At 64.5% G+C, this 57,671-nt stretch carries 49 protein-coding genes, 1 tRNA gene and 2 other RNA genes (1 of these 52 running past the window's edge); 35 read left to right on the forward strand and 17 right to left on the reverse strand.

Annotation, left to right across the window (positions count from 1 at the left end):
- Positions 1–242: 242 nt before the first annotated feature.
- The 9 genes from JKL45_RS18190 to tkt form a co-directional block, all read right to left on the reverse strand.
- The gene (locus tag JKL45_RS18190; protein ID WP_201863002.1) at positions 243–1,271 is read right to left on the reverse strand and encodes a peptidoglycan -binding protein; all 1,029 of its coding nucleotides are present in this window, start codon (positions 1,269–1,271) and stop codon (positions 243–245) included.
- Entirely contained in the window at positions 1,271–2,236 is a 966-nt protein-coding gene (locus JKL45_RS18195) for a flagellar motor protein MotA (RefSeq protein ID WP_201863003.1), read from the reverse strand. Before JKL45_RS18195 ends, JKL45_RS18190 begins: the two co-directional genes overlap by 1 nt.
- Positions 2,237–2,350: 114 nt before the next feature.
- Positions 2,351–3,145 carry an inositol monophosphatase family protein gene (locus JKL45_RS18200; RefSeq protein WP_201863004.1) on the reverse strand — a complete coding sequence of 265 codons (795 nt, stop codon included), beginning with the start codon at positions 3,143–3,145 and terminating at the stop codon, positions 2,351–2,353.
- Between the two features lie 248 nt (positions 3,146–3,393).
- Positions 3,394–4,293: a tetratricopeptide repeat protein gene (locus JKL45_RS18205; RefSeq protein WP_201863005.1), complete on the reverse strand. Its 900-nt coding sequence runs from the start codon at positions 4,291–4,293 to the stop codon at positions 3,394–3,396.
- Positions 4,293–4,946 carry a thiamine phosphate synthase gene (locus JKL45_RS18210; RefSeq protein WP_201863006.1) on the reverse strand — a complete coding sequence of 218 codons (654 nt, stop codon included), beginning with the start codon at positions 4,944–4,946 and terminating at the stop codon, positions 4,293–4,295. The genes JKL45_RS18205 and JKL45_RS18210 overlap by 1 nt, the downstream gene beginning before the upstream one ends.
- Before the next feature lie 106 nt (positions 4,947–5,052).
- Complete coding sequence (gene fba, locus JKL45_RS18215; protein WP_201863007.1) at positions 5,053–6,141, reverse strand: class II fructose-bisphosphate aldolase; 1,089 nt, start codon at positions 6,139–6,141, stop codon at positions 5,053–5,055.
- A 130-nt stretch (positions 6,142–6,271) separates the two neighbouring features.
- Positions 6,272–7,462, reverse strand: a complete 1,191-nt coding sequence (locus tag JKL45_RS18220; RefSeq protein WP_201863008.1) for a phosphoglycerate kinase — start codon at positions 7,460–7,462, stop codon at positions 6,272–6,274.
- A gap of 12 nt (positions 7,463–7,474) precedes the next feature.
- The gene (gene gap / locus JKL45_RS18225) at positions 7,475–8,482 is read right to left on the reverse strand and encodes a type I glyceraldehyde-3-phosphate dehydrogenase (RefSeq protein WP_201863009.1); all 1,008 of its coding nucleotides are present in this window, start codon (positions 8,480–8,482) and stop codon (positions 7,475–7,477) included.
- Between the two features lie 45 nt (positions 8,483–8,527).
- Positions 8,528–10,462 carry a transketolase gene (gene tkt, locus JKL45_RS18230; protein ID WP_246498669.1) on the reverse strand — a complete coding sequence of 645 codons (1,935 nt, stop codon included), beginning with the start codon at positions 10,460–10,462 and terminating at the stop codon, positions 8,528–8,530.
- Positions 10,463–10,747: 285 nt separating this feature from the next.
- On the opposite strand from tkt, the gene JKL45_RS18235 reads away from it, so the two are divergent.
- From JKL45_RS18235 to tolB, 16 genes are all read left to right on the forward strand, one after another.
- Positions 10,748–11,047, forward strand: coding sequence for a DUF4164 domain-containing protein (locus tag JKL45_RS18235; protein ID WP_201863011.1), 300 nt, complete (start codon positions 10,748–10,750; stop codon positions 11,045–11,047).
- Positions 11,048–11,051: 4 nt separating this feature from the next.
- Positions 11,052–11,435 carry a cell division protein ZapA gene (locus JKL45_RS18240; RefSeq protein ID WP_201863012.1) on the forward strand — a complete coding sequence of 128 codons (384 nt, stop codon included), beginning with the start codon at positions 11,052–11,054 and terminating at the stop codon, positions 11,433–11,435.
- 64 nt (positions 11,436–11,499) lie between these two features.
- Positions 11,500–12,249 carry a GNAT family N-acetyltransferase gene (locus JKL45_RS18245; protein WP_201863013.1) on the forward strand — a complete coding sequence of 250 codons (750 nt, stop codon included), beginning with the start codon at positions 11,500–11,502 and terminating at the stop codon, positions 12,247–12,249.
- Positions 12,250–12,324: 75 nt separating this feature from the next.
- Positions 12,325–12,480, forward strand: a non-coding RNA gene (gene ssrS / locus JKL45_RS18250) — 6S RNA.
- A gap of 4 nt (positions 12,481–12,484) precedes the next feature.
- Positions 12,485–13,069: a 5-formyltetrahydrofolate cyclo-ligase gene (locus tag JKL45_RS18255; protein ID WP_201863014.1), complete on the forward strand. Its 585-nt coding sequence runs from the start codon at positions 12,485–12,487 to the stop codon at positions 13,067–13,069.
- A 9-nt stretch (positions 13,070–13,078) separates the two neighbouring features.
- Complete coding sequence (locus tag JKL45_RS18260; RefSeq protein WP_201863015.1) at positions 13,079–13,900, forward strand: TIGR00282 family metallophosphoesterase; 822 nt, start codon at positions 13,079–13,081, stop codon at positions 13,898–13,900.
- A 95-nt stretch (positions 13,901–13,995) separates the two neighbouring features.
- Positions 13,996–14,691: an exopolysaccharide biosynthesis protein gene (locus JKL45_RS18265; RefSeq protein WP_201863016.1), complete on the forward strand. Its 696-nt coding sequence runs from the start codon at positions 13,996–13,998 to the stop codon at positions 14,689–14,691.
- A gap of 132 nt (positions 14,692–14,823) precedes the next feature.
- Positions 14,824–15,570, forward strand: a complete 747-nt coding sequence (locus tag JKL45_RS18270) for a YebC/PmpR family DNA-binding transcriptional regulator (RefSeq protein ID WP_201863017.1) — start codon at positions 14,824–14,826, stop codon at positions 15,568–15,570.
- Positions 15,571–15,678: 108 nt separating this feature from the next.
- Complete coding sequence (gene ruvC / locus JKL45_RS18275) at positions 15,679–16,182, forward strand: crossover junction endodeoxyribonuclease RuvC (RefSeq protein ID WP_201863018.1); 504 nt, start codon at positions 15,679–15,681, stop codon at positions 16,180–16,182.
- 140 nt (positions 16,183–16,322) lie between these two features.
- On the forward strand, positions 16,323–16,940 hold the full coding sequence (gene ruvA, locus JKL45_RS18280; RefSeq protein ID WP_201863019.1) for a Holliday junction branch migration protein RuvA: 618 nt from the start codon (positions 16,323–16,325) through the stop codon (positions 16,938–16,940).
- Between the two features lie 194 nt (positions 16,941–17,134).
- On the forward strand, positions 17,135–18,181 hold the full coding sequence (gene ruvB, locus JKL45_RS18285; RefSeq protein ID WP_201863020.1) for a Holliday junction branch migration DNA helicase RuvB: 1,047 nt from the start codon (positions 17,135–17,137) through the stop codon (positions 18,179–18,181).
- 163 nt (positions 18,182–18,344) lie between these two features.
- On the forward strand, positions 18,345–18,752 hold the full coding sequence (gene ybgC / locus JKL45_RS18290; protein ID WP_201863059.1) for a tol-pal system-associated acyl-CoA thioesterase: 408 nt from the start codon (positions 18,345–18,347) through the stop codon (positions 18,750–18,752).
- A gap of 302 nt (positions 18,753–19,054) precedes the next feature.
- Positions 19,055–19,795 (forward strand): protein TolQ, encoded by a 741-nt coding sequence (gene tolQ / locus JKL45_RS18295; protein ID WP_201863021.1) that lies wholly within the window; start codon positions 19,055–19,057, stop codon positions 19,793–19,795.
- Positions 19,796–19,807: 12 nt separating this feature from the next.
- On the forward strand, positions 19,808–20,251 hold the full coding sequence (locus JKL45_RS18300; protein ID WP_201863022.1) for an ExbD/TolR family protein: 444 nt from the start codon (positions 19,808–19,810) through the stop codon (positions 20,249–20,251).
- Positions 20,252–20,285: 34 nt separating this feature from the next.
- Positions 20,286–21,407, forward strand: a complete 1,122-nt coding sequence (tolA, locus tag JKL45_RS18305; RefSeq protein ID WP_201863060.1) for a cell envelope integrity protein TolA — start codon at positions 20,286–20,288, stop codon at positions 21,405–21,407.
- 27 nt (positions 21,408–21,434) lie between these two features.
- Positions 21,435–22,769, forward strand: coding sequence for a Tol-Pal system beta propeller repeat protein TolB (tolB, locus tag JKL45_RS18310; RefSeq protein ID WP_201863023.1), 1,335 nt, complete (start codon positions 21,435–21,437; stop codon positions 22,767–22,769).
- A 38-nt stretch (positions 22,770–22,807) separates the two neighbouring features.
- Here tolB and JKL45_RS18315 read toward each other — a convergent pair whose 3' ends face one another.
- A complete protein-coding gene (locus JKL45_RS18315; protein ID WP_201863024.1) occupies positions 22,808–23,422 on the reverse strand; it encodes an HdeD family acid-resistance protein in 615 nt (204 codons plus the stop codon).
- Positions 23,423–23,509: 87 nt separating this feature from the next.
- On the reverse strand, positions 23,510–25,021 hold the full coding sequence (locus JKL45_RS18320; protein ID WP_201863025.1) for a phospholipase D-like domain-containing protein: 1,512 nt from the start codon (positions 25,019–25,021) through the stop codon (positions 23,510–23,512).
- Positions 25,022–25,269: 248 nt separating this feature from the next.
- Between JKL45_RS18320 and pal the strand changes: the two genes are divergently transcribed.
- From pal to glmM, 5 genes are all read left to right on the forward strand, one after another.
- Positions 25,270–25,770 (forward strand): peptidoglycan-associated lipoprotein Pal, encoded by a 501-nt coding sequence (gene pal / locus JKL45_RS18325; protein ID WP_196265446.1) that lies wholly within the window; start codon positions 25,270–25,272, stop codon positions 25,768–25,770.
- 112 nt (positions 25,771–25,882) lie between these two features.
- On the forward strand, positions 25,883–26,854 hold the full coding sequence (ybgF, locus tag JKL45_RS18330) for a tol-pal system protein YbgF (protein ID WP_201863061.1): 972 nt from the start codon (positions 25,883–25,885) through the stop codon (positions 26,852–26,854).
- Positions 26,855–26,883: 29 nt separating this feature from the next.
- A complete protein-coding gene (gene tilS / locus JKL45_RS18335; protein WP_201863026.1) occupies positions 26,884–27,909 on the forward strand; it encodes a tRNA lysidine(34) synthetase TilS in 1,026 nt (341 codons plus the stop codon).
- A gap of 144 nt (positions 27,910–28,053) precedes the next feature.
- Complete coding sequence (gene ftsH, locus JKL45_RS18340) at positions 28,054–29,973, forward strand: ATP-dependent zinc metalloprotease FtsH (RefSeq protein WP_201863027.1); 1,920 nt, start codon at positions 28,054–28,056, stop codon at positions 29,971–29,973.
- Positions 29,974–30,197: 224 nt separating this feature from the next.
- Positions 30,198–31,553, forward strand: a complete 1,356-nt coding sequence (gene glmM, locus JKL45_RS18345) for a phosphoglucosamine mutase (protein WP_201863028.1) — start codon at positions 30,198–30,200, stop codon at positions 31,551–31,553.
- Positions 31,554–31,863: 310 nt separating this feature from the next.
- Here the strand turns inward: glmM and JKL45_RS18350 are convergent, their stop codons facing one another.
- Positions 31,864–35,076, reverse strand: a complete 3,213-nt coding sequence (locus JKL45_RS18350; protein ID WP_312896985.1) for an efflux RND transporter permease subunit — start codon at positions 35,074–35,076, stop codon at positions 31,864–31,866.
- 134 nt (positions 35,077–35,210) lie between these two features.
- The gene (locus JKL45_RS18355) at positions 35,211–36,497 is read right to left on the reverse strand and encodes an efflux RND transporter periplasmic adaptor subunit (protein ID WP_201863029.1); all 1,287 of its coding nucleotides are present in this window, start codon (positions 36,495–36,497) and stop codon (positions 35,211–35,213) included.
- Between the two features lie 246 nt (positions 36,498–36,743).
- On the opposite strand from JKL45_RS18355, the gene JKL45_RS18360 reads away from it, so the two are divergent.
- The 3 genes from JKL45_RS18360 to purU all read left to right on the forward strand — a co-directional run bounded on the left by JKL45_RS18360 (position 36,744) and on the right by purU (position 40,607).
- Positions 36,744–37,916 (forward strand): phosphoserine transaminase, encoded by a 1,173-nt coding sequence (locus JKL45_RS18360; protein WP_201863030.1) that lies wholly within the window; start codon positions 36,744–36,746, stop codon positions 37,914–37,916.
- A 200-nt stretch (positions 37,917–38,116) separates the two neighbouring features.
- Positions 38,117–39,709: a phosphoglycerate dehydrogenase gene (gene serA / locus JKL45_RS18365; protein WP_201863031.1), complete on the forward strand. Its 1,593-nt coding sequence runs from the start codon at positions 38,117–38,119 to the stop codon at positions 39,707–39,709.
- A gap of 25 nt (positions 39,710–39,734) precedes the next feature.
- Positions 39,735–40,607 carry a formyltetrahydrofolate deformylase gene (purU, locus tag JKL45_RS18370; RefSeq protein WP_201863032.1) on the forward strand — a complete coding sequence of 291 codons (873 nt, stop codon included), beginning with the start codon at positions 39,735–39,737 and terminating at the stop codon, positions 40,605–40,607.
- 159 nt (positions 40,608–40,766) lie between these two features.
- On the opposite strand, the gene JKL45_RS18375 is transcribed toward purU, so the two are convergent.
- Positions 40,767–41,672 (reverse strand): DMT family transporter, encoded by a 906-nt coding sequence (locus tag JKL45_RS18375; protein ID WP_201863033.1) that lies wholly within the window; start codon positions 41,670–41,672, stop codon positions 40,767–40,769.
- Between the two features lie 76 nt (positions 41,673–41,748).
- Between JKL45_RS18375 and JKL45_RS18380 the strand changes: the two genes are divergently transcribed.
- The gene (locus JKL45_RS18380) at positions 41,749–42,612 is read left to right on the forward strand and encodes a type 1 glutamine amidotransferase (protein WP_201863034.1); all 864 of its coding nucleotides are present in this window, start codon (positions 41,749–41,751) and stop codon (positions 42,610–42,612) included.
- A gap of 153 nt (positions 42,613–42,765) precedes the next feature.
- On the opposite strand, the gene rnk is transcribed toward JKL45_RS18380, so the two are convergent.
- Positions 42,766–43,359: a nucleoside diphosphate kinase regulator gene (gene rnk, locus JKL45_RS18385; protein WP_376771050.1), complete on the reverse strand. Its 594-nt coding sequence runs from the start codon at positions 43,357–43,359 to the stop codon at positions 42,766–42,768.
- A gap of 815 nt (positions 43,360–44,174) precedes the next feature.
- On the opposite strand from rnk, the gene JKL45_RS18390 reads away from it, so the two are divergent.
- Together JKL45_RS18390 and JKL45_RS18395 are read left to right on the forward strand one after the other, a co-directional pair.
- Complete coding sequence (locus JKL45_RS18390; RefSeq protein WP_201863035.1) at positions 44,175–45,467, forward strand: adenylosuccinate synthase; 1,293 nt, start codon at positions 44,175–44,177, stop codon at positions 45,465–45,467.
- 33 nt (positions 45,468–45,500) lie between these two features.
- Positions 45,501–46,691 (forward strand): histidine kinase, encoded by a 1,191-nt coding sequence (locus tag JKL45_RS18395; protein WP_201863036.1) that lies wholly within the window; start codon positions 45,501–45,503, stop codon positions 46,689–46,691.
- Positions 46,692–46,764: 73 nt separating this feature from the next.
- Here JKL45_RS18395 and rpoH read toward each other — a convergent pair whose 3' ends face one another.
- Both rpoH and JKL45_RS18405 read right to left on the reverse strand, forming a co-directional pair.
- The gene (rpoH, locus tag JKL45_RS18400; protein ID WP_201863037.1) at positions 46,765–47,655 is read right to left on the reverse strand and encodes an RNA polymerase sigma factor RpoH; all 891 of its coding nucleotides are present in this window, start codon (positions 47,653–47,655) and stop codon (positions 46,765–46,767) included.
- 187 nt (positions 47,656–47,842) lie between these two features.
- Positions 47,843–48,838, reverse strand: a complete 996-nt coding sequence (locus JKL45_RS18405; protein WP_201863038.1) for an RluA family pseudouridine synthase — start codon at positions 48,836–48,838, stop codon at positions 47,843–47,845.
- 94 nt (positions 48,839–48,932) lie between these two features.
- Here JKL45_RS18405 and JKL45_RS18410 point away from each other — a divergent pair.
- The 8 genes from JKL45_RS18410 to JKL45_RS18445 all read left to right on the forward strand — a co-directional run.
- Positions 48,933–49,008: transfer RNA gene (locus tag JKL45_RS18410), tRNA-Glu, on the forward strand.
- Between the two features lie 211 nt (positions 49,009–49,219).
- Positions 49,220–49,606, forward strand: a transfer-messenger RNA (tmRNA) gene (ssrA, locus tag JKL45_RS18415).
- Between the two features lie 74 nt (positions 49,607–49,680).
- A complete protein-coding gene (locus JKL45_RS18420) occupies positions 49,681–50,421 on the forward strand; it encodes a hypothetical protein (protein ID WP_201863039.1) in 741 nt (246 codons plus the stop codon).
- 208 nt (positions 50,422–50,629) lie between these two features.
- Positions 50,630–51,106, forward strand: coding sequence for a GAF domain-containing protein (locus tag JKL45_RS18425; RefSeq protein ID WP_201863040.1), 477 nt, complete (start codon positions 50,630–50,632; stop codon positions 51,104–51,106).
- Between the two features lie 521 nt (positions 51,107–51,627).
- On the forward strand, positions 51,628–52,998 hold the full coding sequence (locus JKL45_RS18430; RefSeq protein ID WP_201863041.1) for an ABC transporter substrate-binding protein: 1,371 nt from the start codon (positions 51,628–51,630) through the stop codon (positions 52,996–52,998).
- Positions 52,962–54,902 carry an ATP-binding protein gene (locus JKL45_RS18435; protein ID WP_246498665.1) on the forward strand — a complete coding sequence of 647 codons (1,941 nt, stop codon included), beginning with the start codon at positions 52,962–52,964 and terminating at the stop codon, positions 54,900–54,902. The genes JKL45_RS18430 and JKL45_RS18435 overlap by 37 nt, the downstream gene beginning before the upstream one ends.
- Complete coding sequence (locus JKL45_RS18440) at positions 54,899–56,248, forward strand: sigma-54-dependent transcriptional regulator (protein WP_201863042.1); 1,350 nt, start codon at positions 54,899–54,901, stop codon at positions 56,246–56,248. The genes JKL45_RS18435 and JKL45_RS18440 overlap by 4 nt, the downstream gene beginning before the upstream one ends.
- Positions 56,249–56,449: 201 nt before the next feature.
- Positions 56,450–57,671 carry the 5' portion of an ABC transporter substrate-binding protein gene (locus JKL45_RS18445; protein WP_201863043.1) on the forward strand. 101 nt of this gene lie beyond the right edge of the window, so 1,222 of the gene's 1,323 nt are visible here — the first part of the coding sequence; it begins with the start codon at positions 56,450–56,452; the stop codon falls past the right edge of the window.

Raw genomic sequence — 57,671 nt, forward strand, 5'->3', positions numbered from 1 at the left:
GGGGAGACCACCTCGGCGGCCTCTCAGGTGCTGGGGGCGGCCCAGGAGCTGTCGCGCCACTCCAACGATCTCTCCCGAGAGGTCACAGACTTCCTCCAAGGCGTGAAGGCCGCCTAAGGACTGGGAGCTTTCCAAGCCGCATGCGGGCCAGCCCCACGCAGCTTGTATCCTCTTAACGGGAAATCTTCTCAAGCAGGAGCCGCTGGAAACAGCGGCTCCTTTGCTTTTGCTGCCTGTGCAGATCAGCGCTCAGTCAGCTTCAGTTCGATACGCCGGTTGCGGGCATAGGCCTCTTCGGTCGTGCCGTTGTCGAGAGGCTGGAACTCGCCGAAACCGGTGGCGGCGAGGTGCTTGGGCTGGACGCCGCGGGCGACGAGGGCCTGCACCATTGCGATGGCGCGGGATGACGACAGGGCCCAGTTCGAGGGGAATTGCGGGGTGTTGATGGGGCGCTGGTCGGTGTGGCCGTCGACCCGGATCACCCACGGAATATCGGGCGGAACCTGCTTCTCGAGTTCGATCAGAGCGCTGGCGATACGGTCGATCTCGCCGGAGGCTTCGGGCCGAAGGAAGGCTTGGCCGGCCGGGAACAGCACCTCGGACTGGAATACGAAACGGTCACCGACGATGCGCACATCCGGGCGATTGCCGAGGATCTGGCGCAGGCGGCCGAAGAAGTCGGAGCGGTAGCGGGCGAGTTCCTGAACGCGCTGGGCCAGCGCCACATTGAGGCGGCTGCCGAGATCGGCAATGCGGGCCTGGCTTTCCTTGTCGCGGTTCTCAGAAGCGGAAAGCGCCTCTTCCAGGGCCGCGAGCTGGCGGCGCATGGCGGCGATCTGCTGGTTGAGGATTTCGACCTGGCTCAGCGCCCGGCCCGTCGTCTGGCGCTCGGTCTCGAGCTGCGTGTTCAGCTGATCGGCCTGGACTTGCGCAGCGCCGCCGCTGTCGAGGAGGCTCTGCAGGCGTGCCCGCTCGGCCTCGTTGGCCCGAAGGGTGGTCTGGAGCGAGGTGACCGTCTCCTCGATGGTGCGCCGACCCGAGCGTTCGAGGGAAAGAAGATCGGTGAGCTCTGCGATCTGGCGGTTCAAACGGTCGAGCACCGTGTCGCGGCCCGACAACTCGCGGGACAGGAAGAACTGGCCGACGGTAAAAACCGAGATCAGGAAGATGATGGCGAGCAGCAGCGTGGACAGGGCATCGACGAAGCCCGGCCAGTAATTGATCTGGCTGCTGCGCCCGCGCCGCCGTCCGCCTGCGCTCGAGACCGGCATCAGGGCAGCCTTTCACGGGAGAGGCGGTCGAGCACCTGCTTCAGCTCCTTCTCGCGGGCGGCTTGCGCCTCCACCCAGTCGCGGATCATCTGCTGCTCGGCCCGCATGTGCTGCACGAGGCCCTGCACGCCCTCGGCGAGGTTCGCCATGGCCTGTGTGGCAGCCCGTCCGCCTCCGCCGTCATTGACGGCGGCGGTGAGCCGGTTGAGGGCGAGCGTCAGGTCCGGCGCGGTGCTGCCGGCGCGCAGGGAGGGCTCCGCCGGCGTATCCATGGTGGAGGTGGCGAGCCAGTCCTCCAGCTCTGTGTAGAAGCGGTTCTGAGCCTGGCCGGCCTGGAGATCGAGGAAGCCGAGGACGAGCGAGCCTGCAAGGCCGAACAGGGAGGCCGAGAAGGACAGGCCCATGCCCTGGAGCGGGCCAGCAAGCGAGTTCTTGAGTTCGTCGAAGAGAACCGCCGAGTCCTGCCCTGTCCGCAGCGAGGAGATGATGCGGCCAACCGACCCCACCGTGTCGATAAGGCCCCAGAAGGTGCCGAGCAGGCCCAGAAAGACCAGGAGGCCGGCGAGATAGCGCAGGATCTCCCGGCTCTCATCCAGGCGAGCCCCGATGGAATCGAGCACGGAGCGGGTTGCCGCGACCGAGAAGCCGGATTGGCCGGGCCGGTTGCCCAGGAGGGCAGCCAGGGGGGCCAGCAGGGCCGGCTGCTCGGGAGCCACCAGCCCTTCCTCGGTTCGCTGGAGTGTATTGACCCAGCGCACCTCGGGCCTGAGGCGCCACACCTGACGAATGGCCAGCAGGATACCGATGCCCATGATGCCCAGAATCAGGGCGTTGAGGCCGGGATTGGCCTGGAAGGCCTCCCAGATCTGCCGATAGAGGATGAAAGCGACAAACCCTGCCAGGATAAGGAAGACCGCCATGCGGATCAGATAGATCCGCGGTGGGGTAAGGGGTTGATCCGCCATCGTTATCCTGTGCGTTCTGGCTTCGGGGCCGCACCAATGTGACCGCGCCCGTCTCAAGGATCAAGCGCGACCATCGGTTCCTTCGCCTGCACGAACAGAAATATCAGCCGGAAGCTAGCCTTTGGCCTTCTTCAGGAGCTTCAGGAGCTCGCGCTGCATGAACTCGTTACCGCAGGCAATGGACCCCTTGGCCATCGGGTCACTGCCGCCGTCGGCGTCGGACACGAAGCCACCCGCCTCGCGGACCATGAGGATGCCGGCGGCGATGTCCCAGGTGTTCAGGCCGCGCTCCCAATAGGCATCGAAGCGCCCGCAGGCCACATAGGCGAGGTCGAGGGCTGCCGCGCCCCAGCGGCGCATGCCGCCCACATTGCCCATGATGGCGGCTTCTTCACGAAGATAAAGGCCGTGATCACCCTTGCCGATGTGAGGCAGACCACAGGCGAAGACTGCATCGGCGAGGTCGCCGCGGCCCGCCACGCGGATGCGGCGGTTGTTGAGATAGGCGCCCTTGCCGCGTTCGGCGATGAAGAGCTCGTCCTTGGCCGGATCGTAGATCACGCCGGCAACGATCTGGCCGTCACGCTCCAGGCCGACCGAGATGGCGAACTGGGGCAGGCCGTGCAGGAAGTTCGTGGTGCCGTCGAGCGGGTCGATGTGCCAGCGGTGGCTGGTATCGGTGCCGACGATGACGCCTTCCTCCTCCATGACGAAGCCGTAGCCGGGGCGGGACTTCTCGAGCGACTCGCGCAGGATCTTTTCCGCCTTGCGGTCGGCCGCGGACACGAAGTCGCCCGGGCCCTTGCGCGAGACCTGCAGGTTCTCGACCTCGCCGAAATCGCGCTTGAGCGAGCGTGATGCCTTCATCACGGCATCGGTCATAACGGTCATGAGGGGCGAGCGGATCATCGTGCAGGTCCTGACAAAGAGCGGTTTTCAAAGAGGAACGTGGTCGATGGACCACGGCGGGAGGAACGTCAAGCGAAGGATCAACCGGGCAAGGGCTCGAAATGATCCCGCGCCTCGTGATTTTGTGCTGGTGTCATCCCCGGCGAGCGTCAGCGAGGGAAGGGGATCCACGATCACGCCCGACGCGATGGATTCCCTTCCCCCTGCGATGGCTGCGCCATCTCCGGCCGGGAAGGACACTTGAGCGATTACCGCATCCCCAGGCGCTCGGCCGCCAGCTTCTCGGACCGGGTGCGCTCGTCACTGGTGAGGTTCTTGAGCGCATTGTCGAGCCAGGGATCCGCCAGCCCCTGGGCCGCCGCCAGGATATGCCAGGCTGCCGCGTCGACCTTGTTGGCCGGCACGCCCCGGCCGGCCACGAGAAGGCGGGCGAGGCGGTTCTGGGCAATGGCGTTGCCCTTGGCGGCCGCACGGCGGAAGTAGCGGGCGGCCTGGGATTCGCTTGCCGCGACGCCGTCGCCATTGAAGAGCAGGATTGCGTATTCCACCTCGCCGACCGAGCTGCCGTTGCGGGCAGCGCGCTCGAACAGGCGCGCGGCCTCACTGGCGTTGCGCTCGACGCCCCGGCCCTTGAGGTAGAGCACGCCCAGGGCATGCTGTGCATCCGGGATCTCCGCCTCGGACGCCCTTCTCAGGAGCCCCACAGCCTTCTGCAGGTCGGCGTTCGCCTCGCTGGTGAGCAGGAGCAGGGCGAGGTTGTGGCTGGCAACCGCGTTGCCCTTGGCGGCCGCTTCCTCGAGCCAGGTGCGGCCCTGCACGGCATTCTTCGGCATGCCGCGCCCGTCGAGGGCCATCAGGCCCAAAGCGGCCAGTGCATGGGCGTCGCCGCGCTGGGCCGCGAGGCGGTACCACTCGGACGCCTTCTTGGGATCCACCGTGACGCCGAGGCCCTGGTTGTAGAGCTCGCCCAGCAGGGTCATGGCGGCAGCGTCGTTGTTGTTCTTCTCCAGCCGCAGGTTCGCCTCGCGGAAGGCCGTCTGGTAGAGGCCGCGCTGATAGGCGCCGTAGGCTAGATCTGGCTGAGCGGCCGCGCCTGCGGTGGCGGATGCCAGCAGAAGCGAGCCGCCGATGATCCAGGAGAGACGCATCAGCGCGATGCCTCCTGACGCTCCAGGATCGCGGCTGCCGCCTTCACCGCGGCGGCAGGCCCGTCCGGATGCGACCAGACCGCGTCACCGAGCGCTACGAACTCGGCATTCGTGGCGGCGAGCGTCTCGACCGCGTCCAAGCTCGGGGCATAGGCCGCGCAAGGCGTCTCGAAGATCTCGGCCCACCAGGAGGCCCGCTCGACCACGCTCTCGAGGGAGGGGAGGGACCCGTCCGGGCGTGGCTCGCCGAAAAGCAGATAGTCGACCCCGGCTTCGCCGAAGGTCATGGCATCGTCCTTAGTGCGGATGGCCCCGACGCCCAGCGCCCGCTCGGATTTCAGCCGGTCGCGCATTTCCCGGACGAGGGCAGGGTCGGCGCCGTTCACGTGCACCCCGTCGGCCCCGCCGCGGGCCGCGACGGTGGCGAGGTCGACCTTGGCCTCCGAGGCGACGATCACGGCGGCCTCGTGCTCCTGCGCGGCGGGAGCCAGCGCCTTCACCTGGTTGGTCAGGGTGCGTTCGTCGGCGAGCGCCAGCCGCAGCAGCACGGCGGCCACGGCTCCGGTCGCGCAGGCCTCGGAAAGCTGCGGCGCGAAGGAGGAATCCTCCAGAACGGGGGTGATGAGGTAGAGGCGGGCGGCGGTATCGGCCATGGGTCACGAAGGTTGAGAAAACAAAAGACACCGTTCCCATAACGAAAACGGGGCCATCTTGCGAGGCCCCGCTTGTCGATCATGATTAAGGCGAAAGCCCGGTCGCTTATTCGGCCGCCTGACGGTTGGCGCCGAAGGTCGGGTCGAGCTCGCCGGAGGCGTAGCGCTTTGCCATCTCGGCCAGGGTGAACACGCGCTTGATCTTCGAGGCCTGGCCGGCGGTATTGAACTCCTGCAGGCGCTGCTTGCAGAGCTTCGTCATCGCGTCCATGGCGGGCTTCAGATACTTACGGGGGTCGAACTCGCCCGGGTTCTCGGTGAGAACCTTACGGATTTGGCCGGTCATGGCCATGCGGTTGTCGGTGTCGATGTTGATCTTGCGCACGCCGTGCTTGATGCCGCGCTGGATCTCCTCCACCGGCACGCCCCAGGTCGGCTTCATCTGGCCGCCGTACTGGTTGATGATGTCCTGCAGGTCCTGCGGCACCGAGGACGAGCCGTGCATCACCAGATGGGTGTTCGGCAGCTTCTGGTGGATCTCCTCGATGATGTGCATCGCGAGGATCGCGCCGTCGGGCTTGCGGGTGAACTTGTAGGCGCCGTGCGAGGTGCCCATGGCAATGGCGAGCGCGTCGACCTTGGTCTCGGCCACGAACTTCACGGCCTCGTCGGGGTTCGTCAGCAGCTGGTCGTGGGAGAGCTTGCCCTCGGCGCCGTGGCCGTCCTCGGCCTCGCCTTCACCGGTCTCAAGCGAGCCGAGCACGCCGAGCTCGCCTTCCACCGAGATGCCGCCGAGATGGGCCATCTCGACCACCTTCCTGGTGACGCCTACGTTGTAGTCCCAGTCGCCCGGGGTCTTGCCGTCGGCCTTGAGCGAGCCGTCCATCATCACCGAGGTGAAGCCGGCCTGGATCGCCGTCATGCAGGTGGCAGGCTCGTTGCCGTGGTCGAGATGCACGCAGACCGGGATATGCGGGTAGATTTCGGTGACCGCGTCCATCATGTGCTTGAGCATGACGTCGTTGGCATAGGAGCGCGCGCCGCGGCTCGCCTGGATGATCACCGGGGCATCGACCTCGCTGGCCGCCGCCATGATCGCCAGCGCCTGCTCCATGTTGTTGATGTTGAAGGCAGGCACGCCATAGCCTTGCTCGGCTGCGTGATCCAGAAGCTGCCTCATCGTGATGCGGGCCATTTGGTCCTCCGTATTGATTTTGGTTTTAAACAGCGCAGAAGCTGAACCTCAGCTTAAGCCATCTGGTTAAGCTATTTAGGCCACATTTTTGCTTGGCAAAGTGGGTTAACCACTTTGCCAAGGCATGGCCTCAAGCCCGCAGGGCTTCCACGCCGGGGAGCGACTTGCCTTCGAGCCATTCGAGGAAGGCGCCGCCGGCCGTCGACACATAGGTGAAGCTGTCCGCGACACCGGCATGGTTGAGGGCCGCCACCGTGTCGCCGCCGCCGGCGACCGACACGAGCTTGCCGTCCTTGGTGCGCTGGGCGGCATGGCGTGCCGCCGCGACCGTGCCCTGGTCGAAGGGGGCGATCTCGAAGGCGCCGAGCGGGCCGTTCCAGACCAAGGTCGCCGCGTCGTTGATGGCGGAATTGACACGCTCGACCGACTGCGAGCCCACGTCGAGGATCATCTGATCCTCGGGGATCGCGTCGATGCCGTAGGTGTGGTTGTGCGCGCCCGCCTTGAACTCGTAGGCGCAGACGCCGTCGACCGGCAGGATGATGGCGCAGTTGGCTTCCCGTGCCTTCTCGATGATGCGCATCGCGGTGGCGGCGAGATCCTTCTCGGCGAGCGACTTGCCGATGCCGAGACCTGTCGCGTGCACGAAGGTGTTGGCCATGCCGCCGCCGATCACCAGGGCATCGACCTTGGTGACGAGGTTTTCGAGCAGGTCGATCTTGGTCGAGACCTTGGCGCCGCCGACAATGGCGACGACCGGGCGCTTGGGCGCTTCCAGACCCTTGGTCAGGGCGTCGAGCTCCGCCTGCATGGTGCGGCCGGCATAACCCGGCAGCGCGCGGGCCAAGCCCTCGGTGGAGGCATGCGCCCGGTGAGCCGCCGAGAAGGCATCGTTGACATAAAGGTCGCCGAGCTTGGCCAGTTCCTGAACGAAGGCCGGGTCGTTCTTCTCCTCGCCCGCATGGAAGCGGGTGTTCTCAAGAAGAAGCACGTCGCCGTCCTTCATGGCATTCACGGCGTTGCTGGCAGCCTCGCCGATGCAATCATCGGCGAAGGCCACAGGCTTACCGAGGTGCTGCGAGACCGCTTCCGCAACCGGCTTCAGGGATTCCTTCGGGTCGCGCCCCTTCGGACGTCCGAAATGGGCGAGAAGGATGACCTTCCCGCCCTTGTCGGCGATTTCCCGGATGGTGGGCAGGACGCGCTCGATGCGCGTCGCGTCCGTGATCCGGCCGTTCTCCATCGGGACGTTGAGATCTACCCGGACGAGAACGCGTTTTCCCTTGACGTCGGCCTGGTCGAGCGTGCGGAAGGCGGTCATGAGCAGCCTCCCTTAGATGAGCTTCGCCATGGCGATGGCGGTGTCCGCCATGCGGTTCGAGAAGCCCCACTCGTTGTCGTACCAGGACAGCACGCGCACGAAGTTGCCTTCCATGACCTTGGTCTGATCCATGTGGAACACGGAGGAGTGCGGGTCGTGGTTGAAGTCCGACGAGACGTTCGGGGCGTTCGTGTAGCCGAGGATGCCCTTGAGCGGGCCGTCGGCGGCTGCCTTGATCGCCGCGTTGATCTCTTCCTTCGTGGTGTTCTTCTTGGCCACGAATTTGAAGTCGACCACGGACACGTTCGGGGTCGGCACGCGGATCGACGAGCCATCGAGCTTGCCGTTGAGATCGGGCAGCACGAGGCCCACGGCCTTGGCGGCACCGGTCGAGGTCGGGATCATGTTCAAGGCCGCCGCGCGGGCGCGGTAGAGGTCCTTGTGCATCTGATCGAGGGTCGGCTGGTCGTTGGTGTACGAGTGGATCGTGGTCATGAAGCCCTTCTCGATCCCGACCGCATCGTGAAGCACCTTCGCCACCGGGGCGAGGCAGTTCGTGGTGCAGGAGGCGTTCGAGATGACCACGTGGTCCTTGGTCAGCTTGTCGTGGTTGACGCCGTAGACGACCGTCAGGTCGGCGCCGTCGGCGGGGGCCGACACGATGACGCGCTTGGCGCCAGCGGTCAGATGGGCCGAGGCCTTCTCCTTCGAGGTGAAGATGCCGGTGCATTCCATGGCGATGTCGACGCCGAGCTCCCGGTGCGGCAGGGTCGCCGGGTCCTTGATCGCCGTGACGCGGATCTTCTGGCCGTTGATGACGAGGAACTCGCCATCGACCTGCACGTCCGCCGGAAAGCGGCCATGAACGGAGTCGAAGCGGAGAAGGTGAGCGTTCGTCTCGACCGGGCCGAGATCGTTGATGGCAACCACCTCGATGTCCTTGCGGCCGCTTTCCACGATGCCACGGAGGATGTTGCGTCCGATGCGACCGAATCCGTTGATCGCGACCTTCACCGTCATAGCTTTAGCTCCCTTGTGTGTTGAGGCCCTGTCTCTTCTCGGGCCTCAAAGATTATGTGTCCGGAGAACCTTCTCCGCGATGGCCTCGGCGGTGATGCCGAAGTGCTTGTAAAGGTCCTTGTAGGGCGCGCTGGCGCCAAACCCATGCATGCCGACGAAAATTCCGTCCGGGCCGATGACCGAATCCCAGCCGAAGCGCACCGCCGCTTCCACCGCAACCTTGATCGGCGCATCCCCGATGATCTGGGCGCGGACCTTCTCAGGCTGGGCGAGGAACAGGTCGAGCGAGGGCACCGACACAACGCGAACGGCGAAGCTTTGTTCATCCAGAAGCTTCTGGGCAGCCAGCGCGATCTCCACCTCGGAGCCCGAGGCGAAGAGGGTGGCGCGGGCCTTTCCGTTGGCGGGCGACAGCTCGTAGGCGCCTGCGGACGAGAGGTTCTCAGCCCCGCCTACTTTCCGAACCTGCGGCAGGTTCTGGCGGGTCAGCGCCAGGGTCGACGGGCCGTCCGTGCGCTCGAGCGCCATCTGCCAGCACTCGGCGGTCTCGATGGCGTCGGCCGGGCGGAACACCCGCATCTTCGGCATGGAGCGAAGTGCTGCCAGATGCTCCACCGGCTGGTGGGTCGGGCCGTCCTCGCCGAGGCCGATGGAGTCGTGGGTCATCACATAGACGGCCGGAATGCCGGCAAGCGCCGCGATGCGCATGGCCGGGCGGGCATAGTCGGTGAAGACCAGGAAGGTCGCGCCCGCCGGCACATAGCCGCCATGGAGCGCGATGCCATTCATGGCTGCCGCCATGCCGTGCTCGCGGATGCCGTAATGGATATAGCGACCGGCATAATTGCCCGGCGAGATGGCATTGAGGTTCTTGGTCTTGGTGTTGTTGGAGGGCGTCAGGTCCGCCGAGCCCAGCACCAGCTCCGGCACGGCCTCGGTGATCACCTCGAGGGCGATCTCGCTGGCCTTGCGGGTGGCAACAGTCTGCGGCTCGGCGATGAGCCGATCCTTCAGCTTGGCGACGGCGTCGGCTAGTCCTTCAGGGCGCACGCCCTTCACGCGGCGCTCGAACTCGGCGCGCTTCTCTTGCGGCAATGCCTTCAGGCGCTCGGTCCAAGCCTTGCGCTGGCGGCTGCCCTTCTTGCCGGCCTTGGCCCAGGCGCTGCGGATGTTATCCGGGATCTCGAACGGCGCGTGGCTCCAGCCGTAGGAGGCCTTGGCGCCAGCCAGTTCCTCGGCGCCGAGCGGCTCGCCGTGGGCCTTGGAGGTGCCGGCCTTTTTTGGGGCGCCGTAGCCGATGGTGGTCTTGCAGGCGATGAGGGTCGGGCGGTCCGACTTCTGAGCGCGGGAGATCGCGCGCTGAATCGCCTTCTCGTCATGGCCGTCCACGCGCACCGCGTTCCAGCCGCAGGCCTGGAAGCGCTTCACCTGATCGACGGAGTCGGAGAGCGACAGGGGCCCGTCGATGGAGATCTCGTTGTCGTCCCACAGGACGATCATGCGGTTGAGCTTCAGGTGGCCGGCAAGCGCGATGGCCTCGTGGCTGATGCCTTCCATCAGGTCGCCGTCGGAGGCGAGCACATAGGTGAAGTGGTCGACGAGGTCGTTGCCGTACTCGGCGTTGAGCATGCGCTCGGCCAGCGCGAAGCCGACCGCCGTGGCGATGCCCTGGCCGAGCGGCCCGGTGGTGGTCTCGACGCCCGGCGTCATGAAGTTTTCTGGGTGTCCCGGGGTCTTGGAATCGAGCTTGCGGAAGTTCTTCAGCTCCTCGACCGTCATGCCCTTCACGCCCGTGAGGTGCAGGAGCGAGTAGAGCAGCATCGAGCCGTGGCCGGCCGACAGGATGAACCGGTCGCGGTCGGGCCAAGTCGGGTCGGTGGCATCGTATTTCAGGAACTTGGTGAACAGCACCGTGGCGATGTCGGCGGCGCCCATGGGCAGGCCCGGGTGGCCGGATTTGGCAGTTTCGACGGCGTCCATGGCGAGGACGCGCACGGCGTTCGCCAGATCGGAATGGGTGACGCGATCGGCGGAGACGGTATCTTGCACGGCGAGATCCACAAATCTTGAGGGCCCCGCAACGGGGCGGTCTGTCTGGGAAAGGTGCGGGCTCCTTAACACGGGGCAGGGGGGAGTCAAAGGCTCGAAGGGGCGTAATCCCCTTCCGGACCATTGCCCCTCCTCGAATGAACACGCGGTTCTTCGCGCAAAACCGGGTCCACTTTTGCGCACGATGCGCTAGTCTCGTGCCCGAATCCCGGAGGCATGATGGCGGCGCCCACACTCGACGAAGCGATGAAACGGCTGGACAGAGCTTTGGGGCTTCTTGAGGCGTCCGTCTCCCGGCGCCTGGAGGCCGACAGGCGGCGCGGCGGCCTGGAAACCGAGCTTCAGCTCATGCAGGACGATCGCTCCCGCCTGGCGGTGGAGCTCGACGGGGCTCTCACCCGACTGCATCGCTTCGAGGCTGCCACCGACGACGTGAGCCGGCGCGTCCGCCAGGCGATCGGGGCCGTCGAGACCGTTCTGGCGCAGGCCGGACAGCTCGAACCCGAGGAAGGCTGAAGCCATGTCCCAGGTGACGGTGACCATTGCCGGCAGAACCTACCGGATCGCCTGCGCCGAGGGCGAGGAGCGGCACCTCGAAGGGCTGGCGGCCTCCTACAATGCCCGGATCGAGGAGATGCGCGCCACCTTCGGGCAGGTCGACGATCTGCGCCTCCACGTCATGGCGGCGATTGCCCAGGCCGATGAGCTGCATGAGACGAGGAAGCAGATCACGGCGCTGACCGAGGAAGTGGCGATGCTCAACAGCGTCCATATCTATCGGGACGAGCGGCTTGAACAGATCGAGGCGAGGCTCGCCAGCGGCATCCAGCAGGCAGCCGAGCGCATCGAGGAGCTGGCCCGAAGCCTCAACGGCGCAGGGCAGGTTGAGGCGGGTCCCAGGTGATCCTGTTGCGATTGCGCAGGCGTTCTGCTCTCATCCGAAAATGAATTTTCTCTCAGATACTCACTTGGCCAATCGGGTCGAAGAGGCGTGCCTGAACGGCTGGCCGGCTTTGCGCGAAGCGGTCTTCGACGGCTGGCTAATCCGTCTGGCGGATGGCTACACGCGGCGGACGAACTCCGTGAACTTGCTCTCAGCCGGCACTTTGCCGCTCGATCATAAGGTTCGGTATTGCGAGGCGGTTTATGCTGCTCAAGGGCAACCGACGATCTTCTGCATTCCCACCCATGCCGATCCAGCCTTGAGCCGGAATCTCGATCAGAGGGGTTACTGTCCGCCCGAGGATGAAAGCTGCGTCCTGTACAAGGACTTCGCCGAGGCAGTGCCTGAGGCGGCCGGCGATGTCGTTCTGGAGGAGGGATTTCCGGGGGAAGATTGGCTGAACGCCTTGGCGCGCCTCCATGGGCAGAGTGAAGCTGCGCGGAGCACCCATTGCAAGATCCTGAAGAGCCTGTCGGTTCCGGCCGTCTTCGCAGCCGTTCGAGGCAACGATGGTCGCCTGGGCGCTTTGGCCTACGGGGCGGTTCACGATGGGCTCGTCTGCGTGAACTCCGTCGTGACCGACCCCACCTGCAGAAGACAAGGCTTGGCGCGAAAGGCTGTCGTCGCCGTTCTCGGGTGGGCGCAGGAACGCTGCCGGGCCACCGGAGCCTGCTTGGCGGTGGTTGCCGACAGCGCTCCCGCGAGAGCCTTGTATCGGGACTTGGGCTTCAACCGCGAGGTCTATCGCTATCATTACCGACGCCGGGAGGTCTGAGAGTGCTGGTCGTTCCTTGCCGATTTCCCGAACTTTCCCCTTTCCCCGGCGCCTCCTAATCCCTACATAGGAAAGGCGGGGCTGCGGGGCGCGTTAGGAGTTCATATTCCCCGGGGCCTTATCGATCCCAACGGGAGCTGTCCCTGCCCGGTCCGTGGACCGGAACACACGGCGCCCACCTACTTTGTAGGTTCCCGGGATCGCTTCTCCGACGGTTTCTGTGGCTCCGCACCTGATGACATCTCCTCTCCCTCCCGAGTTGAAAGAGCGCCTCCGCAGTGACGGCTTTGCCCGGCGCGACGGGCTCGATAAGGAGTTCCGCCACAAGGCGGCGGAACGGATCGCGGCCAAGGCTCTCCAATTTTCCGATCTTCAGGACGTGACGCCGGTGGGCGGCTACTGGCCGATCCGCACCGAGGTCGATCCGCGTCCCCTTATGGAAGCGCTGCTGGAGCGCGGGCAGGACGTGGCTCTTTCGCAGATCCTCCATCCTCATTTGAGCTGGCGCCTGTGGCAGCCGGGCGACGTGCTGGTCAAAGGCGGCTTCGGCGTGCGCGAGCCGGGTCCCGACGCGCCAGAGGTTTTCCCCAAGGCGCTGCTCGTGCCGCTGGTGGCCTTCGACCGCCGGGGAGGGCGCATCGGCTACGGCAAGGGGCATTTCGACCGGGCCATCGCAGCGCTGGAAGAGCAGCATCCCGTCTTGACCATCGGCCTCGCTTATGCGGTTCAGGAGATCGACGAGGTTCCGGTCGAACCCCATGACCGGCCTCTCGACATTATCATCACCGAGACCGAACTCATTCGGACGAAATCCGCTTAAGGATCCATCATGCGTCTTCTCTTCCTCGGCGACATCGTTGGGCGGCCCGGCCGCAATGCGGTGACCGAGCGCCTGCCAGGCCTTCGCGACCGCTGGCAACTCGATTGCGTGGTCATCAACGGCGAGAACTCCGCCGGAGGCTTCGGCATCAACGAGGCGATCTGCGACGAGATCCTGGCCGCCGGGGCCGATGCGATCACGCTCGGCAACCATTCCTGGGATCAGCGCGAGACGCTTGTGTTCATCGAACGCCAGCCGCGTCTCTTGCGGCCCGTGAACTACCCGCAGGGAACGCCGGGCCGCGGCGCCAACCTCATCGATACCCGCTCTGGCCACCGGGTTCTTGTGGTCAACGTCATGGGCCGCCTGTACATGGACCCGCTGGACGATCCGTTCGCTGCCGTCGAGCGGGAGCTCGAGACCTGCCCGATGGGTCAGGTGGCCGATGCCGTCATCATCGACGTGCATGCGGAGGCCACCAGCGAGAAGGAGGCCATGGGCCATTATTTCGACGGACGGGCAAGCTTGGTTGTGGGCACCCACACCCATGTGCCCACCGCCGATCACCGGGTGCTGTCCGGCGGCACGGCCTACATGTCGGATGCCGGAATGTGCGGCGACTACGATTCCGTGCTCGGCATGCAGAAGGAGGAATCGATCCGCCGCTTCATCCAGAAGACTCCTGGCGCCCGCATGGAGCCGGCTCTGGGCGAGGGCACGCTCTCGGGCATCGCGGTCGAGACCGACGACCGCACCGGCTTGGCCAAGCGCGTGGCGGCGGTTCGCCTCGGGCCGAACCTGGAAGAGACCTGGCCCCGCTTCTGGGATTAGGCCCAGTTTTTCCCTCTCCCGCTAAAGGGGAGAGGGCCACGCTCCCTTGGCGTAGAGCGTTGCCGTTCCCATCTCTCCTGCCACGGAGGTGATCGGTGGACGCAGACGCAAAGACGACCAGGAACGGCAGGATCAACGTCTATCGCCAGGAGAGCGAGTTCCACCGGGCGCACGAGCACCAGAGCGCCTCGGCCGTTTTGCGTGCTGTGATCGATGAGGCCAAGGGCGAGACGATCTCGATCCGTGAGATCATCGAGGCTTTCGGCGAGCGCGCCTTCGGCTTCGTGCTGATCCTGTTCTCCCTGCCGAACTGCGTCCCCAACGTGCCGGGCATTGCCGGCATCGTCGGCACCCCCGTGCTCATCTTCGGCATCCAGATGATGCTGGGCCATAAGCGCCCGTGGCTGCCGGGCTTCATCCTGCGCCAGACAGTGTCCGTTGCGAAGTTCAAGCGCCTCATCGATATCGCCGAGCCCAGGCTCCAGAAGTTGGAGAGCTACTGCAAGCCCCGGCTGCTCCCGCTCTTCGGTCCCATCGGTGATCGGGTGGTCGGGCTCTTCGCCTTTTTGGTTGCCGTATCGGTCCTGATCCCGTTTCCCGGCACCAACTTCCCGCCCTCCATCGCCCTCGTCATCGCGTCCATCGCCGTGATGGAGGAGGACGGCTATCTCCTGCTTGTCGGTTATCTCATCGGCTTGGCGGGGCTCGCCTATACGGTGACGATCCTGGGCGCCTCCTACCACCTCATCCTGGCGGCCATTCAGAACCTGCCGGGCTGGCTCGGGTTTTAGTTTTTCCGGACCTGCGCAAGGGGGCTTTGCCTGAACCCCTTCGCCGCCTTATAAGCGGGCCATCGTCAACTTCTCCGGCCTGACGGGCGCTTTCCATGGAAGCGGCTCTCGGCCGGCAATCCGGAGGCCCCGATGGCCGGGCATTCACAGTTCAAGAATATCATGCACCGCAAGGGCAAGGTGGACGCGGTGCGGTCCAAGGTGTTTTCCAAGCTCGCCCGCGAAATCACCGTGGCGGCCAAGATGGGCATGCCCGACCCCGCCATGAACCCGCGCCTGCGCGCCGCGATCCTCGCCGCGCGCGCCGAGAACATGCCCAAGGACAACATCCAGCGGGCCATCAACAAAGCCTCGGGCGGCGATGCGGAGAACTACGACGAGATCCGCTACGAGGGCTACGGCCCCGGGGGCGCGGCCATCATTGTCGAGGCCATGACCGACAACCGCAACCGCACGGCCTCCGACATCCGCTCCTACTTCACCAAGAGCGGCGGCAACCTGGCTGAGACCGGCGCGGTCTCCTTCATGTTCGACCGGGTCGGCTACATCGAGTTCGGCCCGGATGTGGCCGATGCCGACGCTATGCTGGAAGCCGCCATCGATGCCGGCGCCGACGATGTGGCTTCTGGCGAGAACGGCCATGAGGTCTATTGCGACCAGGGCAATCTCAACGAGGTGACCAAGGCGCTCGAAGACAAGTTCGGCGAGCCCAAGGCCTCTAAGCTGGTCTGGAAGCCCCAGACCCCCGTGGCGGTCGACGACGAGACCGGTGAGAAGCTGATGAAGCTGATGGAATCCCTCGAGGAGCACGACGACGTTCAGAACGTCTACGGCAACTTCGAGCTGTCCGAGGCCCTCATGCAGAAGATGGCTGAGTGATTTTGCCTGTGCGTCATGCCCGGGCTTGTCCCGGGCATCCACGTCTTCTTAACCGTTGATGGCGTGGATGGCCGTCAGCCAAGGCGGCTATGACGGTGGAGAACAACAGTGACTGAGCGCGTCCGCATCCTCGGCCTCGATCCCGGCCTGCGCAACACCGGCTGGGGCGTCATCACGGTCGAGGGGACGAAGCTCTCGTACGTCGCCTGCGGGGTCGTGACCTCCGACGGCGATCTCGACCTGGCGCTTCGCCTCAAGCAACTCTACGACCGGCTGACGGAGGTGATCCGGACCTGGACGCCCGACGAGGTGTCCGTGGAGGAAACCTTCGTCAACAAGGACGCCCAGGCGACCCTCAAGCTCGGCCAGGCCCGCGCCATGTCCCTGCTGGTCCCGGCCCTCCATGGGCTGCCGGTGGCGGAATACGGGGCCAACCAGGTGAAGAAGACCGTGGTGGGCGTCGGTCATGCCGATAAGAACCAGGTGCAGGCCATGATCAGGATCCTGCTGCCCAAGGCCGACTTCAAGAAGGCGGATGCGGCCGACGCGCTCGCCATCGCCATCGCCCACGCCCACCAACGCAAGGCCCGGGCTTTGGCGGCGATGTATTAGGGTGTTACAACGCAACGACTGTCATTCCGGGGCGGCGGAGCCGAGCCCGGAATCCATAAACACCGGCATCGCAGAATGGAGCGCCGTCAGCGTTTATGGATCCCCGCCTTCGTGGGGATGACCCTGGAGGGGACAAGAACGTGATCGGCAAACTCAAAGGCGTGGTGGATTCCTACGGCGAGGATTTCGTGATCCTCGACGTGCACGGAGTCGGCTATGTGGTCCACTGCTCCTCCCGCACTCTCCAGAATCTGCCGCCCACCGGCGAGGCGGCGGTGCTCTCCATCGAGACCCACGTGCGCGAGGACATGATCCGCCTCTTCGGCTTCCGGTCGGATTCCGAGCGCGAGTGGTTCCGCATGCTCCAATCTGTCCAGGGCGTGGGCTCGAAGGTGGCGCTCGGCATCCTGTCGGTGCTGGATCCCGGCACTCTCGCGACTGCCATCGCCACCGGCGACAAGGCCTCGGTTGCCCGCGGCCCCGGCGTTGGCCCGAAGCTTGCCCAGCGCATCGTGTCGGAACTCAAGGACAAGGCCCCAGCCTTCGCGGCCGTCGATCCGGCCCTCATCCGCCTCACCGGAGCCGTCGAGGACAACAGCGCTCCACGTCCCGTGGCGGATGCCATCTCGGCGCTGGTCAATCTCGGCTATCCCCAGGTCCAGGCCTCGGCCGCCGTGGCGGCCGCTATGAAGCAGGCAGGCGACGAGGCCGAGGCCAAGACGCTCATTCGGCTGGGTTTGCGGGAGCTTGCGCGGTGAGTGTCTCTTGTCATCGCCGGCGGCCGAAGGCCGGGAAGGGGATCCATGGCGCTTAGCGTGTGAGTGGGTTCCCTGCCCTCCGCTACGCGCCGGCCGGGAATGACACAGGAGTTGGACGTTCCTGTTTTGATCCTGTTAAAGATGGCGTATTACACTGGAAACGCCTATATGAAGCCTTTGGAAGGTAAGCCTCTTTGACCGATTCCCGCCGCCTGATCAGCCCGGAAAAGCGCGAGGACGATGTTGATGCGTCGATCCGGCCGCTCTCGCTCGACGATTTCACGGGCCAGAAGGCCGCGCGGGCCAATCTCCAGATCTTCATCAATGCCGCCAAGGCGCGGGGTGATGCCCTTGACCATGTGCTCTTCGTCGGCCCGCCGGGGCTGGGCAAGACCACGCTGGCGCAGATCGTCGCCCGCGAGCTCGGAGTCAATTTCCGCTCGACCTCAGGCCCGGTGATCGCCAAGGCGGGCGATCTAGCAGCCCAGCTCACCAACCTGGAAGAGCGCGACGTGCTCTTCATCGACGAGATCCACCGCCTCAACCCGGCGGTCGAGGAAATCCTCTATCCGGCCATGGAGGATTACCAGCTCGACCTGATCATCGGCGAGGGCCCGGCGGCCCGCTCGGTGAAGATCGAGCTGCCGAAATTCACGCTGGTGGGCGCCACCACCCGGGCGGGCCTGCTCACCACCCCCTTGCGCGACCGCTTCGGCATTCCGATCCGGCTCGAGTTCTACACCGTCGACGAGCTTGAGCTGATCGTGCGCCGCGGCGCCCGGGTGCTGGGTCTCGGCATGAGCGAGGAGGGGGCCAACGAGATCGCCCGCCGGTCCCGCGGCACGCCGCGCATCGCCGGCCGCCTCCTGCGCCGCGTGCGGGACTTCGCCATCGTGGAAGGTGTGCAGACCGTCAGCCGCGACCTCGCCGACAAGTCCTTGCGCCTCCTCGACGTGGACCCCATCGGCCTCGACCTCATGGACCGCAAGTACCTGACCCTGGTGGCCAATTCCTTCGGCGGCGGCCCGGTGGGCATTGAGACGATTGCGGCGGCCCTGTCCGAGCCGCGCGATGCCATCGAGGACATCATCGAGCCGTATCTCATCCAGAAGGGCTTCGTTCAGCGCACCCCGCGTGGGCGCGTTCTCACCCCCCACGCCTTCAAGCACCTCGGCATCCCCGAGCCGACCCGCGAGACGGTGGCGCAGTTCGGGCTGTTCGGCGGGGATGCGGATGAGTGAGGAGCGCAGATCTTCCACCTCCCCCTTGAGGGGGGAGGTCGCGCCGGAGGCGCGGGAGGGGGTGGAAACACGACCTTCGTCGGCGCTGCCACCCCACCCCAGCCTGATGGCTGACCCTCCCCCTCAAGGGGAGGGTGGAGGCTATCCTCATCTCTCCGGCTTCATGCGGGACGGCGCCCATATCCTACCCATCCGCGTCTATTACGAGGACACGGATTTTTCCGCCCGCGTGTATCACGCAAGCTATCTCCGCTTCATGGAGCGCGGGCGCACGGAGCTGCTGCGGGCCGTCGAGGTGGCGCAGTCGGACCTTCACGCAAGCATGGACGGCCTCGCCTTCGTGGTGCGCAAGATGAACATCGACTTCCTCGGCGGCGCCGTCATGGATGACGTGCTCACCATCGTGACCCGCTCCAAGGAGATGCGCGGCGCCTCGATGACGCTGGCCCAGGAGGTCCGGCGCGGCGACGAGGTGCTGGTGACGGCCGACGTCATGGTCGCGGCCGTTCGCGGCGGGCGGGCCGTGCGGATCCCGGACGAGCTGCGGGCCGCGTTGAGCACGGGCCGGTAAGCCCGTGATCCTGCCTATCGGCAGGCGTCAGGACAGCCTTGCCTCAAAAGCATAGCGGCCAGGATTTCATATCAATTTCAAATCATTCCGCTCTGCGGCGGCCGTACTTAAACCAGACCTTAACCTTACTCTGTGCCTAACAGGTAACGGTCAGGGATGATCTGCGTCTTATGCGCCGCCGCCCTTATTTTCGACAGATTCGGGGGCGAACCAGCTGTGATACAGAAACAGATATTCCTAAAACCAATCTGCGGCGAGCCCTGGGGCAACCCAAGGCTGTTCGAAGAGCGAGGACGAGATTCATGAATCCGGCTGATGTGGCCCAGGCCGCTCCTGTGGCCCACGACCTGTCCTTCTTTGGCCTGTTCTGGCAGGCCCACTTCATCGTCAAGCTCGTGATGATCGGCCTGCTGGCGGCCTCGGTCTGGTGCTGGGCCATCATTGTCGACAAGACGTTGCTCTACAGCCGCACCAAGCGCGCCATGGACCGGTTCGAGGACGTGTTCTGGTCCGGCCAGTCCCTGGAGGAGCTCTACCGCAATCTCCAGGGCCGCCCGGCCACGGGCCTGGCTGCCGTGTTCGTTGCCGCCATGCGCGAGTGGAAGCGCTCCTTCGAGGGCTCGGGGCGCTCGTTCCAGACACTGCCGCAGCGCATCGACAAGGTGCTCGACGTGACCATCCAGCGCGAGGTGGAGCGCCTCAATGCCCGCCTGACGGTGCTGGCCTCCATCGGCTCCGCTGGCCCCTATATCGGGCTCTTCGGCACGGTGGTGGGCATTATGAATTCCTTCACGTCGATTGCCGCCTCCAAGAACACCAGCCTTGCGGTCGTGGCTCCCGGCATCGCCGAAGCGCTGTTTGCCACTGCCATCGGCCTGTTCGCGGCCATTCCGGCGGTGCTGGCCTACAACAAGCTGAATTCGGAAGTGGGCAAGCTGCAGTCGCGGCTCGAGGGCTTCGCCGACGAGTTCTCGGCCATCCTGTCCCGTCAGGTGGACGAGCGCATCGGCCATGCCGGCCGGCCTCCGGCCAATGCGGCTTAAGGGAGAGTCCCGATGGCCATGATGGCAGGATCGGCAGGAGGCGGACGCCGCCGCAGGCGCTCCCGGCAGTCCGGTGTGATCAACGAGATCAACATGACGCCGTTCATCGACGTCATGTTGGTGCTGCTCATCATCTTCATGGTGGCGGCGCCCATGATGACGGCGGGCGTGCCGCTCGATCTGCCGCAGACCAAGGCCGCTCCGCTCAATTCCGACGCGACGCCAGTGACCCTGTCGATCAAGGCCAACGGTCAGGTCTTCCTCGGCGAAGCGGAGCTGACGGACGAAGCCATCGTCGGCAAGCTCGCGGAAGTGTCGAAGGCGGGCTTCGACGAGCGGGTCTTCGTGCGCGGCGACAAGAAGGTGGATTATGGACGCGTCGCCCAGGTGATGTCGATCGTGACCACGGCCGGCTACAAGCGCGTCGCCCTCGTGACCGAGATCGACCAGCGCTGAGCCGATTGAGAGCAAGGGGCAACCACACGTGGCATTGAAGCTGAAATTCAGCACTTCTGAGCCAGGCTTCTGGGTCTCGGGCGTCGCGCATGCGGCGCTGCTGACGGCTGCCATGATCGGCCTGTCTTCTGTCGCCGAATTTCCCGAAGCGCAGGAAGGCATCGCGGTCGAGATCATCACCGACAGCCAGCTTTCCCAGATTACCAAGGGCGAAGCCAACGCCAAGGCGCCGCAGCCCAAGCCTCGGGCCGAGCGCGTCGCCGACAAGACGGAATTGAAGGAGCCCGGCGAGGACAAACGCGATGCGCCGGCACCGCCGAAGCGCCCGGCCGAAATGAAGGTCGCCGAGAAGGAAGAGCCGGTCGCCGCCCAACCTCCGCCGCCTGCGCCACCGACCCGCTCGCAGGAAGACAAGGCCGCCGAGGCCAAGGCCTTGGAGGAAAAGAAGCTGATCGAGAAGGCCGAAGCCGAGGCCATCGAGAAGGCGAAGGCTGCCGAGCAGGCGAAGATCGAGGCCGAAGCGCAGGCGAAGACTGAGGCGGAAGCAAAAGCCAAGGCGGACGCCGAAGCCAAGAAGGTCGCCGAAGCGAAAGCCAAGGCGAAGGCCGAGGCCGACGCGAAGGCCAAGGCGGACGCCGAGGCGAAGAAGATTGCGGAAGCCAAGGCCAAGGAAGAGGCCGAGGCCAAGGCGCGCAAGGAAGCTCAGCTCGCCAAGAAGCTCGACATGGGCGACTTGAAGCAATTCCTCGACAGCAAGGACAAGAGCCAGTCCACCGGCGCGACCGGCGCGGAGGTCCAGAAGACCGCCTCGCTCGGCACCGCGACGGGATCGGCCGCAAAGCTCTCGCCCAGCCTGCGTGATGCCCTCATCGGCATTCTCGTGTCGCAGATCGAGCGCTGCTACAGCGCGCCGATTGCGGCGTCCGGTGGTCAGGTCACGGCACCGATCCTTGACATTCGCCTGAACCAGGACGGCTCGCTCACCACCGAACCGCGAGTCCTGCAGGCCGGAAGCTCATCGACTGATCGCGCGGTGGCCGATGCGGCCGTCAGGGCCATTCGCAAGTGCCGCCAGTTCGAGATCCCGGCGAAATTCGTCCCCTATTACGCGGATTGGAAGGTCCTGAACGTCCAGTTCGATCCTCCTCTCTCTTAAAGCCCTTCAAGCTTGAGATAGCATCCCATGATCAATCGCATTGTTACCCGTCTTCTCATCGCGTTGGCTGTTGTCCTGCCGATAGCCGCGCTCGCACCCGCAGCGCAGGCTCAGCTCTCGTTCCGTGTCGGACCCGGCGGGCAGTTCCAGCCCATGCCGATCGCCGTTGCCGATTTCTCCGGCGAGGGCGACATGGGGCAGCGGGTGTCCGGCATCATCAGCAACAACCTGCAACGCTCGGGTTATTTCGCACCGCTCGACAAGTCGCGCTTCCCGGAGCGTCCGTCGTTCGATGCCGCGCCGCGTTTTGACGCCTGGAAGATGGCGGGCGCCCAGGCGCTCGTCACCGGCCGCGTCACGCGCGACCCGTCGGGACGGCTTCGCGCCGAGTTCCGCCTGTGGGACATCGAAACGGGCCAGCAGCTCGCCGGTCAGCAATACGTGACGGACGCCAATTTCTGGCGTCGCGTCGGCCACATCATCTCGGATGCGGTCTACACCAAGATCACGGGCTTTGGCGGCTTCTTCGACACGCGCATGGTGTTCGTCGATGAATCGGGCCCGAAGGAGAACCGCCGCAAGCGCCTCGCCATCATGGATCAGGACGGCGCGAACGTGCGCTACCTGACACAAGGCGACACCTCCGTCGTGGCGCCGCGCTATTCGCCGGCCACCCAGGACATCACCTATATGTCCCAGGTCGAAGGCCAGCAGCCGCGCGTTCAGGTCATCAACCTCGAGAGCGGCTCGCGCCAGGTGCTCGGCAACTTCCCCGACATGGCCTCCTCGCCGCGCTTCGGACCCGAAGGCAACCGCATCGTCATGAGCCTGCAGCAGGGCGGCAACGCCAACATCTTCATGATGAACCTGGGCTCCCAGGCCACCACGCGCCTGACCTCGACCGCTGCCATCGACACCTCGCCGTCTTTCTCGCCGGACGGCAAGCAGATCGTGTTCGAGAGCGACCGCGGCGGCAAGCAGCAGATCTATTCCATGAACGTGGACGGATCGGACCAGCGCCGCATCTCCTTCGGCGACGGCTCCTACTCGCAGCCAGCCTGGTCGCCGCGCGGAGACTACATCGCCTTCACCAAGCAGCGCGCGGGCGGCTTTGCCATCGGCATCATGAAGCCGGATGGTTCCGGCGAGCGCATCCTCACGGAAGGCTTCCACAACGAGAGCCCGACCTGGGCGCCCAACGGCCAGTACATCCTGTTCTTCCGCGATCCGGGCGGGCAGGCCGGCGGCAAGCTCTACATGGTCGACATCACCGGCCGCGTCGAGCAGCCGGTCCCGACCCCGTCCTTCGCGTCCGACCCGACCTGGTCGCCGCTGTTGAGCGAGAGCCGGCAGAGCAACTGATCGAGAGACAAAAGGGCGCTTCGAGCGCCCTTTTCATTTTAGGCCCTCATCGGAGCCGCCCCGACGGTATCGTCCTTGTGGCCCTTAAGCTTGAAGGCGAGGGCGATCAGGGAGATGCCGAACACGAGGGCATAGGCTCCCAGCCACCAGGTCAGCACCACGGCGCCGACGATCGGACCCAGCAGCAGCGCGATACCGAACAAAACCGAGACGATGCCACTGAAGATCAGCCAGCCACGGCCATAGGTCGGGTTCAGCTTGAAGGCGGCCACGATCGTCAGAATGCCGGTGATCAGCGACCACACCGCCATCAGGGTGACGAAGAACAGGACCGTCAGGCCCGGCATGACGAAGGCAATGATGCCGACCAGGATGTTCAGGATGCCTCCGAGGATCAGGAGGCCCCAACGCTGGTTGTTGGAGGCTGCCCGAATGCCGGACACGATGCCGAAGACCCCGTCGACCAGCATATAGGCCGCAAAGACCCAGACCAGGGACAGGAGCGTGGCTCCGGGCATGAAGAAAGCAGTGAGCGCGAAGATGATGGCGAAGACGCCACGGAGCGCCAAGGCCCACCAGTTCTGAGCCAGAAGGGCGCTCATCGCGTGAGTGCGATCAAGGGTATCGAAAGAGCCGGTCGTACCTGCTGTCATAGGAGTCCTCCTCGGAAAGGAATGCACTGCCTTGCACAAGATCTACGCCAAGCTTGACCGTTGGTTTCGTTTTGCTCTTCTCGGGTCCTACTCTCCTGGCGAAGCCTCGCCGTCCCTGATCTTCGTCAATTTCCGCCGAAGTGCAAGCTTGCGGCGCCTCAGGCGCACGCGCCGCTTCAAACGGAAAGCCCGGATGAGGAGGGCGAGGCCCAGCCATACGAGGGCGATCACCACGGGCGAGATGATGAAGACCGGGAAGAAGGTGATGAGCACGGCGAGCGCCAGCAGAGCGAAACCGATGATGGCAACGCTGCTCGCTTCGGTGGCGGTGAGCGACCGCGAATGCACCGACTTGCCGAGGGTGGTCGACAGGGCCAGGGCGCCGGCCGCCAGCCTGCGCACGCCACCCTTCGTATAGCGGTGCCCGCGGCGGGAGCGCATCTTCTTCGCCTGACGGCGGCGGGACTGCCAGCCGGGAACGATCTCCGTCGCGTTGGCGAGGTCCTCGAGATACATCGCCTCCATGGCCTCCGCGAACTGAGTATCCTCGACGACGACATCGAGCTCCCAGTTGGTGGCCCAGCTCGCGAGATTCAGGTTGGTGGAGCCGACACGGGACCAGCGCCCGTCCGCAACGGCGGTCTTGGCGTGGAGCATCGAACCGTTCCATTCGTAGACGCGAATGCCCGCCTCGATGAGGGAACGATAGCCGGCCCGTACCAGGGGTTGGAGTGCGAGAACGTCGCTCGATCCCGGCACCAGGATGCGCACGTCCACCCCGTCCCGCGCCGCTTCGCCCAAAGCTTGCACATAGGAGGTGGTGGCGACGAAATAGGCGTCGGTCAGCCACAGGTTCCGCTGTGCGGTGGCCGCGATGAACTGATCGACCCGGTACGTGCGCAGCATTCCCGGCTCGCCGCTGATGACACGGGCGGCCATCGTGCCAGCCGGCGAAACCAGGTCTGGATGGGGCAGTTCGGATTTCGGGATGGCCTGCATGCCGGCGAGCCGCCAGGTCTCTGCGAAGGCCGCATCGAGATCGGCCACCACAGGGCCTTCCAGGCATATCCCGGTGTCGCGCCAAGGCGCATGGCCCTCCCGGCCGACCCAGTTGTCCGAGATGCACAGGCCCGACACGAATCCGATGCGCCCATCGACGGTGATCACCTTGCGATGGTCGCGACGAACCCAGAACGGGTCGGTCAGCCGGGGTGGGTTGAACACCTTGGCTTCGACCCCGGCTTCGCGCAGGCGCCTCCAATAGCCGGGCAGGGCCCGGAACGATGAGCCGAGCCAATCGTAGAGCACCCGCACTTTTACGCCCGCGCGGGCCCGCTCCATCAGGGCATCGGCAAATTCGCGGCCGCTCTCATCATCGGCGATGATGAAGTTCTCGAAATGGATGACGGCTTTCGCCGAACGGATCGCCTCGAGCCAGGCCGGATAGTTCTCCCGCGAATCCTTCAGCAGCGCCACCGCATTGCCGTGCCGCAGGTCGCTGTCGGCAATACGCGCGAAAGCTCGCTCCAGACGAAGGTCGTCGAGGGCCTTGCGGTAGGGCTGGCCGAGGGTGCCGGGCGGGGTCGTCACGATATTCATGACCTCTCAACGCTTGAGACGGACAATCGGCAGCAGCCTAGCTTCGCAAGGCGCCTTCAGTGTTAGATATGGCGCAGCCATCCGGAATTCATTCACAGTTGATTTACCATGACGTCAAGTTCCACAACTTGGCCATAATTCACCTTAATCCGAAGCCTCTCCTCAAGGTTGACGGAACCCTCCCTTAACCATCCTCCCGATATGAAAGACACAACGTTCGGCAAACGTATGTGTAAGGAGTATTGCCCATGATGACGTTGCGCGCCGTCAAGTTCGCCGCTGCCCTCGTCCTCGCCCTCGGGGCGGCGGCGTGTTCGTCCAACAAAGATGAGATGGCTGGAGGAGCCGGCGGCTTCGGGGCCGGTGGCGCCGCCACCCCGGGCAGCGCCCAGGACTTCGTCGTCAACGTGGGCGACCGCGTGTTCTTCGAGACCGACTCGACGGACCTGACCCCCACGGCGGTGGCCACCCTCGACAAGCAGGCCCAGTGGCTGCAGCGCTACCCGCAATACACCTTCATCCTCGAAGGCCATGCGGACGAGCGCGGCACCCGCGAGTATAACTTCTCGCTCTCCGCCCGCCGCTCCCAGGTCGTTCGCGACTATCTGATCTCCCGCGGTATCCCGGGCAACCGCTTCCGCACCGTGTCCTACGGCAAGGAGCGCCCGGTGGCTGTCTGCAACGACATCTCCTGCTGGTCGCAGAACCGGCGCGCGGTGACGGTGCTCGGCAACGGCGCCGGGGCATAAGGCCTCACTGGCTTCAAGTCTCGTGAAATCGCAGAGCGCCGCCACATTCTCGCCGTGGCGGCGCTTTTGTGTTATCGGCCCCTCCGTCGAGGATCCCAACGGTATTTCCAGCATGTTCCGACGCCTGTTTGTCTTTTTCGCCTTTGCCCTGGCTCTTGCCAGTCCCGTTGCCGCCCAGGATGCGGCCGACGCGATCGTGCGCCTGAACCGGCTCGAGAGCCAGTTCCGGCAGATGTCCGGCCAGATGGAGCAGCTCCAGTACGAGAACCGCCAGCTGAAGGAACAGCTGCGCAAGTTCCAGGAGGACGTGGAGTTCCGCTTCCAGGAGGGGCGTGGCGGCTCCAAGCCCGCTCCCGCCCCGTCCACCGCGACGCCTTCGCGGCCTGCCCCGTCACAGCCGGCGCCGGCCCAGTCGCAGCCCCAGCGCCGCAGCGACGTATTCGACCCGTCGGAGGCGCCCAGCGCCCCCGGCGCGCCCCGTCCGCTCGGCTCGACCCCGCCGTCCGCGCCGCTCGCCGAGGCTGATGCCGGCCGTCCGATGCCGCTTCCGGGTGGTCAGTTGGCCGGGATCGGGGAACTGATCGAGCAGGATGACGCCGAGGGCGCCCCGCTCGACCAGCACGCCGATGTGCAGACAGCGTTGCCGCAGGGCGCCATCATCGAGCGTTCCAATCCCAGCGTGGCAGCCGCTAGCGCCGCCAGTCCCCGGTCGGATTTCGATACGGCCTACGCTTCCTTCACCTCGAAGCAGTACGACCAGGCCGAGATGAGCTTTCGCCGCTTCCTGCAATCCAACCCCCGCGACAAGCTGGTGCCGGAAGCCACCTTCTGGCTCGGCGAGACCTATCTCGTGCGCAGCCGGTATCGCGAGGCAGCGGAGCAGTTCCTGAACGTCTCGGCCGAGCATCCGGACACACCCAAGGCGCCCGATGCCCTGCTGCGGCTCGGCATCTCCCTGAACGGCCTCGGGGCCAAGGATCGCGCCTGCGCGGTCTTCGCCGAACTCGACCGCAAGTACCCGCAGGCCTCCGCGCCCGTCCGCCAGGCCTCCGAGCGCGAGCAGAAGCGGATCAAGTGCAGCTGATCCGCTGACCTTTCTGAAGGCCCCACGCCGTGGCCCCCGTCTCGCCCCCCGATGATCCGCTCTCGGATGAAGGGCTCGAGCGTCTTTTTTCTTCTCTGAACAATGCCTCGGGCATCCTTGCGGCCGTGTCGGGCGGGCCGGATTCGATAGCCCTCATGCATGGCCTCGCCCGCTGGGCTGCGATTGGCCAACACCCTCCCATTTACGTCGCCACCGTCGATCATGGCCTTCGGCCCGAGGCCGCCGAGGAGGCTGCCTTAGTGGCGCGCGAAGCCGCTCTGTTGAATCTGCCGCACCGGACGCTGACCTGGGCCGGGCAAAAGCCCGTGACCGGAATTCAGGAGGCTGCCCGCGAAGCGCGCTACCGCCTCCTCGTCGAGCATGCCCGAGAGGCAGGAGCCTCCCATCTCGTCACGGCCCACACCCTCGACGACCAGGCCGAAACGGTGATGATGCGCCTGTCGCGCGGCTCCGGGTTGTCGGGCCTTGCCGGCATGCGCCGGGACACCGATCGGCAAGGCATCCGGCATTTGCGGCCGCTTCTCGGCTTGCCCAAGTCACATCTTCTCGATCTGTGCCGGCGGAACGGCTGGCGCTTCGTCACCGATCCGTCGAACGCGGACGAGCGCTATGCCCGGGTCCGCTGGCGCGGGCTGATGCCGCTCCTTGCCGCCGAGGGGCTCACCGCCGAGCGCCTCGCCCGCTTTGCCGAAAGAGCCGCCCGGGCGGACGAGGCACTCGACCTTAAAGCGCGGGAGGCCCTGGATCGCGGTGAGCCGATTCTCGAAGTGGGCACCCTTTCGTTTCAGGCGAAGATCCTGACGGAGGAGCCTTTCGACATCGCCCTGCGGGTGCTGGAGCAGGCCCTGACGCGGGCCGGCCTGGATCTGGACAACAGCCGTCTTCATCGGCTCGAATCCTGCACGGAGCGCCTGCGGCAGGCTGCCGGGGCCGGGGAGGCGTTGAGCCTCACCGTCGCGGGCGCCCATCTGCGCCTTACCCCTGGCGGACGGGTCTTTGTCGGGCCGGAACCGCCACGCCATCGGGGCCGTTAGCCGAATCTCCTGGCTCAGGTTATCGGAAGGCGCCGCATAGGTGCCGCATTCCCTTGGCAAGGCGGGACGGTACGCCTACATTGAGTTTAGCCGCGCGCGGAGACCTCCTCGTGCTTTTCTCCCTCTGGGGCAGAACCTGATCAGATGAATTCAAATTTCCGCAACTTCGCCCTGTGGGTGGTGATCTTCCTCCTTGTGCTGGCGCTCGTGACACTCTTCCAGAGCCCCGGCCAGCGAGGCGGCGGCAGCGATATCGCCTATAGCCAGCTTCTCAGCGAGGCCGATGCCGGGCGCATCACCAGCGTGGTCATCTCCGGCCCCGAGATCAGCGGCACCTATACGGATGGCCGCACCTTCACGACCTATGCGCCGAACGATCCAGCGCTGGTCACGAAGCTGCAGCAGAAGGGCGTCTCGATCACGGCCCGTCCGCAGTCGGATTCGACCCCCTGGTTCATCGCGGTGCTTATGAACATCCTGCCCATCGCGCTCTTCATCGGCGCCTGGGTGTTCCTCTCGCGCCAGATGCAGAGCGGCGCCGGCCGGGCCATGGGCTTCGGCAAGTCGAAGGCGAAGCTCCTGACGGAGGCCCATGGCCGCGTGACCTTTGACGACGTCGCCGGCATCGATGAGGCGAAGGAGGATCTGCAGGAGGTCGTGGAGTTCCTGCGCGATCCGCAGAAGTTCCAGCGCCTCGGCGGGCGCATTCCCCGCGGCGTGCTGCTGGTCGGCCCTCCCGGCACCGGCAAGACCCTCACCGCCCGGGCCGTCGCCGGCGAGGCCAACGTGCCGTTCTTCACCATCTCGGGCTCCGACTTCGTCGAGATGTTCGTGGGTGTGGGCGCCTCCCGCGTGCGCGACATGTTCGAGCAGGCCAAGAAGAACGCGCCCTGCATCATCTTCATCGACGAGATAGACGCCGTCGGCCGCCATCGTGGCGCCGGCTTGGGCGGCGGCAACGACGAGCGCGAGCAGACCCTCAACCAGCTGCTGGTGGAGATGGACGGGTTCGAGGCCAACGAGGGCGTGATCATTATTGCTGCCACCAACCGGCCCGACGTGCTCGACCCGGCGCTGCTGCGCCCGGGCCGCTTCGACCGCCAGATCGTGGTGCCCAATCCGGACGTGGTCGGCCGCGAGAAGATCCTGCGCGTGCACGTGCGCAAGGTGCCGCTGGCGCCTGACGTGGACCTGAAGGTGATCGCCCGCGGCACCCCCGGCTTCTCGGGCGCCGATCTGATGAACCTGGTCAACGAGGCGGCGCTGCTGGCGGCGCGGCGCGGCAAGCGCATCGTGACCATGAAGGAGTTCGAGGACGCCAAGGACAAGGTGATGATGGGCGCCGAGCGCCGCACCCTGGTGATGACCGACGACGAGAAGCGGCTGACCGCCTACCATGAGGCGGGCCATGCGGTGGTGGCGCTCAACGTGCCGGCCACCGACCCGGTGCACAAGGCGACCATCATCCCGCGCGGGCGGGCGCTGGGCATGGTGATGCAGCTGCCGGAGCGGGACAAGCTGTCCATGTCGTACGAGCAGATGACCTCGCGTCTGGCGATCATGATGGGCGGGCGCATTGCCGAGGAGATGATCTTCGGCAAGGACAAGGTGACGTCGGGCGCCCAGAGCGACATTGAGCAGGCCACAAGGCTGGCGCGCATGATGGTGACCAAGTGGGGCTTCTCGCCTGAGCTTGGCACGGTGGCCTATGGCGAGAACCAGGACGAGGTGTTCCTCGGTATGTCCATGGGGCGCCAGCAGAACATCTCCGAGGCGACGTCGCAGAAAATCGACTCCGAGGTGCGGCGTCTGGTGGAGGACGGGCTGAACGACGCCCGTCGCATTCTGACCGAGAAGCAGCACGAGCTTGAGGCGCTGGCCCGGGGGTTGCTGGAGTACGAGACGCTGTCGGGCGAGGAGATCCGCCACCTGCTCGACGGGCAGCCGCCGGTGCGCGACACCGGGGATGCGGCCACCCCCAGCCGCGGCTCCGCCGTGCCCACAACACGGCCCAACCGCCCAAGAGAAAACGACGGGGGCATGGAGCCCCAGCCGCAGGCTTAAAACGTCAGTCTTTGTGAAATCCAAGAACGCCCGCTCCCCAGCGGGCGTTCTTTTTTGTTTACCTCAAAGTACTAATACTACACATGAGCCAGGCGTAAGGTTTGTAACAATCGCTTATCACTTGTGATGCGCGGATCGGCCTCCATGCCTTGACCGAAGTGGGGGAGGTTGCTTTGAAAAAGCAAAGGCGCGGATCAGCGCAACGGAATGCGGAGACCAAGCACGTGCGGAAATACTTCGGGACCGACGGAATTCGGGGCCGCGCCAACGGCATCATCACACCGGACCTCGCCCTCAGGGTCGGGCAGGCCGCCGGCCTCATGTTCCAGCAGCGGGGCGATTACCGGCACCGGGTCGTGATCGGCAAGGACACGCGGCTGTCCGGCTACATGATCGAGTCGGCCCTTCAGGCGGGCTTCACCTCGGTGGGCATGGACGTCCTCCTTCTCGGGCCGATCCCGACGCCTGCGGTGGCCATGCTGACCCGCTCCATGCGCTGCGACCTCGGCGTCATGATCTCGGCCTCGCACAACCCCTACGAGGATAACGGCATCAAGCTGTTCGGCCCGGACGGGTTCAAGCTCAGCGACGACATGGAGCTTCAGATCGAGGCCCTGATCGATTCCGACCTGACCAGCCGCCTGTCCGGCTCCGCCACCCTCGGCCGCGCCAAGCGCATCGAGAGCGTTCAGGCCCGCTATATCGAATTCGCCAAGCGCACCCTGCCGCGGCAGGTCGATCTCGAAGGCATGCGGGTCGTGATCGATTGCGCCAACGGCGCCGGCTACAAGGTGGCCCCGGAAGCCCTGTGGGAGCTGGGCGCCGAGGTGATGTCGATCGGCGTCGAGCCGAACGGCTTCAACATCAACCACGATGTCGGCTCCACCGCGCCCGATGCCCTGATCCAGAAGGTCCGGGAGTTGCGAGCCGATGTGGGCATTGCCCTCGACGGCGATGCCGACCGGGTGCTGATCGTCGACGAGAAGGGCCACAAGGTAGACGGCGACCAGCTCATGGCCGTGGTCGCACGCTCCTGGAAGGACGACGGACGCCTGTCGCAGCCCGGCATCGTCGCGACGATCATGTCGAATCTCGGCCTGGAGCGCTTCCTGGGCGGCATGGGCCTTGGCCTCGTGCGCACGGCGGTCGGCGACCGCTACGTGCTCGAGCACATGCGGGCCCACGGCTTCAACCTCGGCGGCGAGCAGTCCGGGCACATCATCATGTCCGACTACACCACCACGGGCGACGGCCTCGTGGCGGCGCTGCAGCTACTCGCGGTGGTCAAGAGCCTCGGCAAGCCGGTCTCGGAGGTCTGCCACTGCTTCGAGCCCCTGCCGCAGGTGCTCAAGAACGTGCGCTACAAGGCCGGCAAGCCCCTGCAGGACGCCTCGGTCATCAAGGCCATCGAGTCAGGGCGCGAGACCCTCGGTCAAGCGGGCCGTCTCGTGATCCGCCCCTCCGGCACCGAGCCGGTCATCCGTGTGATGGGCGAGGGCGACAACGAGGATATCGTCAACCGCGTGGTGGACGACGTGGTGGCTGCCGTCACCCAGGCGGCTTCCAAGGTCGCCGCGTAAGGCACATCTCCCGTTTCAAAACAAAAGCCCCGGCGAGTGGATCGCCGGGGCTTTTGTTTTGTTCTTGTGGGGAGTGGGGCACTGGTGTCATCCCCGGCGAGCGAAGCGAGGGAAGGGGATCCATAGCGCTGAGCGTGTGTGGATTCCCTTCCCCTCCGCTGCGCTCCGGCCGGGAATGACACCCCTGGGTCATGGTCGAGCCCGTCTCCGCCATCCCGCTTCTGTGAAGTGCGGCGCTTATCCTAATTGAGATCACCGGCACAAAGTCGGTGATGACGAGAGGAAAGTGTCGAAAGTGCTATGCTGCCGATCACTCCGCCGGATGGGCGGGAGGCTGATGCGGCGCATGAGGCTTGATGTCTTCCCCGTGAGGCCGCAGGCCGGTCTGCGCCCGCAGGCGGTCGATCATGTCGCCCACATAGGTGGATGGCTTGGTGAAGCCGCCGATGAGCAGATAGATCGACGGTACCACCAGCATGGTCAGCAGGGTGGAGACCGTCACGCCGCCCACGATCACCGTGCCGATGGCATTGCGGGCCTCGGCGCCGGCGCCCGTGGACCAAGCGAGAGGAATGGCGCCGCCGATCATGGCGATCGAGGTCATCAGGATCGGCCGCAGGCGCATGACCGATGCTTCGAGAACCGCATCTCGCACCGAGTATCCGCGTTCGCGCAGCTGGTTCGAGAACTCGACGATCAGGATGCCGTTCTTCGTCATGAGGCCGATGAGCAGGATCATGCCGATCTGGCTGTAGATGTTGAGCGTCTGCCCCGTGACAAACAATGCCAGCAGACCGCCCGTGACCGCGAGCGGCACGGTGAGCATGATGATGAACGGGTTGATCCAGCTCTCGAACTGCGCCGCCAGCACCAGGAACACCACGAGCAGCGCCATGGCGAAGGTCACGTAGATCGCACCGGTCGAGTCCAGGAAGTCCTTGGACTGGCCATTGTAGCCGATACGCACCTCCGCCGGCAGGTTGTCGCGCACGATCTGCTGAAGGATTTCCAGACCTTCGCCGATGGAAACGCCCGGCGTCAGCGAGGATTGAATCGTGATCGAACGCAGGCGGTCGAACCGGTTCAGGGCCTGGGGAGCCGCCGATTCCGTCAGGGTCACGAAGGACGACAGAGGCACCAGCTCGCTGTTGGCGGCACGGATGAAGGTGTTGGTGAGATCGCTCGGCGTCGCGCGATCCTGGGCGCGGGCCCGCATGATCACCGGATACTCGTCGCCACGGCTGACGAAGGTCGAGACTTCGGTCTCACCGAACATCAGCTGGAGCGTACGGCCGATATCCTCAACCGAGACGCCAAGATCGGCGGCGCGCTGACGGTCGATCTGCACGCGAATGTCCGGCTGCGACTCGCGGTAGTTGGAGTCCATGTTGACGAACTTGCCCGTCTCCTGGGCCTTCTGCATGACGATGTCGCGCCAGCCTCGGATGGTCTCATAATCGGGACCGCCGAGCACGAACTGGATCGGCTGGCCGAAGCCGCCTGCGCCGCCGAAGGCCGGTGGGTTGACCACCGATACGCGCGCGCCGGGGAAGTTCGACACCTTCGGCGTCAGCTGGCGCACGATGTCCTGCTGGCTTTCTGTCCGCTCCTCCCAGGGCACGAGACGCACGATCACGATGCCTTCGTTGACCGGGGAGGGACGGGCGAAGCCCGGCGCGACCTGGCTCAGCATGGACCCGATGACGCCCTGTTCCTGCAGGGGCAGGATGGCCTTCTCGACCTCCTTCACCCGGTCGCGGGTGTAGTCGAGGCTCGCGCCTTCCGGCGCCTGCAGCCTGACGATGATGGCGCCGCGATCCTCCTGCGGGGCGAATTCCTTCGGCAGGGACTGGAACAAGCCGTAGGCCGAGAGCGACACGAGGAAGCCGACGAAAAGGATGACGACCGGAATCCTCAGGGCGCGGGAGAGCAGCCAGCGATAGCCGTTGTTCATCTTCTCGAAGACCGGTTCGGTCATGCGCTGGATGCGGCCGTGGGCCGGAACCATCAGCTTGGAGCACATCATCGGCGTGAGGGTTCTGGCCACGACGCCCGAGAAGAAGATGGCGGCCGCGAGCGTGATGCCGAATTCGCGGAAGAGCTTGCCGGTGTTGCCCGTCATGAAGGCGAGCGGCACGAACACCGCCATCAGGGTGGCGGTCGTCGCGATCACCGCGAAGCCGATCTCGCGCGCACCGTCGAAGGAAGCGAGCAGCGGCGGCTGCCCTTCCTCGATGCGCCGGTGCACGTTCTCGATCTCCACGATGGCGTCATCCACCACAATGCCGATGGCGAGCACGATGGCGAGCAGGGTCAGCACGTTGATGGACGCGCCGAAGAACGCCATCACCATGAAGGCCGCCGTGATGGAGACCGGGATCGCCACCATGGCCACGATGGTCGAGCGCCAGTCGCGCAGGAAGACCAGGATCACGAGGATCACCAGCGCCACGCCTTCGAGAAGTGTCTTCAGCACGCCGTCGATGGAGGCGCGGATGAACTGGCTCTCGTCATAGGCCACTTCCGCCACGGTGCCGGGCGGCAGCGACGTCTTGAGCTCCTCCAGTTCCTTGCGCACGCCTTCGACGACGGAGAGCGTGTTGGCGGTCGATTGGCGCACGACGCCCAGGCCGATGGCGGTCTCGCCCGACTGGTAGAATTCGAAGCGCGTGTCCTCCGGGCCGACTTCGACCTGAGCGACCTCGCCGAGCCGAACCAGATAGCCGTTCTTGTTGGTGACGATCACTTGGGAGAATTCCTCAGGAGTCGCGAGGCGGGAATCCGTCTTGACGGTGAATTCACGCTGCGCGGACTCGATCCGGCCGCCGGGCAGTTCCACGTTCTGGCGCTTGATGGCGGTCTCCAGATCCTGCACCGTCAGGCCGCGGGCGGCCAGTGCCGGGCGGTCGACCCAGACCCGCATGGCAAAGCGTCGCTCGCCGCTCAGGTTCACATTGGCGACGCCCGGAACGGTCGACAGGCGATCGACATAGACGCGCTTGAGGAAGTCGCTGAGCTCGAGGGCATCGAGGCTCGTGGAGGTGACGCCGACCCACAGAATGGCCGAGGCGTTCGCATCGACTTTTCGCACCACCGGCGTGTCGGCCCCGTCCGGCAGGCGCCCGGTCACGCGGGAGACGGCGTCGCGCACGTCCGATGTCGCGGCTTCCGGCTCGCGGGACACCTCGAATTCGATGGACACGGAGGAACGGTCGTTCTGGCTTTGCGAGGTAATCTGGCGGATGCCTTCGATGCCGGCGACCGCGCCCTCGATGATTTCCGTCACCCGGCTCTCGATCACCTCGTTCGAGGCGCCACGATAGACGGTGGAGACCGAAACGACCGGACGGTCGACCTGCGGGTATTCGCGAACCGGCAGGTTCATGAGCGCCGCCAGGCCACCCACGATCAGCAGCAGGCTGACCACGACGGCGAAGACGGGGCGGCGGATGAAGAGGTCTGAAACCTGCATGGCTTTAATCGATCCAGATGGCTGCGAGAGGTTCGCAACGAAACTCGACACAACACTCCTCCCCCTTGTGGGGAGGAGTTGGAGGTGGGGGTGTCAGCGCTTTGCTGGTCAAGTCCAGCGCTCACACCCCCACCCCGGCCGCTGCGCGGCCACCTCTCCCCACAAGGGGGAGGGAAAGAAGCGCGTTACTTCCGCTCGGCCGCCTGGGCGCTGCCGATGGCCTGCGGCACGTTCAGCGAGGAGCGGGAGGGCTGCTCGCGGTTGGCGGCCGGAACGGGCGCGGCAGGCGCACCGGAGCCCACCGGGCGGGCGACGACTTCGGCGCCGGGCCGCACGCGCTGGACGCCCAGCACCACGATGGTCTCGCCGGTCTTGAGCCCGTCCACCACCTCCACCTTGCCGCCTTGACGCTGGCCGATGGTGATGACGCGGCGTTCCACCTTGCTGTCCTTCACCGGATAGACGACGTGACGAAGGCCTTCGCTGACGACCGCCTCTTCCGGCACCACGACGGCGTCGTCCTTGGTGGAGACCTCCAGGGCGACGGACAGGAACATGCCGGGCTTCAGGGCCTCGTCGGCGTTCTCGAACTCGGCGGTCAGGCGCGCCGTACGGGTCGTCTGATCGACGCGTGTATCGATGGTCGCGACCGTTCCCTTGAAGGTCCGGCCACGGTAGGCGGCCGAGACGGCGTTGACCGTCTGGCCCGGCTTGAGGCGACCCAGAAGGTTTTCCGGCACGGCGAAGTCGAGGCGCACCTTCGAGAGGTCGTCCAGGGACGTGATCCGGGTGCCTGGCGCCACATAGGCACCCAGCGATACGGAGCGCGTGCCGACGCGACCTGCGAACGGCGCGCGGATCGTCAGATCCTCGAGGCGCGCCTCGGCGGCCTTGCGCTGGGCCTGGGCGGAGGCGATCGAGCCTTCGAGCGACTTCATCTGCGCCGTCAAATCGTCGACCTGGGCGCCGGTGCCGGCGCCGGTCCGGTTCAAAGCCTGGGCGCGCTCGAGCTTGATGGCGATCTCGTTCCGGAGCGCCGTGGCGCGGCTGGCCTCGGCGACAGCCTGCTCGATGGCGGCGCGACGCTCGGCGGCATCGAACTGGACCAGCATGTCGCCGGCCTTGACCTTCTGGCCTTCATCGAAGCCGATCTCGCCGATGATGCCTGCCACCTTGGCGGTCACCATGATCGATTCATAGGCACGCACCGTGCCCACTGACTCCCGCACCTCGACGATGCGCCCGGTCTTCACCGTATCAACCTCGACGGTTGCCGGGCCGGCGGGACCGCCGCGGCCGCCGGGACCTCCTCCTGGCCCTCTCGGAGCGCCGGCCTGCTGGCCGGCAGGTTGGCTCACATACGCACCGATCACGGGCACATTGGCCAGATGGCCGCCCTTGTAGGCGTACCAGCCGCCAAAGCCTGCCGCCCCCAGCATGGCTATGACAGCAAGTTGACCGGACACACGCATGCTTGCTCCTTACACGTCAGTCTTTATCGTTCTGAATACCGGAACTCGTCCTAGCACAATATATGCCAATTACCCGGATCGGATCCTTCTAAACACGATGTTTTGTATTACGATTTCGTAATCTGAGATCCTGCCGCAACGACAGACCCTCCAGCAATCGCCTTGACCATGGCTGACGCGTCCGTCATACCGGTCGGCGGGACACCTCTCCCCACCGAGAGGCGCCCATCTGAGAGGATGGATACCATGACAAGCCTGCCCGCCGCGCGTCCGCGCGCGCCCTTCTTTTCGTCCGGCCCCTGCGCGAAGCGCCCCGGATGGTCCTTGCAAAACCTGAAGACTGACAGCCTCGGCCGCTCGCACCGCGCCAAGCTCGGCAAGGCGCGCCTGAAGCTCGCCATCGACCTCACCCGCGAGGTGCTGGACGTGCCGGCCGATTACCGCATCGGCATCGTGCCCGCCTCCGACACCGGCGCTGTCGAGATGGTGCTGTGGTCGATGCTCGGCGCCCGTCCGGTCGACATGCTGGCCTGGGAAAGCTTCGGCGAGGGCTGGGTCACGGATGTGGTCAAGCAGCTCAAGCTCTCCGACGCCCGCGTGATCAGCGCGCCCTACGGCGAGCTGCCCGACCTGTCCCAAGTCGACACCAAGACCCGCGACGTGGTCTTCACCTGGAACGGCACCACCTCCGGTGTGCGCGTGCCGAATGCGGATTGGATCGCGGCCGACCGCGAGGGCCTGACTATTTGCGACGCCACCTCGGCGGCCTTCGCGCAGAAGCTCGATTTCGCCAAGCTCGATGTGGTCACCTTCTCCTGGCAGAAGGTGCTGGGCGGCGAAGCGGCCCACGGCATGCTCATCCTCTCGCCCCGTGCCGTCGAGCGGCTCGAGAGCTACAAGCCTGCCTGGCCGCTGCCGAAGATCTTCCGCATGACCAAGGGCGGCAAGCTCATCGAGGGCATCTTCGAGGGTGAAACCATCAACACCCCGTCCATGCTGGCCGTCGAGGATTACATCGACGCGCTCGAATGGGCGAAGTCCATCGGCAGCCTGAATGCGCTCGTCGCGAAAGCCGATGCCAATGCGAAAGTGATCACCGACTGGGTCGCCAGGACCCCGTGGATCGCCAACCTCGCCAAGGATTCGGCCACCGCTTCCAACACCAGCGTATGCCTCGTGATCGCCGATCCGGACATCGTCGCGAAAGGCCCTGAGGCCGTGATGCAGGTGGCCAAGGGCATCGTCTCCGCGCTCGAGAAGGAGGGTGTGGCCCTCGACATCGGCGCCTATCGCGATGCCCCTCCGGGCCTGCGCATCTGGTGCGGCGCCACGGTCGAGCAATCCGATCTCGAAGCCCTGACGCCTTGGCTCGACTGGGCCTTCGCGCAGGAAAAGGCAAAGCTCGCGAAAGCGGCTTGAACCGCTGAACCCTCCCCTTGAGGGGGAGGGTCGACGCCCGTCAGGGCGGCGGGGTGGGGTGGAAACACCACATGAGCCGACTGCCCTCGGATCTAACGTCAATTATTCAAACCGACAGCGCCGTTCACCCCACCCCGGCTCAAAGAGCCGACCCTCCCCCTCAAGGGGAGGGTGTAGGGGCGGCACATCAGAGGTGCACCATGCCCGCTCCCCGCGTACTCATTTCCGACGCTCTCTCCCCCGCCGCCGTGCAGATCTTCAAGGATCGCGGCATCGAGGTCGATTTCCAACCGGATCTCGGCAAGGACAAGGACAAGCTTAGCCAGATCATCGGTGACTACGATGGCCTCGCCATCCGCTCCGCCACCAAGGTCACGGCAAAGATCCTCGAGCAGGCCAAGAACCTGAAGGTGATCGGCCGCGCCGGCATCGGTGTCGACAATGTCGAGATCCCGGCTGCCACGGCGCGCGGCGTGATCGTCATGAACACGCCCTTCGGCAATTCCATCACCACAGCCGAGCATGCGATCGCCATGATGTTCGCGCTCGCACGTCAGATCCCGCAGGCCGATGCGTCCACACAGGCCGGCAAGTGGGAGAAGAACCGCTTCATGGGCGTCGAGCTCACGGGCAAGGTGCTTGGCGTCATCGGCTGCGGCAATATCGGGTCCATCGTGGCCGACCGCGCCATCGGCCTTCGCATGAAGGTGATCGCCTACGATCCGTTCCTGTCCCCGGAGCGCGCCATTGAGCTCGGCGTCGAGAAGGTGGAACTCGACGACCTGCTGCGCCGCGCCGACATCATCACCCTGCACGTGCCGATGACCGAGAAGACGAAGAACGTGCTCTCGGCCGAGAATATCGCCAAGACCAGGAAGGGCGTGCGTATCGTCAACTGCGCCCGCGGCGGTCTCGTCGATGAAGTTGCTCTGCGTGCCGCGCTCGATTCCGGCCATGTGGCGGGTGCGGCCTTCGACGTGTTCGTGGAAGAGCCTGCAACGTCGAATCCGCTTTTCGGCCACCCCAACGTGGTCTGCACGCCTCACTTAGGCGCCGCAACCACGGAGGCGCAGGAGAACGTGGCCCTGCAGGTGGCCGAGCAGATGTCGGATTACCTGCTCCAGGGTGCGATCCAGAATGCCGTGAACTTCCCGTCGATCACCGCCGAGGAAGCCCCGCGCCTCAAGCCATTCGTGGCGCTCGCCGAAAAGCTCGGCTCGTTCCTGGGCCAGCTCACGGAAGCACCGATCAAGGGCATCCGCATCGAGTACGAGGGCAATGTCGCCGAGATGAACACCCGCGCGCTTACCTCGGCCGCCGTGACCGGCGTGCTGCGTCCCTTCCTGCAGGATATCAACATGGTGTCGGCGCCGCTTGTGGCGCGCGATCGCGGCATCATGGTGGAAGAGGTCAAGCGCGAGAATGCGGCGCGCGACTACGAGAGCTTCATCCGCATCGTGGTCGACGCAGAGGACATGGCGCGCCATGCGGGCGGCACCGTGTTCCAGGACGGCAAGCCGCGCGTGGTCGATATCCGCGACATCGCGGTCGATGCCGAGTTCGCGCCGCATATGATCTATGTGCGCAACGACGACAAGCCCGGCTTCATCGGCCGCTTCGGCACCCTGCTCGGGGAGTCCGGCGTGAACGTCGCGACCTTCGCGCTCGGCCGCGACAAGCCCGGCGGCGATGCCATCTGCTTCGTCTCGGTGGACGAGCCCGTCTCCGACGAGCTCCTGCGCCGGATCGAGGATATCCCGCAGGTCAAGCGCGCCCGCGCCGTGCGGTTCTGAAGCTCAAGGATCAAGAGGACGCATCATGGCAATGAATGTCTCGCAACGCTTCATCCTGACGCTCGCTTGCGCGAACCGTCCCGGTATCGTGGCGGCTGTCGCGGGACATCTTTCGGATGCGGGCCTCAATATCCTCGACGCGCAGCAATACGACGACACGCAGACGGACCGCTTCTTCATGCGTGTCGTGTTCAACCCCGTTGAGGGCGAGAGCGCTATCGAGGCGCTCAGAGCAGGCTTCGCGCCCCTGGCCGAGCGCTTCGGCATGACATGGGCGATGAGCGATCAGACTCGCAAGCAGCGCGTCATGCTCCTGGTCTCGAAATTCGATCATTGCCTTGCGGATCTCTTGTATCGGTGGCGCATCGATGAGCTCGATTTCGAGCCTGTCGGGGTCATCGCCAACCATCCGGTCGATACCTACAGCCATGTGGACCTGGGCAGCGTTCCATTCCACTACCTGCCGGTCACGAAGGACACGAAGCTCGAGCAGGAAGCGCGGGTCTGGGAGATCATCCGCGACTCGAAGGCCGATCTCGTGGTGCTTGCGCGCTACATGCAGGTGCTCTCGGATGGGCTCGCCGCAAAGCTCTCCGGCCGCTGCATCAACATCCACCACTCGTTCCTGCCCAGCTTCAAAGGTGCGAAACCTTACCATCAGGCCCATGCCCGCGGCGTGAAGCTGATCGGCGCGACGGCGCATTATGTGACGTCGGACCTCGATGAAGGTCCGATCATCGCGCAGGACGTGGAATCGATCACGCACCGCGACACGGCAGACGACCTCGTGCGCAAGGGGCGCGACATCGAACGCCGCGTTTTAGCTCGCGCCGTGCGCTATCACCTGGAGGATCGCATCCTGCTCAACGGCCGCAAGACGGTGGTGTTTGCGGATTAGCAAGCCCGTTCACTGTCATTCCGGGGCGGCCATAGGCCAAGCCCGGAATCCATAACCACGACGCCTCAAGAAAGGGCGAGCAGCGTATCGCTTCTTTCTGCACCGTTAGCGTTTATGGGTTCCGGGTTCCGCTGCGCGGCCCCGGAATGATAGTGTAGGTTACCGCCGCCGCTCCGCGAGCCAGATGCCGCCGAGCACCAGCACGAGGCCTCCTGCGTGGTAGAGCGCGAAAGGCTCGCCCAGGAGCGCCACCGCGAGCAGGGCGCCGAAGACCGGCACGAGATTGACGAAGAGACCGGCCCTGGCCGGGCCGATGAGCTCCACGCCGCGCATGAAGAACACCTGAGAGAGCAGCGACGGCAGCAGGCCCACATAGAGCAGGATCATCCACCCTTTGGCGGTCGGGAATTGCAGGTTGCCCTGCGCGGCCTCGATCCACAGAAGGGGCAGCGATGTGGCGAAGGCCACCCCTGCCAGCGCGGCGAAGAAGATGAGGCCCGGAAGCGCCGGGCGATGGCGCAGGCCGAGCGTATAGCCCGCATAGAACACGCAGGCGATCAGCGTCCAGACATCGCCGATGTTGAGTGCGAGCGTCCGGAGGATCTCGAAATCGGCCTTCACCGAGACCAGGATCACGCCGAGGATCGTGACGATCATGCCGATGATCTGCAGCGGGATCACGCGGGCGTGGAAGAACAGCACCGTGCCCAGAAGCACGAGCACCGGAATGGAGCCCTGGAAGATGGTGAGGTTCACGGCGGTCGTGTGGTGGGCTGCGGCATAGAACAATGCATTGAAGCCGGTGAAGCCGAAGGCTCCCATGAGGATCGTGAAAGCCCAGCGCTCCCTGATCTGCGGCCATGCCGCAATCACCTGCCGGCCGACCAGCGGCGTCAGCACGACCACGACGATGACCCAACGCAGGCAGGTGAGCATCATGGGGGACACCTCGCCCACGGCGAGCCGCCCGGCGATGGCATTGCCACCCCACATCAACGTGGTGAGGGTCAGAAGCACATAGGCCTGCCCCCATGTTCCCTTCCAGAGCGCGTGCAGGATATTCATTGGAGGCCAGACCTTATTGCACTTGCCGCCATGCGCCGTTCGGCTAAACCGGCATGACAGCAAGCGGGTGACACGCATGGGCTTACGGTTTCTGGTGGTTGAGGGCAATACGCGGGGCGCAAGGCAGGCCCACAGGGACGCCTATGGACTCACGCTCTCCGAGTCCTATTCGGAGGTGATCCAGGGGATTGCCCAGGATGCGGTCTGCGATATCGCCTTCCCGACGGACGAGGGCGCGAACCTGCCGGATGCGGCGGGGCTCGAATCCTACGACGGGATCGTGCTCACAGGCTCCCATCTCAACATCTACGACCGCACGCCTGAGATCTTGCGTCAGATCGACCTGATGCGGGCGACTTTCGCCTCCCTCACGCCGTCCTTCGGCTCCTGCTGGGGGCTGCAGGTGGCAACGGTCGCGGCCGATGGTGATGTGCAAAAGAACCCGCTCGGCCGCGAGGTCGGCATCGCCCGTAAGATTACCGCAACGGATGCGGGCAGGGGACACCCGCTGCTCGATGGCCGCCCGGCCGCTTACGACGCGCCCGCCATCCATCTCGACATGGTCGGCACCGTGCCGGAGGATTGCACGGTTCTTGCCAGCAACGCGATCTCGCCGGTTCAGGCCGCCGAGATCCGCCGCGACGGCGGCACGTTCTGGGGCGTGCAATATCACCCGGAATTCTCGCTCAGTGAACTCGCGGCGATCTTAAGCCGCCGCACCGACATCCTCGTGCGGGAAGGCTTCTGCCGCACGTCCGAGGAGGCGCTCGCCTATGCGGAGGATCTGGCGGCGCTCGACAAGGATCCGGCGCGGTTCGATCTTGCTTGGCGCCACGGCATCGACGCTGAGGTTCTCGAACCCCACCGCCGCACCCGCGAAATCCGCAACTTCATCGAGCACCGGGTGCGGACTGAGAAGAGCGCACGCGGACGGGCATGACAGTGAGGGGGCATCCCCGCGGAGCGCAGTGAGGGAAGGGAATCCACTCGCGCGCTTGGTACGATGGATTCCCTTCCGTCCGATGGGTTCATCATCTCCGACCCGGAGTGACATAGGCGTACCGTTCCGAGCATCATGCCCGGACAATTCCGCTCAGACGGGTTCCTTTTCCGCCACAGCGGGATTGCGGATCTGCAGGACGGTCAGGCGCTTCAGTTCACCCGTGCGGGTGGTCCAGTTGAGCGATTGACCAAGCGGGAGTCCGATGAGAGCGGTTCCGATCGGGGTCAATACGGATATCCGCCCCTTCGAAATATCGGCCTCATGCGGGTAAACCAAGGTGACGGTCTGCACGCGTCCTGTGGTGTCATCACGAAAATCGACTTCGCAACCCATATGGACAGCATCTGCACGTTGCTTCCCCTCACGCAGGATATGAGCCCGGTCAAGCTCATCGGTGAGTTCCCGTGCCACATCCGGCATTGTATGCAGGGCGGCCTCGGCAAGCGCCGAGAGCTTTTCATGATCTGCTGCCGTCAAAGTGATGCGTGGTTTCGCATTGCGCATTGTTCTATCGGCCATTCGATGTCTCCTGTTCTTGAAGGTGTGGCGTGTCCCGGAACCGTCCTCGGATTCCGGCAATTGGGGATGGATTGAAACGCTCGGGTTTTGGCTCATCCGGGATGCGATCGTTTTGCCGGTGACGGCCATCGGACGCGAAGGAGCGTTGGTGATCTGGCCCTGCACGGGTTCCGGCTGCACGGCACGAACCACAAGGTGGAAGAGGCGATGAAGCATGCCGCCGTACCGGATGATCCGGCATCAGCCTCATACGATGTCCAGTGGTTCAGATCCTGCGTAGCGCCCCGAGCTCGGAGCGCGGACGCGCGTTGAGCTCGGGGCTACTTGCCCGCGATGAGGTTGCCTGCCCGATGCAGGCCACGACGGTATCGTAAAAGGCTCAACATGATGAGCCGAGGCTCCTATACCCCGCCGTGTTTGTCAAATGGGAGCGAAGCTTTCGCAGGCGAGAACATAGTCAGCCGCTCGAACCAGGGTCATGAATGTTCCCATTTTGTTCTTGACTTTGGTCCTAAGCTGGGCTATATCGTTGTGCATCCTTTCCCGACGAGGGGCGCGCTCGCGAGGCGTCGCAGATGCGGGGTAAGGAGCGGTCCTGCCGCAGGCCTCGCACGCCTGTGATCGCAGGGGGCCGATCTGGCATGCCTCCAGGTCCGCTAAAACAAACCGCGCGTGACGAGCAGCCTGGCTCTCACTTCTCACCATCACATCGAGCCAGGCTGCCCGTTGCGCCACCCTCGATTGACCTGACGGCTTGAGGCCCCCGGCCTCAGGCCCGAAGGCGCTGGCACTTTCTCAGGTCAATCAATCATCGCGGACGAATATACAAAACCACATTCCCGCCTTTCCGGTGGTTATGATGCGGGGATGCAGGGCTCATTCCGCCTTGACCTGAGGCGCGTGATCCACCATGAGGGTTTGCAAGGTTTTTACCCAGCCCTGGCCTTGCGCCGGGGCTTTTTCATGTGAGGGTTTGAGCGATGGCGAACGTGGTTGTCGTGGGCGCCCAGTGGGGCGACGAAGGCAAGGGCAAGATCGTCGACTGGCTGTCCGAACAGGCGGATGTGGTCGTGCGGTTCCAGGGCGGTCACAATGCCGGCCATACCCTCGTGATCGGCGACAAGGTCTACAAGCTCTCGCTCCTGCCCTCCGGCGTCGTGCGCCCCAACAAGCTCTCGGTGATCGGCAACGGCGTCGTGCTCGACCCGCATGCCCTGGCCGGCGAGGTGGAGCGCCTGAGTGAGCAAGGCGTCTCGATCAGCCGCGAGAACCTGCGCGTGGCCGAGAATGCCACGCTGATTCTCTCGATCCACCGCGAGCTCGATGCACTGCGCGAAAGCGGCAGCGCCGGCACCAAGATCGGCACCACCAAGCGCGGCATCGGTCCCGCTTACGAGGACAAGGCCGGCCGCCGCGCCATCCGCCTCATGGATCTGGCCGACCTGAACACCCTGCCCGAGAAGATCGAGCGGCTGCTGACCCATCACAATGCCCTGCGCCGCGGCTTCGGCCTCGACGAGTTCGCCCCCAAGGCGATCTTCGAGGAGCTGGCCTCCGTGGCGCCCAAGGTGCTGCCCTACATGGATGCCGTGTGGCGCCTGCTCGACGAGGAGCGCCGGGCCGGCAAGCGTATCCTGTTCGAGGGCGCTCAAGGAGCGCTGCTCGATGTCGATCACGGCACCTATCCGTTCGTCACCTCGTCCAACACAGTGGCCGGCCAGGCGGCGACCGGCTCGGGCCTCGGCCCCGGGGCAGTCGGCTATGTGCTCGGCATCGCCAAGGCCTACACCACCCGCGTGGGCGAAGGACCGTTCCCGACCGAGCTCTTCGACGAGACCGGTGAGCTGATCGGCCAGAAGGGCAAGGAGTTCGGCGTGGTCACGGGGCGCAAGCGCCGCTGCGGCTGGTTCGATGCGACGCTCGTGCGCCAGACGGTGCGCACCTCGGGCATCGACGGCATCGCGCTCACCAAGCTCGACATCCTCGACGGCTTCGAGACCATCAAGATCGGTGTCGGCTACAAGCTCGATGGCGAGACCATCGACTACTTCCCGGCGAGCCAGGGGGCGCAGGCCCGCGTGGAGCCGATCTACGAGGAGTTCGAGGGCTGGAGCGGCTCGACCGCAGGCGCCCGCTCCTGGGCGGACCTGCCGGCCCAGGCCATCAAGTATGTCCGCCGGGTCGAGGAACTGATCGGCGCGCCGGTCGCGGTGCTCTCCACCTCGCCGGAGCGTGACGACACAATCCTCATGAAGAACCCCTTTGAGGGTTGACGGCAAAGCCCCGGCGGGTCATTCCCAAGGCAAATGGCAGATTATTACCCTCTCATCGCCCGAGCCGTCGAAGGCCTGCCCGAGCAGAACCCCGATCAGCGGCACGCTGTCTACGAGCGTGCCCGCACGGCGTTGATCGCGCAACTGCGTTCGCTCGACCCGCCTCTGTCCGAGGCCGAGATCCTGCAGGAAAGCCGCTCCCTCAATGACGCCATCAACCGGGTCGAGGCGGATTATTCGTCGGCCGGGTCCGATGCCGTCTCGCCCATGCCGGCCGACGAGCCGCCGGTCCGTCCGGGACCTGAAGCCTCGCGCGGCGCGGCCTCGGTTCACGGATTGCGGGCGCCGGCTCCTCAGCCGGTTCAGGATGACGAGGCCGAGGAGGCCTATGCCGAGCCCGCAATGGCCCGGCCCAAGATCGACAGCCGTCCTCATCCTGCCATGCAGAACAAGGGACGCGGCCGCACCATCGTGTTCGGTTCGGTCTTGGCGCTCGTGATCGCGGCCATTGCGGCCTTTGCGTTCCTGTGGCGCGACAGGCCCGAGGATCTGGCTCCCGAGACCCCGGTCGCCGAGGCCCCAGCGACGCCGCCCGCCGATACCAAGATCGACGAGCGCGTGGGGGGAGGGCAGGCCCCTCCGCCGGCGGCCGCGGGCAACCCGGCGCCGCGCCAGGATGCCGGTGTTGTGCAGCGCGCGGTCTTCTACGAAGAGGATCCCGCCAATCCGCAGGCGCCCAAGGCGCAGGTCGGACGCGTGACGTGGCGCCTCGAAGACGTCAATCCAGGCCAGGGCCAACCGCTGGAGAAGGCCGTCATCGCCAATGTGGACATTCCGGACGCCGGGGTGACCATGCGGATGGTGCTGCGGCGCAACCTCGACACCACGCTCCCGGCCTCCCATACGGTCGAGCTCACCTTCACGACCCGTGAGGACGACACGAACCGGGTGATCCGTGACGTGGGCTTGCTGCAGTTCAAGAGCGAGGAGGCTGCTCGCGGCACTCCGGTCGCCGGCCTGCCGGTGCCCGTGCGCGAGAACCTGTTCCTGATCGGCCTCTCCAACCTCCAGGCCGATATTGCGCGCAACACCCAGCTGTTCGTGCGCCGCAACTGGGTTGATCTGCCGGTGCGCATGGCCTCGGGCCAGCGCGCCATTCTCAGCTTCGAGAAGGGCGGATCCGGCGAGCAGGTGATCAACGACGCCTTCAGCCAGTGGCAGTAATACACCAAGCATCGGACATTAAAAAAAGCCGCGCTCGATGCGCGGCTTTTTGTTGGATTTGTCTTATGAACGCTTAAGCCTCGGCCGACGAGGTCTCGATCTGGGTCAGGTTCTTCCTGACCGCATCCTGGATCTTCTCGAAGGCGCGCACCTCGATCTGGCGTACACGCTCGCGGGAGACGCCGAACTCGGTGGAGAGCTCCTCCAGGGTGATCGGGTCGTCCGAGAGGCGCCGCGCCTCGAAGATGCGGCGCTCGCGCGGGTTGAGGACAGACAGCGCATTACGCAGGGCCTTGAGCCGGTTCTGGCCTTCCTCTTCCTCGACGAGAACCTGCTCCTGGCTCTGGCCCTGATCGACGAGCCAGTCCTGCCACTCGCCGCCGCCTTCGCCTTCGTCACGCAGGGGAGCGTTGAGGGAGGAGTCGCCGCCGAGCCGGCGGTTCATGTCCACCACGTCCTGCTCGGTCACGCCGAGCTGGGTGGCGATCCGCTTGACGTTGTCGGGGTGCAGGTCGCCTTCCTCGAACGCCGAGATGCGGCCCTTCGCCTTGCGCAGGTTGAAGAACAGCTTCTTCTGGTTCGCCGTGGTGCCCATCTTCACGAGGGACCAGGACCGCAGGATGTATTCTTGAATCGCCGCCTTGATCCACCACATGGCATAGGTGGCGAGGCGGAAGCCCTTGTCGGGCTCGAAGCGCTTGACGGCCTGCATCAGGCCGACATTGCCCTCCGACACCACTTCGCCGATCGGCAGGCCATAGCCGCGATAGCCCATGGCGATCTTGGCGACCAGGCGCAGGTGGGATGTAACGAGCTTGTGGGCGGCTTCGCGATCTCCATGCTCACGCCAGCTTTTGGCGAGCATGTATTCCTCATGCGGCTCGAGCATGGGGAAGCGACGGATCTCGTCGAGATAGCGCGAAAGGCCTCCTTCATTGGCAAGCACTGGAAGCGCTGCAGCCATGTCTTCTCCTCCTTTGGCTCCCTCACCATGAGGCAAGCCTGAGGCGGCCCCCTCCATGGCTGGCCGCCTTGATTCACACTATAAGCGGTTCAACCCTGTCAGAATAGAGGCGTCAGGCTTCAAGACGTGGTGAACGCTTCAGGGTCGCAAGGGTGCCAGCGTGGCTGAATTTTGCGACCCATTGACGCTAAATTTCCGCTCGCAGGGCCTCGAGAAGCGCCACCAGATCGGCCGGAAGGGGGCTCTCGAAGCGCAGGAACTCGCCGCTGCGCGGATGTTCAAAGCCGAGAATCGTCGCGTGCAGGGCCTGCCGGCCCAGCGCCGTGAGCGCCTCCCGCGACTGCTCCGAAAGGCGGTTCGCCTTCGTCTTGAAGCCCGACCCATAGGTTGCATCGCCCAACAACGGGTGCCCGAGATGGGCCATGTGGACCCGGATCTGGTGCGTGCGCCCCGTCTCCAGCTCGCACCGGACGAGGCTCGCCAGGGGCTGTGCAGGGGACAGGGCCTCCAGGAGCTCGTAATGGGTGATGGCATAGCGGCCGCGCTCCTCGCCCACCACGACGATCTTCTCGCGGTTGTGGGTGGAGCGGGCGAGCGCCGCCTCCACGGTTCCGCGCCGACGCTCGGGCACGCCCCAGACGATGGCCAGATAGGCCCGTTCCAGAGGGCCCGTGCGGCCGTGATCGGCGAACTGCGCCGAGAGGGCCTGATGGGCGACATCGTTCTTGGCCACAACCAGCAGGCCCGACGTGTCCTTGTCGAGACGGTGCACGATGCCCGGCCGCTTCACCCCGCCGATCCCCGACAGGCTCTCGCCGCAATGGGCGATGAGCGCATTCACCAGGGTGCCGGAATCGTGTCCCGCTCCCGGATGGACCACGAGGCCGGGCGGCTTGTCGATGACGATCACGTCATCGTCCTCATAGACGATGCTGAGCGCCATCGCCTCGCCGGCGGGCTCCGCCGGCACGGGCGGCGGCACGGTCAGTCCGATACGCACGCCGCCGGCCACCTTGCGGTTGGAATCCAGCACTGGCGCGCCGTCGACGGTGACCTGGCCCTCTCGGATCAGCGCCTGGAGCCGACTGCGCGACAGGTTTCCCTGCAGCCGCGCCAACACGCGATCGAGCCGCTCGGGCGCAAGCCCATCCTCCAACGTCCATTCGTGCCACGTCGCGTCCACCGCATCCTCATTTCCGGCTGGCCTTTGCTTTTTTCAGCAAAAGGGCTTGAAGCAAATCAGAAGGGTGGTTATACGAGCGGCCTCCACCTTGCTAGCTCCCTTCGTCTAGCGGTCTAGGACGTCGCCCTCTCACGGCGAAAACAGGGGTTCGAGTCCCCTAGGGAGCGCCACAATCAAGCATTTAGCTCGATTGTGGCTCAGGTCGAGAAATATATGTCTCTGAACTCCGCCGGACGAGCGTGGATGCGTCAGTGGGACGGCTCCCTTTGAAAGTCGTCAGCCCAGCCTGATTTCAGTCATACAACGAGAGACAAGAATACAGGCAACATTGTTGGCCAAAAAGGCTTTATGCCGCCCCGCCAGATAAGATCTTCTGCTTTGCGACTGGATATTGTGCTTTTGAGTGTCTATATCACAGGTGTCAGGTTCGCCTGACTATGATCGTAGAGGCAGAGTGGAATAGGCGTTTAGGACGCGGGTTCGATTCCCGCCGCCTCCACCACAAGCACACCGGCCGTCTAGGTACCGCAAGACGGGTTTTGAGCGGAATGGCCTTTCGTTGAGGTCATGCCGCTGCCCCGGTGTGTTTGTGATGGGGGCGACATGGGTTCGACTGGGCGCAATAAAGGCTAGGCTGCGGTTAGGCTGAGCTACGGCCTTGACAGTGCAAAACTCATAAATGCCAACGATAACGTTGACATGGGTGCAGTGCGCCTCGCGGCGTAACGATCCGGGGCTCGGGAAAGCCTAGCAACAGAAACGGCACCTTCGGGTGCCGTTCCCATTTCTAACCCTTGGCCTTTTCCACTCACGCTACCCCACAAAAGAGAGACGAAGAACAGATGTCAGAGATGCAGGTGGACGGCTACATCCGGGTTCCAAAAGGAACAATGGTCTACCCCAGGGGTAACGGCATCGAGGCCCCATCCACCCGGAACCAAGTCGTGAAGGTCACCGATATCTTCGACGTAGACGTCAAGAGCGACAACTTCTATCTGCTACTGCCCGACGAGATGCGGCTGCGTTACTTCGAGGCCAGCGGTGGCAAACGCCCCATTGATCAGGACATTCTGGATTTTACTGATCGCCTCACGAAAGGTGACTATCGAGCGGTGGAGTGGTCGAACAAATGGGCACTGATCGCCGATGTTCAGCCTGCTGAAGCTCCTGCCCGCGCCAAGACGGCAAAGAAGATCGAGAAGCCGGAGAAGAAGCCGCTCACCAAGCAGCAACAGATGGTGATTGGTTCCGTGTGGCACTTCACGCAGGATACGGAGCTTCGCTACAAGGTTCGTAATCCCGCATATGCTGCCATGCGTGACGATATCGAGAGCAGCCTCCGTCAATTGCCATCACACGCTCGGAAGCAGACTGTCGACGCGAAGCTGAACGAGCTCGGCATGATCGACCATCTTGATGAAGCGTGGGGGTCTGTGATGGCGGGCGAGACCTTCACGGTTCGCAGCAAGCTCACGTCTGGTTTCGCAGGTGATCAGGACGTGCCGATGCTGTTCCGAGGCGAGAAGTTTACCTTACCCTATTCCAGCCTTGAGCCCTTCATCGAGCTTGTGGTTGAACGATAAACAGCTGCGAGCCGGGTCAGTTGACCGTTACAGCTAATGGGATCATCGACCCGGCGAGACGCACCAGAGATGAGCGCATGTTGATAGTGCACATCCAGTAAAGTACACTTAATGCCAAGCTCGATGTAGAACAGAATGCTGTTGTCGCTCATCGATGCTCGACGAGCAGCATCTCCAGCTAGCAGCGACAACCCTCTAGGACGACCTGATGCCGGACACAATTCAGATTGCTTTGGACGTGCAACGAGCCTGGGCGGCGCCAGATCAGCCGATTGCTACTATACAAGCAGCGGGCGAAGCTTTTGCTAAAGCGGTCGGATACCGCCTTTATACCGTAACTCGCATGCTGTCAGATGGTCTTGAAGTGGAGCGAGTATATTCCACCAACACAGATGTCTATCCAGTCGGCGGGCGCAAGCCTGTGTTGCCAAATGCTTATACGCAGCGCGTCCGCGGTGACATGCAACCATTTCTTGCCAAGACTCCGGCGGAGTTTGCCCCCCTCTTTCCTGACCACAAGACGATCACTGACCTCGGCCTCGGGTGTGTGATGAACCTGCCTATTGTCTTCGGAGGGACAATGCTTGGTACGGTGAACCTGCTCGATAGAGAAGGTGTTTACGAAGAGAGACACGTTAAAAAGGCTATGCTTATCGCAAGGCAGATTCTGCCCGTACTTCTATAGCCAAACACCTGAGACGAGGCGCATCGTGCTATTCGTGCGCAACCAGTCGCATAAAGTAGCCTGAAAGAACTTATTCGGGAGACGGGGCGAGTGGACTTTGTCGAAACTAATGGAGCCCGTTAGAGCCGCGGCACCTGGGCGATCGCTCAGGGCAGATTTGAGACGTTTGGCTGAGGACAGCTAACTCAACCAGAGCGGACGTTCGTAAAGGGCAGGGGACCGGCAGAGGATGACCCATAGTGGAACTTGGATACGGGTTCGGGCGGCCTGCCTCGAAACAATAGCTTACCCCGCAAGCAGCATCCTTTCCGAGCGTTAAATCAGTGACTTGGTCGGCTCCTCAGGGGAGATAGGCGTTCCTGGTTGGGAAGAACCTCAACGAACCTATGAAGAAGGCGGGTCTGATCGCTCTGACCCACAGATTCTCCCACAATGAACAGGCTAAGGGCGTAAAGAATGACTTGATCGTCTTGTCTGCCTTCGGCCTATGATGTCGCTACCCTTGGACGCCGCATCTGTTCATGCTTCGAACCTTTTTCATATGTCTTGCTGCATTGCTCGCTCCCACAGTCTTCATCGGGACTGCCATCGCGGCTGAAAAGGTGCGCGTTCTCACGTCTTTCCCACCGCAGTTTCTCGAGCCGTTCCAGAGAGCCTTCACAAAGCGCCATCCCGCGATTCTCATTGAGTTCGTGCAGCGCAAGACGACGACGGCGCTGGCAGACATCGTTGGCGACAGGCACAAAGCGGACATATTCTGGGCGTCGGCGCCGGATGCCTTCGAGATTCTGAAGAGGGTAGGCCGCCTGACGGAGCTGAAGCCGCGCCCTACGGGCGCTCCGGACCTTATCGCGGGCTATCCGGTAAACGATCCGGACCTGATGTATCTCGGCTTCGCCCTGTCGGGCTACGGGTTCGTGTACAATCCCGACTATCTCAAGGAGCGGGAACTGCCCGTGCCTAAGGGCTGGAGCGATCTCGCGGCGCCCATCTATGCCGGGCACATCGGCATCAGCTCCCCGTCTCGGTCGGGCACGATGCACCTCATGGTCGAGGCCATTCTCCAAGTCTACGGGTGGGACCGTGGGTGGGGCATCTGGTCCGAGATTGGCGGCAATCTCGCGACCGTCACGGCGCGAAGCTTCGGCGTTTCGGCGGGTGTTGCCCGAGGGCGTTTCGGGGTCGGGCCCTCAATCGACTTTCTAGCAAAGCCCGAAGGCATGCCCGAGGGGGCGACCACCCGCTTCGCCCTCCCCGAAGAGACGCTGTTCGTACCCGCCAGCATCGCAATCCTGACCGATGCGGCCAATCGGGAGGGTGCCGAACGCTTCATCGATTTCGTATTGTCGCCAGACGGGCAGGCTCTTCTGCTGGACCCTGCGGTCGCGCGGCTGCCGATCTCTCCCTCTGTCTATCCGACCGATGGGTCGACGGATGGCAACCCCTTCCAACATGACAGTTTGTTTGCCAGGGGGTTGTTCGATGCGGGGCTCTCGGCCGCCCGCTACGAGCTGGTCAACATCATCTTCGATGAGATGATCACTTTTCGCAGATCGGACTTGGGGCGCATGTGGCGATCCGTGCGGGCGATGGAAGCGGCCCTGTCGGAGCGCTCCGACACGGATCTGGCAAAGCTGGTGAGCGATGCGCGCGGCGCCCTGACGCGGCCGCCCCTGAATGGCACGGAGGCCATGGAGCTGGAGCGCTGGAAGGACCTCGTTCGGGTACGGCGTGGGCTTCCCACACCCGAGCCCCAGGCCCGGCTCGAAGCCCACATCAAAGCCCGGATCGATGAGAACATGCGACGGGCGGCGCAAGCGCTGACCGATGCAGCCGCAAGATTGGGCGCGGCCGAATGGGACGCTCAGGGCCCAGAGGCCTCAAGGCCATGATGATCCGGCGGATGCGCCTCGGGATCGGCGGACGCCTCATCATCGCCTTCCTCGGAGTGGGCGGGCTCGCGGTCGGCGCATGCATCGTGGGCTGGCTGTCCTATGCCCGCCTCAGCGAAGAGCTGAATTCCGTGGCGACAGCTCACCTTCCGGCCCTCGCGTTCTCCGCCCGCCTGGCGGAGGCAGGCGCGAACGTGATCGCCAGCACGCCCGATCTGGCGGTCGCGGAGCGCCGGGAAGCCTATGACAGAATTCGCAAGACGCTCGTCGAACGTGTGTCCGTGCTCCGCGCCGTCCTCAACGAGCGGAACGACGAGCATTCACTTTCGCCTGATCTTCTCGTCGTGACAAATGGCATTGAGGCTAACCTCAATGCCATCGACCGGGTGGCCGACCGGCGCTTTCCCCTGCATGAACGCGCGCGTGCGATCAGTGAGGAATTGCGATGGCTGCAGGCCGATCTGATTGAAGAGATCGAGCCGCTCATCGACGACGCCCGCTTCAACATGGAATCGGCTATCGGCAGGGTCGCACCTGGCGAGGCAGCCGAGGCAGGACGAAAGACTCTGTTGGAGGAGAGCCGCAAGAGCGAGTCCCTCTTAACCATCAATGCCTATGCCAACCTGATCGTGGGGCTACTGGGCCGGCTTGGAACCGTGCCGACGGTCGAGGACCTTCGGGAAACGAGCAACTTCCTCGGTGAGATGACGGATCAGTTTGACCTGGAAACCAAGGCGCTCGCCAGCTGGACAGATACGATCACCATCGGCCAGATCGCGACACGCCTCCTGGCCGTCTCCGATCCGGCATCCGGGCTCGCTGCCTTGAAGCGGGCAGAACTCGAAGCCATCGCTGATGGGCAGGCGCTTCTTGCCGAGAACAGACGCCTTGTCACCCAGCTCGGTATACTTGTGTCTCAGGAGGTCAATCGTACGGAAGCGATTGCTCGAAGGGCGGCGGAGCGTTCCGCCGATGCCATCGCGATCGGGCGCAATCTCCTTCTGGCAATCGCCGTCACGTCACTCGCCATCACGATCGCGATCGGCTGGTTCTATGTCCGAAGGAACCTCGTCGTGCGTCTCCAAGGGCTGACTTTGGCGGCGACGACCATTGCGAGTGGCCCCACGATGCCGGTCCTGCCGCCTCCAACCGATGACGAACTCGGCGATCTCGCCAAGGCGCTTGCCGTCTTCAGACAAACCCGGGACGACTTGGTCCAGGCCGCCAAGCTCGCTGCGCTCGGCCAGATGTCTGCAGGCATCAGCCATGAGCTCAATCAACCTCTCGCGGCAATCCGCTCGCACGCATACAACGGCGCCGTGCTGCTCCAGCGCGGGCGCCCGGAGGAAGCAGGGGCCAGCTTCGATCGGATCCAGGGACTGACGACCCGGATGGCGGAGCTGATCAAGCATCTCAAGCGCTTCGCCCGCCGCCCGGCCGCAGCTCTCGAAGCAGTCGATCTGCGCGCCGCCGTCGAGGGCGGCTTAAGCCTATTCGAGCAGCGTATCGATGCGGAGAAGGTCGCGGTGCGGATGAACTTTCCGGATGCTTCCCTCAAGGTACTGGCTGAGGAGGTCAGGCTGGAGCAGGTGATCGTCAATCTGATTTCGAATGCGCTCGACGTGGTCGAAGGCCAGACGGACCGTCGCATCGACATTGCCGCCGAAGCCAGGGAAGGTCGTATCCGCCTGGCGGTCACCGACAACGGGCGGGGCATCGCAGAGCAGCACCGCAGCGCCATCTTCGACCCGTTCTTCACCACCAAGCCTGCTGGTCTGGGGCTCGGACTCGGACTGTCCATGTCGTACAACATCGTGAAGGATTTTGGAGGAGACTTGATCTTGGCGACGACAGGACCGACGGGAACGACCTTCGTGATCGATTTGGCGGCGAGCGAGGCATGAGTGCGAAGCCGAAGGTCGTCCTGGTGGACGACGACCAGGAAGTGCTCGACGCCTACCGGCAGACGCTGGAACTCGATGACTTCAACGTCACTGCGGTTGGCTCTGCCAAGGCAGGCATCGACATCCTGTCGCCGGATCTCCGGGCCGTTGTCGTGAGCGATGTTCGGATGCCTGGGCTCGACGGCTTCGGCCTCCTCGACGCCGTCCGCGCAATCGACCCAGAGATCCCGGTGGTCCTCGTGACCGGCCACGGCGATGTGCCGATGGCCATTAAGGCGGTTCGAGCCGGCGCCTGGGATTTCATCGAGAAGCCGGCCGATCCCGTGCGGCTCGTCGAGACGGTCAGGCGCGCATTCGCACACCGCAGCCTCATTCTCGAAAACCGGGCTCTCCGGGCAGGAACCGCGGATCAGGATTCCATCGTCAGCCGGCTCGTCGGGCGCTCCACCGCCATCGAACGGCTGCGGCGCATCCTTGGAACACTCGCGGAGGCCGAGGCCGACGTGCTTCTTCTCGGCGAGACGGGCACGGGCAAGGAGGTCGCCGCCCGCGCTCTCCATGATTTTGGAAGCCGACGGAAGGGGCGGTTCGTAGCGGTCAATTGCGGCGCGATGCCGGAAACCATGATCGAGAGCGAACTCTTCGGTCACGAGCCCGGTTCCTTCACCGGAGCCCGCGAGCGGCGGATCGGCAAGATCGAGCATGCGAGTGGCGGCACGCTCTTTCTCGACGAGATCGAGTCCATGCCTTTGACGGCGCAAATCCGGCTGCTGCGGGTACTCCAGGAACGAACCATCGAACGCCTTGGGTCGAACAAGGAGATCCCGGTCGACATCCGCGTTATAGCCGCCACCAAGGCGGATCTTACCGAACTGGCAGGCAAGGGCGCATTCCGCGAGGACTTGGTCTATCGATTGAACGTCGTCACGGTTCGCCTTCCGCCGCTCCGCGAGCGGCGGGATGATGTGCCAGTGCTTTTCAGTCATTTCCTCCATCTCGCGGCTGCCCGGCAGGCGAGGGCGGCGCCATCGCTCGAACCGTCCTTCCTAGAACGGCTCCAGCAGCAGCAATGGCTTGGAAACGTGCGCGAGCTGCGGAACGCTGCCGAGCGATACCTCCTCGGTCTCGATGAGGACGATCTGCCTCAGGTGGGCCTGAGCCCTCCTAGTGCGCTGAGCCTCGAACAGCAGATGGAGGTCGCCGAACGCCGCGTCATTGAGGAAGCCCTCGTGCGCTTCGCCGGCCGCATCGGCACAACTGCAGAGGCACTCGGGATCACCCGCAAGACCCTTTATCTTAAAATGAAGAAGTACGATCTCGGTCAGACGGGTGAGATCGAAGTCTGATGTTACCCATCTGACCCATGGGGCTGGAGGGAGGTTACCGTCCTTTCCCAAATCGGCTGCCCGTTCGGGAGTTGCGCCTGGAAATCCTTTCTTAGAACAATGGTACTGTGATTGGGCCAAGTTTGGCACGATTGTTGCATAAGGCTTTACGGCCGCCCTCGCGCGGACCCAAGTCAAGAGCCAGCAAGTTGGAGGAAACTGATGCTTCGCCATTCCGTCGCCGCGGCGGCATTGATCGGAACCGCCCTGTTTACAGGGGCTGCCTTCGCCCAGTCCGGCAAGGTCACCGTCGTAACCTCGTTTTCCAAGGATGTGACCGATCCGTTCAAGCAGGCTTTCGAGAAGGCACACCCGGGTGTGACCCTGGATGTCCAGAATCGCAACACGAACGCGGGCGTGAAGTTCCTCGAGGAAACGAAAGCCAACAACCAAGTCGATATCTTCTGGGCCTCTGCCCCGGACGCCTTCGAAGTTCTGAAGAGCAAGAGCCTGCTTCAGAAGCATAAGCCGAAGGCCGAGGGCATTCCGGACAAGATCGGCTCCTATCCGATCAACGACCCCGAGAATTTGTATTCCGGCTTCGCGGCATCCGGCTACGGCATCATGTGGAACGACCGCTACGCCAAAGCGAACAAGCTGCCTGAACCCAAGGATTGGCAGGATCTCGCCAAGCCCGTCTACTTCGATCACGTCGCCATGGCAGCGCCCTCGCGCTCAGGTACGACGCACCTCACCATTGAGACGATTCTGCAGGGCGAGGGCTGGGAGCAGGGGTGGCGCACGCTCAAGGAAGTGTCCGGAAACTTCCGCCAGATCACGGAGCGTTCCTTCGGCGTGCCGGAGGCGGTCAATTCGGGGCAGGTCGGCTTCGGCATCGTGATCGACTTCTTCGCCTTCTCGGCCCAGGCTTCTGGCTTCCCGGTGAAGTTCGTCTATCCGACTGTGACAACAATCGTTCCGGCGAATGTCGCTGTGGTTGCCAATGCTCCCAACAAGGCTGGGGCCGAGGCCTTTGTCGACTACCTCGTCTCTCCCGCTGGGCAGGAAGTGCTGCTCGAGCCAAGCATCCGCCGCTTGCCCGTGAACCCGGCAGTCTACGCCAAGGCTCCGGCGGATTATCCGAACCCCTTCAAGGATCCGTCCCTGGGGTCGCGGGTGAAGTTCGACGTGGACGTGTCGGAGAAGCGCACGAACGTGGTCGACGTCCTCTACGACCAAACCGTGACGTTCCAACTCGACGCGCTCAAGGCGGCGACCAAGGCCATCCACGACGCCGAGGCCGCGATTGCCAAGAAGGACAACGCGGATGCCAAGGCTCTGGTGAAGGAGGCTCGTGGCCTCGTAGCCGCCGTGCCGGTCACCGAGCAGCAGGCTTCATCGCCCGAGGTCGCCGGCGCCTTCACGGGCGGCAAGGAGAAGGGGG

It is taken from the genome of Microvirga soli (genome assembly GCF_016734765.1).
GTDB lineage: Bacteria > Pseudomonadota > Alphaproteobacteria > Rhizobiales > Beijerinckiaceae > Microvirga > Microvirga soli.

Bases quoted from the DNA above. Each gene is read 5' to 3' on its own strand.
- JKL45_RS18390 (WP_201863035.1), top strand. From the start codon at position 44,175: ATGGCGAACGTGGTTGTCGTGGGCGCCCAGTGGGGCGACGAAGGCAAG.
- JKL45_RS18320 (WP_201863025.1), bottom strand. From the start codon at position 25,021: ATGAATATCGTGACGACCCCGCCCGGCACCCTCGGCCAGCCCTACCGC.
- JKL45_RS18355 (WP_201863029.1), bottom strand. From the start codon at position 36,497: ATGCGTGTGTCCGGTCAACTTGCTGTCATAGCCATGCTGGGGGCGGCA.
- JKL45_RS18430 (WP_201863041.1), top strand. From the start codon at position 51,628: ATGCTTCGAACCTTTTTCATATGTCTTGCTGCATTGCTCGCTCCCACA.
- tolB (WP_201863023.1), top strand. From the start codon at position 21,435: ATGATCAATCGCATTGTTACCCGTCTTCTCATCGCGTTGGCTGTTGTC.
- JKL45_RS18210 (WP_201863006.1), bottom strand. From the start codon at position 4,946: ATGGCCGATACCGCCGCCCGCCTCTACCTCATCACCCCCGTTCTGGAG.
- JKL45_RS18235 (WP_201863011.1), top strand. From the start codon at position 10,748: ATGATGGCGGCGCCCACACTCGACGAAGCGATGAAACGGCTGGACAGA.
- ybgC (WP_201863059.1), top strand. From the start codon at position 18,345: ATGCGGGACGGCGCCCATATCCTACCCATCCGCGTCTATTACGAGGAC.
- JKL45_RS18380 (WP_201863034.1), top strand. From the start codon at position 41,749: ATGGGCTTACGGTTTCTGGTGGTTGAGGGCAATACGCGGGGCGCAAGG.
- JKL45_RS18395 (WP_201863036.1), top strand. From the start codon at position 45,501: ATGGCAGATTATTACCCTCTCATCGCCCGAGCCGTCGAAGGCCTGCCC.
- JKL45_RS18190 (WP_201863002.1), bottom strand. From the start codon at position 1,271: ATGCCGGTCTCGAGCGCAGGCGGACGGCGGCGCGGGCGCAGCAGCCAG.
- JKL45_RS18195 (WP_201863003.1), bottom strand. From the start codon at position 2,236: ATGGCGGATCAACCCCTTACCCCACCGCGGATCTATCTGATCCGCATG.
- pal (WP_196265446.1), top strand. From the start codon at position 25,270: ATGATGACGTTGCGCGCCGTCAAGTTCGCCGCTGCCCTCGTCCTCGCC.
- JKL45_RS18220 (WP_201863008.1), bottom strand. From the start codon at position 7,462: ATGACCGCCTTCCGCACGCTCGACCAGGCCGACGTCAAGGGAAAACGC.
- purU (WP_201863032.1), top strand. From the start codon at position 39,735: ATGGCAATGAATGTCTCGCAACGCTTCATCCTGACGCTCGCTTGCGCG.
- JKL45_RS18270 (WP_201863017.1), top strand. From the start codon at position 14,824: ATGGCCGGGCATTCACAGTTCAAGAATATCATGCACCGCAAGGGCAAG.
- JKL45_RS18440 (WP_201863042.1), top strand. From the start codon at position 54,899: ATGAGTGCGAAGCCGAAGGTCGTCCTGGTGGACGACGACCAGGAAGTG.
- serA (WP_201863031.1), top strand. From the start codon at position 38,117: ATGCCCGCTCCCCGCGTACTCATTTCCGACGCTCTCTCCCCCGCCGCC.
- tolQ (WP_201863021.1), top strand. From the start codon at position 19,055: ATGAATCCGGCTGATGTGGCCCAGGCCGCTCCTGTGGCCCACGACCTG.
- ybgF (WP_201863061.1), top strand. From the start codon at position 25,883: ATGTTCCGACGCCTGTTTGTCTTTTTCGCCTTTGCCCTGGCTCTTGCC.
- JKL45_RS18360 (WP_201863030.1), top strand. From the start codon at position 36,744: ATGACAAGCCTGCCCGCCGCGCGTCCGCGCGCGCCCTTCTTTTCGTCC.
- gap (WP_201863009.1), bottom strand. From the start codon at position 8,482: ATGACGGTGAAGGTCGCGATCAACGGATTCGGTCGCATCGGACGCAAC.
- ftsH (WP_201863027.1), top strand. From the start codon at position 28,054: ATGAATTCAAATTTCCGCAACTTCGCCCTGTGGGTGGTGATCTTCCTC.
- JKL45_RS18375 (WP_201863033.1), bottom strand. From the start codon at position 41,672: ATGAATATCCTGCACGCGCTCTGGAAGGGAACATGGGGGCAGGCCTAT.
- JKL45_RS18420 (WP_201863039.1), top strand. From the start codon at position 49,681: ATGTCAGAGATGCAGGTGGACGGCTACATCCGGGTTCCAAAAGGAACA.
- JKL45_RS18300 (WP_201863022.1), top strand. From the start codon at position 19,808: ATGGCCATGATGGCAGGATCGGCAGGAGGCGGACGCCGCCGCAGGCGC.
- JKL45_RS18200 (WP_201863004.1), bottom strand. From the start codon at position 3,145: ATGATCCGCTCGCCCCTCATGACCGTTATGACCGATGCCGTGATGAAG.
- fba (WP_201863007.1), bottom strand. From the start codon at position 6,141: ATGGCCCGCATCACGATGAGGCAGCTTCTGGATCACGCAGCCGAGCAA.
- tkt (WP_246498669.1), bottom strand. From the start codon at position 10,462: ATGGACGCCGTCGAAACTGCCAAATCCGGCCACCCGGGCCTGCCCATG.
- JKL45_RS18435 (WP_246498665.1), top strand. From the start codon at position 52,962: ATGGGACGCTCAGGGCCCAGAGGCCTCAAGGCCATGATGATCCGGCGG.
- JKL45_RS18260 (WP_201863015.1), top strand. From the start codon at position 13,079: ATGCGTCTTCTCTTCCTCGGCGACATCGTTGGGCGGCCCGGCCGCAAT.
- JKL45_RS18205 (WP_201863005.1), bottom strand. From the start codon at position 4,293: ATGCGTCTCTCCTGGATCATCGGCGGCTCGCTTCTGCTGGCATCCGCC.
- JKL45_RS18255 (WP_201863014.1), top strand. From the start codon at position 12,485: ATGACATCTCCTCTCCCTCCCGAGTTGAAAGAGCGCCTCCGCAGTGAC.
- JKL45_RS18315 (WP_201863024.1), bottom strand. From the start codon at position 23,422: ATGACAGCAGGTACGACCGGCTCTTTCGATACCCTTGATCGCACTCAC.
- rpoH (WP_201863037.1), bottom strand. From the start codon at position 47,655: ATGGCTGCAGCGCTTCCAGTGCTTGCCAATGAAGGAGGCCTTTCGCGC.
- JKL45_RS18425 (WP_201863040.1), top strand. From the start codon at position 50,630: ATGCCGGACACAATTCAGATTGCTTTGGACGTGCAACGAGCCTGGGCG.
- JKL45_RS18240 (WP_201863012.1), top strand. From the start codon at position 11,052: ATGTCCCAGGTGACGGTGACCATTGCCGGCAGAACCTACCGGATCGCC.